At 56.9% G+C, this 57,007-nt stretch carries 58 protein-coding genes and 1 pseudogene (2 of these 59 only partly in view); 16 read left to right on the forward strand and 43 right to left on the reverse strand.

Going from position 1 to position 57,007, the window contains the following annotated elements; all coding sequences use genetic code 11:
• From EDC30_RS07535 to EDC30_RS07550, 4 genes are all read right to left on the reverse strand, one after another.
• Positions 1-4,291 carry the 5' portion of a glutamate synthase-related protein gene (locus EDC30_RS07535; protein WP_132258221.1) on the reverse strand. 389 nt of this gene lie to the left of the window's left edge, so only the first 4,291 of its 4,680 coding nucleotides appear in the window; it begins with the start codon at positions 4,289-4,291; its stop codon lies beyond the left edge, outside the window.
• A gap of 170 nt (positions 4,292-4,461) precedes the next feature.
• Entirely contained in the window at positions 4,462-5,184 is a 723-nt protein-coding gene (locus tag EDC30_RS07540) for a transposase (protein WP_132258222.1), read from the reverse strand.
• Positions 5,185-5,387: 203 nt separating this feature from the next.
• On the reverse strand, positions 5,388-5,870 hold the full coding sequence (gene ssb, locus EDC30_RS07545) for a single-stranded DNA-binding protein (protein WP_132258223.1): 483 nt from the start codon (positions 5,868-5,870) through the stop codon (positions 5,388-5,390).
• 11 nt (positions 5,871-5,881) lie between these two features.
• Complete coding sequence (locus EDC30_RS07550; protein ID WP_243656692.1) at positions 5,882-7,108, reverse strand: MFS transporter; 1,227 nt, start codon at positions 7,106-7,108, stop codon at positions 5,882-5,884.
• Positions 7,109-7,240: 132 nt separating this feature from the next.
• On the opposite strand from EDC30_RS07550, the gene uvrA reads away from it, so the two are divergent.
• Both uvrA and EDC30_RS07560 read left to right on the forward strand, forming a co-directional pair.
• On the forward strand, positions 7,241-10,093 hold the full coding sequence (gene uvrA / locus EDC30_RS07555; protein WP_132258224.1) for an excinuclease ABC subunit UvrA: 2,853 nt from the start codon (positions 7,241-7,243) through the stop codon (positions 10,091-10,093).
• A 10-nt stretch (positions 10,094-10,103) separates the two neighbouring features.
• Entirely contained in the window at positions 10,104-10,412 is a 309-nt protein-coding gene (locus tag EDC30_RS07560) for an acylphosphatase (protein WP_132258225.1), read from the forward strand.
• Between the two features lie 39 nt (positions 10,413-10,451).
• Here EDC30_RS07560 and EDC30_RS07565 read toward each other — a convergent pair whose 3' ends face one another.
• Together EDC30_RS07565 and EDC30_RS07570 are read right to left on the reverse strand one after the other, a co-directional pair.
• A complete protein-coding gene (locus tag EDC30_RS07565; RefSeq protein ID WP_207907233.1) occupies positions 10,452-11,360 on the reverse strand; it encodes an AEC family transporter in 909 nt (302 codons plus the stop codon).
• Positions 11,361-11,453: 93 nt separating this feature from the next.
• Positions 11,454-13,442: a monovalent cation:proton antiporter family protein gene (locus EDC30_RS07570; RefSeq protein ID WP_132258227.1), complete on the reverse strand. Its 1,989-nt coding sequence runs from the start codon at positions 13,440-13,442 to the stop codon at positions 11,454-11,456.
• Between the two features lie 98 nt (positions 13,443-13,540).
• Between EDC30_RS07570 and EDC30_RS07575 the strand changes: the two genes are divergently transcribed.
• The 8 genes from EDC30_RS07575 to EDC30_RS07610 all read left to right on the forward strand — a co-directional run bounded on the left by EDC30_RS07575 (position 13,541) and on the right by EDC30_RS07610 (position 20,150).
• Positions 13,541-14,569, forward strand: coding sequence for a KpsF/GutQ family sugar-phosphate isomerase (locus EDC30_RS07575; RefSeq protein ID WP_132258228.1), 1,029 nt, complete (start codon positions 13,541-13,543; stop codon positions 14,567-14,569).
• The gene (locus EDC30_RS07580) at positions 14,569-15,096 is read left to right on the forward strand and encodes a KdsC family phosphatase (protein WP_132258229.1); all 528 of its coding nucleotides are present in this window, start codon (positions 14,569-14,571) and stop codon (positions 15,094-15,096) included. The genes EDC30_RS07575 and EDC30_RS07580 overlap by 1 nt, the downstream gene beginning before the upstream one ends.
• Complete coding sequence (gene lptC / locus EDC30_RS07585) at positions 15,093-15,692, forward strand: LPS export ABC transporter periplasmic protein LptC (RefSeq protein WP_132258230.1); 600 nt, start codon at positions 15,093-15,095, stop codon at positions 15,690-15,692. Before EDC30_RS07580 ends, lptC begins: the two co-directional genes overlap by 4 nt.
• 36 nt (positions 15,693-15,728) lie before the next feature.
• Entirely contained in the window at positions 15,729-16,277 is a 549-nt protein-coding gene (gene lptA / locus EDC30_RS07590) for a lipopolysaccharide transport periplasmic protein LptA (RefSeq protein WP_132258231.1), read from the forward strand.
• Between the two features lie 16 nt (positions 16,278-16,293).
• Positions 16,294-17,034 (forward strand): LPS export ABC transporter ATP-binding protein, encoded by a 741-nt coding sequence (gene lptB, locus EDC30_RS07595; RefSeq protein ID WP_132258232.1) that lies wholly within the window; start codon positions 16,294-16,296, stop codon positions 17,032-17,034.
• A 15-nt stretch (positions 17,035-17,049) separates the two neighbouring features.
• Positions 17,050-18,531, forward strand: a complete 1,482-nt coding sequence (locus tag EDC30_RS07600; RefSeq protein ID WP_132258233.1) for an RNA polymerase factor sigma-54 — start codon at positions 17,050-17,052, stop codon at positions 18,529-18,531.
• Between the two features lie 86 nt (positions 18,532-18,617).
• Complete coding sequence (gene hpf / locus EDC30_RS07605) at positions 18,618-18,977, forward strand: ribosome hibernation-promoting factor, HPF/YfiA family (protein ID WP_132258234.1); 360 nt, start codon at positions 18,618-18,620, stop codon at positions 18,975-18,977.
• A 93-nt stretch (positions 18,978-19,070) separates the two neighbouring features.
• Positions 19,071-20,150, forward strand: coding sequence for an enoyl-CoA hydratase/isomerase family protein (locus EDC30_RS07610; RefSeq protein ID WP_132258235.1), 1,080 nt, complete (start codon positions 19,071-19,073; stop codon positions 20,148-20,150).
• 63 nt (positions 20,151-20,213) lie between these two features.
• On the opposite strand, the gene EDC30_RS07615 is transcribed toward EDC30_RS07610, so the two are convergent.
• From EDC30_RS07615 to EDC30_RS07645, 7 genes and pseudogenes are all read right to left on the reverse strand, one after another.
• Positions 20,214-21,350: a deoxyguanosinetriphosphate triphosphohydrolase gene (locus EDC30_RS07615; RefSeq protein WP_132258236.1), complete on the reverse strand. Its 1,137-nt coding sequence runs from the start codon at positions 21,348-21,350 to the stop codon at positions 20,214-20,216.
• Between the two features lies 1 nt (position 21,351).
• Positions 21,352-23,023, reverse strand: a pseudogene (aroKB, locus tag EDC30_RS07620) (bifunctional shikimate kinase/3-dehydroquinate synthase AroKB).
• 80 nt (positions 23,024-23,103) lie between these two features.
• Positions 23,104-25,254, reverse strand: coding sequence for a type IV pilus secretin PilQ (locus tag EDC30_RS07625; RefSeq protein WP_132258237.1), 2,151 nt, complete (start codon positions 25,252-25,254; stop codon positions 23,104-23,106).
• The gene (locus EDC30_RS07630) at positions 25,251-25,793 is read right to left on the reverse strand and encodes a pilus assembly protein PilP (protein WP_132258238.1); all 543 of its coding nucleotides are present in this window, start codon (positions 25,791-25,793) and stop codon (positions 25,251-25,253) included. Before EDC30_RS07630 ends, EDC30_RS07625 begins: the two co-directional genes overlap by 4 nt.
• Complete coding sequence (locus tag EDC30_RS07635) at positions 25,790-26,452, reverse strand: type IV pilus inner membrane component PilO (RefSeq protein ID WP_132258239.1); 663 nt, start codon at positions 26,450-26,452, stop codon at positions 25,790-25,792. The genes EDC30_RS07630 and EDC30_RS07635 overlap by 4 nt, the downstream gene beginning before the upstream one ends.
• A gap of 13 nt (positions 26,453-26,465) precedes the next feature.
• Positions 26,466-27,095 (reverse strand): PilN domain-containing protein, encoded by a 630-nt coding sequence (locus EDC30_RS07640; RefSeq protein WP_132258240.1) that lies wholly within the window; start codon positions 27,093-27,095, stop codon positions 26,466-26,468.
• The gene (locus EDC30_RS07645; RefSeq protein ID WP_132258241.1) at positions 27,095-28,174 is read right to left on the reverse strand and encodes a pilus assembly protein PilM; all 1,080 of its coding nucleotides are present in this window, start codon (positions 28,172-28,174) and stop codon (positions 27,095-27,097) included. Before EDC30_RS07645 ends, EDC30_RS07640 begins: the two co-directional genes overlap by 1 nt.
• A gap of 321 nt (positions 28,175-28,495) precedes the next feature.
• Between EDC30_RS07645 and EDC30_RS07650 the strand changes: the two genes are divergently transcribed.
• The gene (locus EDC30_RS07650) at positions 28,496-30,871 is read left to right on the forward strand and encodes a penicillin-binding protein 1A (protein WP_243656693.1); all 2,376 of its coding nucleotides are present in this window, start codon (positions 28,496-28,498) and stop codon (positions 30,869-30,871) included.
• A gap of 62 nt (positions 30,872-30,933) precedes the next feature.
• Here EDC30_RS07650 and cyaY read toward each other — a convergent pair whose 3' ends face one another.
• Complete coding sequence (gene cyaY / locus EDC30_RS07655) at positions 30,934-31,269, reverse strand: iron donor protein CyaY (protein WP_132258243.1); 336 nt, start codon at positions 31,267-31,269, stop codon at positions 30,934-30,936.
• 40 nt (positions 31,270-31,309) lie between these two features.
• Between cyaY and lptM the strand changes: the two genes are divergently transcribed.
• Together lptM and lysA are read left to right on the forward strand one after the other, a co-directional pair.
• Positions 31,310-31,519 (forward strand): LPS translocon maturation chaperone LptM, encoded by a 210-nt coding sequence (gene lptM, locus EDC30_RS07660; RefSeq protein ID WP_243656694.1) that lies wholly within the window; start codon positions 31,310-31,312, stop codon positions 31,517-31,519.
• A 10-nt stretch (positions 31,520-31,529) separates the two neighbouring features.
• Complete coding sequence (gene lysA / locus EDC30_RS07665; protein ID WP_132258244.1) at positions 31,530-32,813, forward strand: diaminopimelate decarboxylase; 1,284 nt, start codon at positions 31,530-31,532, stop codon at positions 32,811-32,813.
• 51 nt (positions 32,814-32,864) lie between these two features.
• On the opposite strand, the gene EDC30_RS07670 is transcribed toward lysA, so the two are convergent.
• The 8 genes from EDC30_RS07670 to EDC30_RS07705 all read right to left on the reverse strand — a co-directional run bounded on the left by EDC30_RS07670 (position 32,865) and on the right by EDC30_RS07705 (position 40,433).
• A complete protein-coding gene (locus EDC30_RS07670) occupies positions 32,865-33,500 on the reverse strand; it encodes a protein-methionine-sulfoxide reductase heme-binding subunit MsrQ (protein WP_132258245.1) in 636 nt (211 codons plus the stop codon).
• A 31-nt stretch (positions 33,501-33,531) separates the two neighbouring features.
• The gene (gene msrP / locus EDC30_RS07675; protein ID WP_132258246.1) at positions 33,532-34,512 is read right to left on the reverse strand and encodes a protein-methionine-sulfoxide reductase catalytic subunit MsrP; all 981 of its coding nucleotides are present in this window, start codon (positions 34,510-34,512) and stop codon (positions 33,532-33,534) included.
• A gap of 72 nt (positions 34,513-34,584) precedes the next feature.
• Positions 34,585-35,346: an anti-sigma factor family protein gene (locus EDC30_RS07680; RefSeq protein WP_132258247.1), complete on the reverse strand. Its 762-nt coding sequence runs from the start codon at positions 35,344-35,346 to the stop codon at positions 34,585-34,587.
• Position 35,347: 1 nt separating this feature from the next.
• The gene (locus EDC30_RS07685; RefSeq protein WP_132258248.1) at positions 35,348-35,863 is read right to left on the reverse strand and encodes an RNA polymerase sigma factor; all 516 of its coding nucleotides are present in this window, start codon (positions 35,861-35,863) and stop codon (positions 35,348-35,350) included.
• A 12-nt stretch (positions 35,864-35,875) separates the two neighbouring features.
• On the reverse strand, positions 35,876-36,256 hold the full coding sequence (locus EDC30_RS07690; RefSeq protein ID WP_132258249.1) for a COG4315 family predicted lipoprotein: 381 nt from the start codon (positions 36,254-36,256) through the stop codon (positions 35,876-35,878).
• A gap of 100 nt (positions 36,257-36,356) precedes the next feature.
• Complete coding sequence (gene ccsB / locus EDC30_RS07695; RefSeq protein ID WP_132258250.1) at positions 36,357-37,514, reverse strand: c-type cytochrome biogenesis protein CcsB; 1,158 nt, start codon at positions 37,512-37,514, stop codon at positions 36,357-36,359.
• A 52-nt stretch (positions 37,515-37,566) separates the two neighbouring features.
• Positions 37,567-39,711: a cytochrome c biogenesis protein ResB gene (locus tag EDC30_RS07700; RefSeq protein ID WP_132258251.1), complete on the reverse strand. Its 2,145-nt coding sequence runs from the start codon at positions 39,709-39,711 to the stop codon at positions 37,567-37,569.
• Between the two features lie 71 nt (positions 39,712-39,782).
• The gene (locus tag EDC30_RS07705; protein ID WP_132258252.1) at positions 39,783-40,433 is read right to left on the reverse strand and encodes a c-type cytochrome; all 651 of its coding nucleotides are present in this window, start codon (positions 40,431-40,433) and stop codon (positions 39,783-39,785) included.
• 167 nt (positions 40,434-40,600) lie between these two features.
• Here EDC30_RS07705 and yihA point away from each other — a divergent pair, with 167 nt between their 5' ends.
• The 3 genes from yihA to EDC30_RS07720 all read left to right on the forward strand — a co-directional run bounded on the left by yihA (position 40,601) and on the right by EDC30_RS07720 (position 43,700).
• On the forward strand, positions 40,601-41,368 hold the full coding sequence (gene yihA / locus EDC30_RS07710; RefSeq protein ID WP_132258253.1) for a ribosome biogenesis GTP-binding protein YihA/YsxC: 768 nt from the start codon (positions 40,601-40,603) through the stop codon (positions 41,366-41,368).
• Positions 41,369-41,548: 180 nt separating this feature from the next.
• Positions 41,549-42,562: a porphobilinogen synthase gene (hemB, locus tag EDC30_RS07715; RefSeq protein ID WP_132258254.1), complete on the forward strand. Its 1,014-nt coding sequence runs from the start codon at positions 41,549-41,551 to the stop codon at positions 42,560-42,562.
• A 31-nt stretch (positions 42,563-42,593) separates the two neighbouring features.
• On the forward strand, positions 42,594-43,700 hold the full coding sequence (locus EDC30_RS07720; RefSeq protein WP_132258255.1) for a magnesium transporter CorA family protein: 1,107 nt from the start codon (positions 42,594-42,596) through the stop codon (positions 43,698-43,700).
• 475 nt (positions 43,701-44,175) lie between these two features.
• Here EDC30_RS07720 and EDC30_RS07725 read toward each other — a convergent pair whose 3' ends face one another.
• From EDC30_RS07725 to rplE, 21 genes are all read right to left on the reverse strand, one after another.
• Complete coding sequence (locus EDC30_RS07725) at positions 44,176-44,814, reverse strand: peroxiredoxin (protein WP_132258256.1); 639 nt, start codon at positions 44,812-44,814, stop codon at positions 44,176-44,178.
• A gap of 95 nt (positions 44,815-44,909) precedes the next feature.
• On the reverse strand, positions 44,910-46,664 hold the full coding sequence (gene dsbD / locus EDC30_RS07730) for a protein-disulfide reductase DsbD (protein ID WP_132258257.1): 1,755 nt from the start codon (positions 46,662-46,664) through the stop codon (positions 44,910-44,912).
• Positions 46,657-46,989 (reverse strand): divalent-cation tolerance protein CutA, encoded by a 333-nt coding sequence (gene cutA / locus EDC30_RS07735; protein WP_132258258.1) that lies wholly within the window; start codon positions 46,987-46,989, stop codon positions 46,657-46,659. Before cutA ends, dsbD begins: the two co-directional genes overlap by 8 nt.
• A 28-nt stretch (positions 46,990-47,017) precedes the next feature.
• The gene (locus EDC30_RS07740) at positions 47,018-47,803 is read right to left on the reverse strand and encodes an ABC transporter permease (protein WP_132258259.1); all 786 of its coding nucleotides are present in this window, start codon (positions 47,801-47,803) and stop codon (positions 47,018-47,020) included.
• A 1-nt stretch (position 47,804) separates the two neighbouring features.
• Entirely contained in the window at positions 47,805-48,737 is a 933-nt protein-coding gene (locus EDC30_RS07745; protein WP_132258260.1) for an ATP-binding cassette domain-containing protein, read from the reverse strand.
• A 114-nt stretch (positions 48,738-48,851) separates the two neighbouring features.
• Positions 48,852-49,247 (reverse strand): 50S ribosomal protein L17, encoded by a 396-nt coding sequence (gene rplQ, locus EDC30_RS07750; protein ID WP_132258261.1) that lies wholly within the window; start codon positions 49,245-49,247, stop codon positions 48,852-48,854.
• Between the two features lie 161 nt (positions 49,248-49,408).
• Entirely contained in the window at positions 49,409-50,386 is a 978-nt protein-coding gene (locus EDC30_RS07755; RefSeq protein ID WP_132258262.1) for a DNA-directed RNA polymerase subunit alpha, read from the reverse strand.
• A gap of 107 nt (positions 50,387-50,493) precedes the next feature.
• Positions 50,494-51,117, reverse strand: coding sequence for a 30S ribosomal protein S4 (gene rpsD, locus EDC30_RS07760; RefSeq protein WP_132258263.1), 624 nt, complete (start codon positions 51,115-51,117; stop codon positions 50,494-50,496).
• A 144-nt stretch (positions 51,118-51,261) separates the two neighbouring features.
• The gene (rpsK, locus tag EDC30_RS07765) at positions 51,262-51,666 is read right to left on the reverse strand and encodes a 30S ribosomal protein S11 (RefSeq protein ID WP_132258264.1); all 405 of its coding nucleotides are present in this window, start codon (positions 51,664-51,666) and stop codon (positions 51,262-51,264) included.
• 34 nt (positions 51,667-51,700) lie between these two features.
• On the reverse strand, positions 51,701-52,066 hold the full coding sequence (gene rpsM / locus EDC30_RS07770; protein ID WP_132258265.1) for a 30S ribosomal protein S13: 366 nt from the start codon (positions 52,064-52,066) through the stop codon (positions 51,701-51,703).
• A gap of 27 nt (positions 52,067-52,093) precedes the next feature.
• A complete protein-coding gene (gene rpmJ, locus EDC30_RS07775; RefSeq protein WP_014004415.1) occupies positions 52,094-52,207 on the reverse strand; it encodes a 50S ribosomal protein L36 in 114 nt (37 codons plus the stop codon).
• A gap of 70 nt (positions 52,208-52,277) precedes the next feature.
• On the reverse strand, positions 52,278-52,496 hold the full coding sequence (gene infA / locus EDC30_RS07780) for a translation initiation factor IF-1 (protein WP_010812378.1): 219 nt from the start codon (positions 52,494-52,496) through the stop codon (positions 52,278-52,280).
• Positions 52,497-52,520: 24 nt separating this feature from the next.
• Positions 52,521-53,852 carry a preprotein translocase subunit SecY gene (gene secY / locus EDC30_RS07785; RefSeq protein WP_132258266.1) on the reverse strand — a complete coding sequence of 444 codons (1,332 nt, stop codon included), beginning with the start codon at positions 53,850-53,852 and terminating at the stop codon, positions 52,521-52,523.
• A gap of 25 nt (positions 53,853-53,877) precedes the next feature.
• Positions 53,878-54,309: a 50S ribosomal protein L15 gene (gene rplO / locus EDC30_RS07790; protein ID WP_132258267.1), complete on the reverse strand. Its 432-nt coding sequence runs from the start codon at positions 54,307-54,309 to the stop codon at positions 53,878-53,880.
• 27 nt (positions 54,310-54,336) lie between these two features.
• Positions 54,337-54,516 carry a 50S ribosomal protein L30 gene (gene rpmD, locus EDC30_RS07795; protein ID WP_132258268.1) on the reverse strand — a complete coding sequence of 60 codons (180 nt, stop codon included), beginning with the start codon at positions 54,514-54,516 and terminating at the stop codon, positions 54,337-54,339.
• A gap of 10 nt (positions 54,517-54,526) precedes the next feature.
• Positions 54,527-55,045 (reverse strand): 30S ribosomal protein S5, encoded by a 519-nt coding sequence (rpsE, locus tag EDC30_RS07800; RefSeq protein WP_132258269.1) that lies wholly within the window; start codon positions 55,043-55,045, stop codon positions 54,527-54,529.
• A 12-nt stretch (positions 55,046-55,057) separates the two neighbouring features.
• A complete protein-coding gene (rplR, locus tag EDC30_RS07805) occupies positions 55,058-55,420 on the reverse strand; it encodes a 50S ribosomal protein L18 (protein ID WP_132258270.1) in 363 nt (120 codons plus the stop codon).
• 12 nt (positions 55,421-55,432) lie between these two features.
• Entirely contained in the window at positions 55,433-55,966 is a 534-nt protein-coding gene (gene rplF / locus EDC30_RS07810; RefSeq protein ID WP_132258271.1) for a 50S ribosomal protein L6, read from the reverse strand.
• Positions 55,967-55,976: 10 nt separating this feature from the next.
• Positions 55,977-56,372 carry a 30S ribosomal protein S8 gene (rpsH, locus tag EDC30_RS07815; protein WP_132258272.1) on the reverse strand — a complete coding sequence of 132 codons (396 nt, stop codon included), beginning with the start codon at positions 56,370-56,372 and terminating at the stop codon, positions 55,977-55,979.
• 14 nt (positions 56,373-56,386) lie between these two features.
• The gene (rpsN, locus tag EDC30_RS07820; RefSeq protein ID WP_132258273.1) at positions 56,387-56,692 is read right to left on the reverse strand and encodes a 30S ribosomal protein S14; all 306 of its coding nucleotides are present in this window, start codon (positions 56,690-56,692) and stop codon (positions 56,387-56,389) included.
• Between the two features lie 7 nt (positions 56,693-56,699).
• On the reverse strand, positions 56,700-57,007 hold the 3' portion of the coding sequence (gene rplE / locus EDC30_RS07825) for a 50S ribosomal protein L5 (RefSeq protein ID WP_132258274.1). 232 nt of this gene lie beyond the right edge of the window; only the last 308 of its 540 coding nucleotides appear in the window; the start codon falls outside the window, past its right edge; the stop codon is at positions 56,700-56,702.

Below are 57,007 nucleotides of genomic sequence, written 5' to 3' on the forward strand. Positions count from 1 at the left end.
CGACCACGGTACCGCCGGTCATGTATTCGCAACCATGGTCGCCGGTGCCTTCGACTACGGTGATCGCGCCCGAGTTACGGACCGCGAAACGCTCGCCTGCGACGCCGTTGAAGTAGGCTTCACCGGAAATCGCGCCGTACAGCACGGTATTGCCGATGATGATGTTGTCGACCGCGCGGCCACGGAACTCGGTGTTCGGACGCACGATGATGCGGCCGCCCGACAAGCCCTTGCCAACGTAATCATTACCTTCGCCCACCAGGTCCAGCGTGACGCCATGCGCCAGGAACGCGCCGGCCGATTGGCCAGCAGTGCCTTGCAGCTGGATGTGGATGGTATCGTCCGGCAAACCTTCGTGACCGTATTTCTTGGCCACTTCGCCCGACAGCATGGCGCCGACGGTACGGTTGAGGTTCTTCACCGGCGAGATGAAGGACACCTTCTCGCCTTTTTCCAGCGCAGCCTTGGCCTGGGCGATCAGCTTGTGATCCAGGGCCTTTTCGAGGCCGTGATCCTGCACATCCACATGGAAGCGCGGCTCGTCGGCCGGCACTTCCGGCTGGTAGAAGATCTTCGAGAAATCCAGTCCCTTGGCCTTCCAGTGCGAGATCGCCTTGGACTTGTCGAGCAGGTCGGAACGGCCGATCAACTCGTCGAACTTGCGGATGCCCAGCTGCGCCATGATCTGACGCACTTCTTCCGCAACGAAGAAGAAGTAGTTGACCACGTGCTCAGGCTTGCCCGAGAACTTCTTGCGCAGGACCGGATCTTGCGTGGCCACGCCCACCGGGCAGGTGTTCAGGTGGCACTTGCGCATCATGATGCAGCCTTCGACGACCAGCGGTGCGGTGGCGAAACCGAATTCATCGGCACCCAGCAACGCGCCGATGACGACGTCGCGACCGGTCTTGATCTGACCATCAGTCTGCACGCGGATACGGCCGCGCAGGCGGTTCAGCACCAGGGTTTGCTGGGTTTCAGCCAGACCGAGTTCCCACGGCGTGCCGGCATGCTTGACCGAAGACAGGGGCGACGCGCCCGTGCCGCCGTCATGGCCGGCGATCACCACGTGATCGGACTTGGCTTTGGCCACACCGGCGGCCACGGTGCCGACGCCGACTTCCGAGACCAGCTTGACCGAGATCGAAGCTTTCGGATTGACGTTCTTCAGGTCATGGATCAGCTGCGCCAGATCTTCGATCGAGTAGATGTCATGGTGCGGCGGCGGCGAAATCAGGCCCACGCCCGGAACCGAGAAACGCAGCTTGGCGATGTACTCGGACACCTTATGGCCCGGCAGCTGACCGCCCTCGCCCGGCTTGGCGCCCTGCGCCATCTTGATCTGGATTTGATCGGCCGAAGTCAGGTACTCGGCAGTGACGCCGAAACGGCCCGACGCCACCTGCTTGATCTTCGAGCGCAGCGAATCGCCTTCCAGCAGCGGCGTATCGACTTCGACCTGGTCGTGGCCGATGACATCCGCCAGGGTGCTGCCCTGCTTGATCGGGATACCTTTCAGTTCCTGGCGATAGCGCGCATCATCCTCGCCGCCTTCACCGGTGTTCGACTTGCCGCCGATACGGTTCATGGCGATGGCCAAGGTGGCGTGCGCTTCGGTCGAGATCGAGCCGAGCGACATCGCGCCGGTGGCGAAACGCTTGACGATTTCCTTGGCCGGCTCGACTTCATCCAGCGGAATGGCCTTGCTCGGGTCGATCTTGAACTCGAACAGGCCGCGCAGCGTCATGTGGCGCTTGCTCTGATCATTGATGATCTGCGCGTATTCCTTATACGTATTGAAGTTGTTGGAGCGGGTCGAATGCTGCAGCTTGGCGATTGCGTCCGGCGTCCACATATGGTCTTCGCCACGCACGCGGAAAGCATATTCGCCGCCGGCGTCCAGTGCATTGGCCAGCACCGGGTCGTTACCGAATGCCAGGTTATGCAGGCGCAACGCTTCCTCGGCCAGTTCGAACACGCCGATACCTTCGACGTTCGACGCGGTGCCCTTGAAGTACTTGTCGATCAGGGCGCGGCTCAGGCCGATGGCTTCGAAGATTTGCGAACCGCAGTAGGACATGTAGGTCGAAATACCCATCTTGGACATCACCTTCATCAAGCCCTTGCCGACGGCTTTCTGGAAGTTGTAGATGGCTTTTTCGGGCGACAGCTCGCCCGACAAGCCCTTGGCCATGTCGGACAGCGTGTCGAGCGCCAGGTACGGGTGCACGGCTTCGGCGCCGTAACCTGCCAGCAGGGCGAAGTGATGCGTTTCGCGGGCCGAACCGGTTTCGACGACCAGGCCGGTGGAGGTACGCAAGCCCTTCGCCACCAGGTGCTGGTGGATGGCCGAAGTTGCCAGCAGAGCGGGAATCGCCACTTGGCTGCCATCGATCTTGCGATCGGAAATGATCAGGATGTTATGACCGGACTTGACGGCGTCAACAGCTTTCGCGCACAGCGATGCCAGGCGCGCTTCGATGCCTTCCTTGCCCCATGCCAGCGGATAGCAGATGTTCAATTCATACGACTTGAACTTGCCGCCGGTATGGGCGCTGATGTTGCGCAGCTTGGCGATATCGGCATAGTCGAGAACCGGCTGCGACACTTCCAGGCGCATCGGCGGGTTGATGTTATTGGTGTCGAGCAGGTTCGGCTTCGGGCCGATGAAGGACACCAGCGACATGACCATCGCTTCGCGGATCGGGTCGATCGGCGGGTTGGTCACTTGCGCGAACAACTGTTTGAAGTAGTTATACAGCGTCTTGTTCTTGTTGGACATGACTGCCAGCGGCGAGTCGTTGCCCATCGAGCCGACCGCTTCTTCGCCGGTGGTAGCCATCGGCGCCATCAGGAACTTCAGGTCTTCCTGGGTATAGCCGAAGGCTTGCTGCAAATCGAGCAGCGGCACGGTCGGCTTCTGTTCAGCCGGCTCGGCGTCGAGTTCATTCAGCTTGATGCGAACCGAATCGATCCACTGCTTGTACGGCTTGGCGTTAGCGTAGGTATCCTTCAGTTCCTTGTCATCGATGATGCGGCCGGCATCCAGGTCGATCAGGAACATCTTGCCCGGCTGCAGGCGCCACTTCTTGATGATCTTCGATTCCGGAATCGGCAAGACGCCCGATTCGGAAGCCATGACGACCAGGTCGTCGTCGGTGACGATATAACGGGCCGGACGCAAGCCATTGCGGTCCAGGGTGCCGCCGATGTGACGACCATCAGTGAAGGCCATCGCGGCCGGACCATCCCACGGCTCCATCATGGCGGCGTGGTATTCGTAGAAGGCGCGACGGTTGTCGTCCATCAGGGTGTGATTTTCCCAAGCTTCCGGGATCATCATCATCATGGCCTGGGCGATCGGGTAGCCGGCCATCACCAGCAGTTCGAGCGCATTGTCGAAGCAGGCGGTGTCGGACTGGCCTTCATAAATCAGCGGGAAGAGCTTTTGCAGGTCTTCACCCAGCACGGCCGACTTCATCACGCCTTCGCGGGCGCGCATCCAGTTGAAGTTGCCCTTGACGGTATTGATCTCGCCATTGTGCGCCAGCAGGCGGTACGGGTGAGCCAGCGGCCATTCAGGGAAGGTGTTGGTCGAAAAACGCTGATGCACCAGGGCCAGGGCGGAGATGCAACGCGGATCCTGCAGGTCCTTGTAATACACGCCCACCTGATCAGCCAAGAGCAAGCCCTTGTAGACCACGGTGCGGGCCGACATTGATGGCACGAAGAATTCCTTGCCATGCAAGAGGTTCAGCGCCTGAATAGCGTGGCCGGAGGATTTACGGATGACGTACAGCTTGCGCTCGAGCGCGTCGGTCACCATGATATCGGCGCCGCGGCCGATGAAGATCTGGCGAATCACGGGTTCCTTGGCGCGTACGGTCGGCGACATCGGCATGTCGAAGTCGACCGGCACATCGCGCCAGCCGAGCACGACTTGGCCTTCCGCCAGCACGGCGCGTTCAATTTCTTGCTCGCAAGCCAAGCGCGAAGCATTTTCTTTTGGCAAGAAAACCATGCCCACGCCATATTCCCCCGGCGGCGGCAGTGTCACGCCTTGCTTCGCCATTTCTTCGCGGTAATATTGGTCAGGGATCTGGATCAGGATACCCGCGCCGTCGCCCATCAGCTTGTCGGCACCAACGGCACCCCGATGGTCAATATTTTTCAGGATCAACAGACCCTGCTCAATGATCGAGTGACTTTTTTGACCTTTGATGTGGGCAACAAAACCGACACCACAGGCGTCATGTTCATTGGCCGGGTCGTACAAACCTTGCGCGCGCATAAACTTCTCCGCTATTCATGGAATCAAAAGTCAAGAATAGTCCAGCGGAAAAGATATATCAACCTTTATAAAATGGGGTCAGAGTAGAATTCGCATTGCACAAATTTAGTGCAAAATTTAAATGGGGACAGAGCGATGATGACTGACTTGCACTTCTTATTTCCTTTTTGCTAGCCATTTCTATCCACTTTATTTATTTCATTACTAGCTGGCTTACGAGGCCGGCCACGCATGGCTGGACGAACACGGCGATTACTTTGCCGCTCAAGTGCAGACTTGTATTGTTCCGAGCCAAGTGCCCATCCTTTCCTCACCGCCCCTTGAATTATCTGCATTTCCGCATCAGTAAGTACCTGCTCCATTAATGCCTTATAAGACGCCTCCCGCTCGAACGGTGTATTCCCCAGATGCCAATAAACAGTATGGTCGGTGATGTAAGGGTCCGATTGCGCACCGATGTGGTGCGCGCAACTGGACCATGCATAGGCACCCGGTTCACTGACAAGCCCGGCGCGTACCGGGTTGAGCTCGATATAACGGGAACAAGGCAAAAGGTAGCGATCGGGATCGAGCACGTTGGCTCTGAACCTTCCCTGCCATAAGGTGCCGGCGCGTTGATACTTTTGATTGAAGTACGGGACATAATACCGGCCTATCCATTGCATCATTTTTCCGAGCCCAGCCGCATCAGAAGGAGAGGCAAGCAAATGCACATGATCAGGCATCAGTACATAGGCGTGTAAAGCGACTTTAAACTGCCGCGCCCCTTCCCGTAGCCATTTCAAGAAAGCAGCATAGTCTTCGTCATCCCTGAAAATGCTTTGATGATCAATGCCTTGCTGGATGATGTGATGGGGTTGCTCTGGAATTACCAGCCGGGGAAGACGTGCCATGATAGGAAAATCAGCAGTAAGGAAACGCTCTTAAATGGGTAACCCAAAACGGATAGTACACGAATATGAGCTCTGACCCCATTTAACATTGGTGCCTCCGAATCCAATTCACCTTATGGATAGAGCGCTTCAATGCAAAACCCCTGGCAGCCAGTTGCTGCCAGGGGTTTTAAACTTAAGTGAAAAATTGTAACTGCCGAAGCTCAGAACGGGATATCGTCATCCATGTCCGAGAAATTCGGTGCCGGACGCGAAGCAGGACGGCTGGCCGCGCCACCGCCGCTCGATGCCGGACGGGCCGGTGCCTGAGCATAATCATCTTCCGGCACGCTTGCACCGCCACCCATGCCTTGGCGACCACCAAGCATTTGCATGGAATCGGCAATGATTTCCGTTGTGTAACGCTCATTGCCATCCTTGTCGGTCCATTTGCGCGTTTGCAGACGGCCTTCGACATACACCTGCGAACCTTTTTTCAGATACTGCCCCGCGATTTCAGCCAGCTTGCGGTAAAAGGTAATGCGGTGCCATTCCGTCAGTTCCTTTTTCTCGCCAGTCTGCTTGTCTTTCCAGCTTTCAGTCGTGGCAACGGCAACATTGGTCACAGCCTCGCCGTTAGGCATATAGCGCGTTTCCGGATCCCGTCCAAGGTTGCCGACAATAATTACTTTGTTGACCGATGCCATGTATTTCTCCTTTAAGCTGCTACGGCCGCTTGGCTGCGGCGTGGCAAATTTTTCATACTGACAGCCATTATAAGCCAGAGCACGGTCATGCCCGCCCCGGCCTGAAAAACCGCCGAACGTCCGGCATGCTGCACCAGCCATCCTCCCAATGCACCGCCACAAAACACGCCAAGCGATTGCAAGGTATTGTAGACACCCAGCGCCGTCCCCTTCGCTGCCGGCGGCGCAATCCGCGATACCAGCGATGGCTGGCTGGCTTCCAGAATATTAAAGGCGATGAAGAAAGCCAGCAGCAAGCCAATCAGCAGCCAGGTCGGACTATTGGCCTGCGCCAGCCACCACCACAAGCCAAGCTGCACAGCCAAAAGTAGCATGATGGCTGCCACAAATATTTGCTTGATTTTGCCCAACTTTTCACCAACAAAGATGGGCGGCAGCATCAGGATGAACGACGCCAGGACGACCGGCAAATAAACCTTCCAGTGCGCCGTGACGGGCAAATCCATGGCATGCACCAGGGCCGACGGCACGACGATAAAAATGGCGACCTGGGTCAGGTGCAGCACGAAGACACCAAAGTTCAAGCGCAGCAATTCACGATTTTTCAGCACGTCGCGCAACGCGACCCGCCGTGCCACGACCGCTGGCACGTCAGGCACGAGATAGCGCACGACAGCAATCGATACCAAAGCCAGGAAAGCCGTCATCCAGAAAATACCGCTCATGCCGATCGCTTTATACAACAGCGGCGCACCGACCATGGAAAGCGCGAACGTAATCCCGATGGAGCCGCCGACCATCGCCATCGCCTTAGTGCGGTGCTGTTCGCGTGTGGCATCCGAAATCAATGCCATCACGGCGGCGGATATGGCGCCGGCGCCTTGAAGGGCACGTCCCACCACGATCCATAGAACATTATTCGCCAGTGCCGCAATCACGGCCCCGATGGCAAACATGATCAGGCCGGCAATAATGACCGGTTTGCGGCCATAACGGTCCGAGAATATGCCAAAGGGGATTTGGCAAAACGCCTGCGCCAGCCCGTATATCCCCATTGCCAAACCGACCATGGCCAGGTTGTCACCACCCGGCATGGTTTTGGCATGCTCCGCAAAGATCGGTAGCAGCAGAAACAGGCCCAGCATGCGCAATGCGAAAATCCCGGCCAGGGAAGCGCTGGCGCGGATTTCCATGGATGTCATGCGCTCGCTGACGCCATTAATAACTTGAGAAGACATAAATTCAGCAGTCGGATGGCGGTTAACCGTCGATTTCAAAACCCGTTATAGTAGCAGGTTGACCGAACTTACTTGCGTGCAGTGTTTCTACGAATTAGGTCTTTAACACAGCCGCAACAACTAATTGATTCCATGGAAGAAATTCGTATCCGCGGTGCACGCACGCACAACCTCAAGAATATCAATCTCGATATTCCACGTAACCAGTTGATCGTCATTACCGGGCTGTCCGGTTCCGGCAAATCATCACTGGCTTTCGACACCTTGTATGCCGAGGGCCAGCGGCGCTATGTCGAATCGCTGTCGGCCTATGCGCGGCAATTCCTGCAATTGATGGAAAAGCCCGATGTCGACATGATCGAAGGCTTGTCGCCGGCGATCTCGATCGAACAGAAAGCCACCTCGCACAATCCGCGCTCGACGGTCGGCACTGTCACGGAAATCCACGACTACCTGCGTCTCCTGTACGCGCGCGTCGGCACACCGTATTGCCCGCAACATCCCGAGAATCCGCTCGCTGCGCAATCGGTATCGCAAATGGTCGATGCCGTGCTGGCCATGCCGGAAGATACCAAGCTGATGATCCTCGCGCCGGTCGTGGCAAACCGCAAGGGCGAGCATGTCGATTTGTTTGCCGCCATGCAAGCGCAGGGTTTCGTGCGCTTCCGTATCCAGAGCGGCACCGGCACGGCCAAGATTTATGAAGTCGATGATTTGCCGAAGCTGAAGAAAACCGAGAAGCACACCATCGATGTGGTGATCGACCGCGTCAAGGTGCGCGCCGATATCAAGCAGCGATTGGCGGAAAGTTTCGAAACTGCCCTGCGGCTGGCGGAAGGCCGCGCCATCGCGCTGGAAATGGATAACGGCGTCGAGCATGTGTATTCGAATAAATTTGCTTGCGCAGTCTGCGGTTATTCGCTGCAGGAACTGGAGCCGCGCCTGTTCTCGTTCAATAACCCGATGGGCGCGTGTCCGGAATGCGACGGCCTGGGCCATATCGAATTCTTCGATCCCAAGCGCATCGTCGCCTTCCCGAACCTGTCTCTGGCTTCCGGCGCCATCAAGGGCTGGGACCGCCGCAACCAGTTTTATTTCCAGATGCTGACGAGCCTGGCCGAGCATTACGGCTTCGATCTCGATATGCCGTTTGAAAAGCTGCCGGAACAGGCGCGGCAAGTCATCCTGTACGGCTCGGGCCGGCAGACGATTCCCTTTGCCTACGTCAATGAACGTGGCCGTACCGTGGTGCGTGAGCATACCTTCGAGGGCGTGGTCAATAATCTCGAGCGCCGCTACCGCGAAACCGATTCGGTCGCAGTACGCGAAGAGCTCGCCAAGTTCATCAATGAAAAGGCTTGCCCCGAATGCGATGGGGCGCGCTTGCGCGTGGAAGCGCGCAACGTCAAGATTGGTAGCGGCCGCCAGCAACGTGCCATTTTTGAAGTGGCCGCCACGCCCCTGCGCGACACGCTGAATTTCTTTGAAACGCTGAAGTTGACCGGCGCCAAGCGCGAAATCGCCGACCGCATCATCAAGGAAATCGTCTCGCGACTGAAGTTCCTGAACAATGTCGGCCTCGATTACCTGTCGCTGGAACGCAGCGCCGACACCTTGTCCGGCGGCGAGGCGCAGCGCATTCGCCTGGCGTCGCAGATCGGCAGCGGCTTGACAGGCGTGATGTACGTGCTGGATGAACCGTCGATCGGCTTGCACCAGCGCGACAACGATCGCCTGATCGATACGCTCAAGCACTTGCGCAATATCGGCAACACCGTGCTGGTGGTCGAGCATGACGAGGATGCCATCCGCGCCGCCGACTTCATCGTCGACATGGGCATCGGCGCCGGCGTGCATGGCGGTGAAATCATCGCCCAGGGCTCGCTGACCGATATCCTGAAAAACAAGAAGTCGCTCACTGCGCAATACTTGAACGGCAAGAAGGAAATCAGCGTACCGAAGAAGCGCACGCCAGCGGACCCGCACAAGCAATTCGTCATCACGGGCGCTTCCGGCAACAATCTGAAAAACGAGACGCTATCCGTGCCGGTCGGCTTGCTCACCTGCGTGACGGGCGTTTCCGGCTCGGGCAAATCAACCCTGGTCAACGACACGCTGTATAACGCCGCGGCCCGCCACCTGTATGGCTCGCAGGCGGAACCCGCGCCATTCGAAACCATTTCCGGCTTCGAATTCTTCGATAAAGTCATCGCCGTCGACCAGGCGCCGATCGGTCGCACGCCACGCTCGAACCCGGCCACCTATACCGGCCTGTTTACGCCGATCCGCGAATTGTTTGCCACCGTGCCGACCGCCAAGGAACGCGGTTACTCGGCTGGCCGCTTCTCGTTCAACGTCAAGGGCGGCCGCTGCGAAGCCTGCCAGGGCGATGGCGTGCTGAAGGTCGAAATGCACTTTCTGCCGGACGTGTACGTGCCTTGCGACGTTTGCCACGGCAAGCGCTACAACCGCGAAACGCTGGAAGTGCAATACAAGGGCAAGAACATCACCGAAGTGCTCGACATGACGGTGGAAGATGCGCATGAATTCTTCCGCCCGGTGCCGGTCATTGCGCGCAAGCTGCAGACCCTGCTGGATGTTGGTCTTGGCTACATCAAGCTGGGCCAGAGTGCGACAACGCTATCCGGCGGCGAGGCGCAACGCGTCAAGCTCTCGCTGGAATTGTCCAAGCGCGACACCGGACGCACGCTCTACATCCTGGACGAGCCGACCACCGGCCTGCACTTCCATGACATCGCGTTGTTGCTGAAGGTGATTCATCGCCTGCGCGACCAGGGCAATACGGTGGTGATCATCGAGCACAACCTCGACGTCATCAAGACGGCCGACTGGCTGGTTGACCTTGGTCCGGAAGGCGGAGCCGGCGGCGGGCGCATCATTGCGACCGGCACGCCGGAAGATGTGGCAGCCAATCCCGACAGCATCACCGGCAAGTATCTGGCGCCGCTGCTGGAGAAAAAATAAGGTCATCGCGATGCCTACGGAATCCGCCGCCAGCTTGAAATCCGCCCGGCACCTGCGCATTACCGGCCAGGTGCAGGGCGTGGGCTATCGCGCGGCATTCGAGCATGAAGCGCGCGCCCTGCAGTTGTCGGGCTGGGTGCGCAACCGGATGGATGGTTCGGTGGAAGCCGTGGTGGCGGGCCCGGCGGAATCGCTGGAACGCATCATCGCCTGGGCCTGGAAAGGGCCGGTTGCCGCCCGGGTCGACGAAGTGGTCGTCAGTAATGCCGATAGCGAACGCCTTAAGCCGGCGACTTTCGAGCGCTGGCCTACGGCCTGAGTCCCTTCTCTCTTCCAACAACTTTCCCTATCATTGGCGTCAGGCTTGCAGGCCCAGCCACAATCCAAACGGCACGAATATCAGCGCGGCCAGGTTACCCAGCAAGACAATGGATGCCACCTTGTCCGGCTCCTGCCGATACTGCTCCGCCATCAAAAAGCAAAATACGGCGGGCGGCAAGGAAGCAAACAGATACATCTGCGCGCGTTGCGCAGCCGGCAAGCCCAATACCTGATCCAGCGCCCATGCGACTGCCAGGCCAGCCAGAGGGCACACTGCCGCGCCAACCATGCCGATCTGCCAGCTTTTCAAGGTCACATCGCGCATGCGCACGCCAAGCGCAAACAGCATGATGGGAATCGATGCCTCCCCCAATATCTTCAATCCCTGAAATAAGGGCGCGGGAATGGCGACATGGGTTAGTGCAAATACGAGGCCAAACATCATGGCCAGCATCATCGGATTGAGCAACAGCTTCCAGGACGAGGCGCCATGCGCCTGCACTTTGCCGGCGGCGAGAATCTTGATACCGAGAGAAAAATAAACCAGGTTACATGCCATGAACAAGGCGACCGCGGCAGACAAGCCAGCCTGACCAAACGCCAGGGCCGCGAGCGGCAAGCCCATGTTGCCGCAATTGTTGTACATCATCGGCGGCAAAAACGTCCGCATGTCGTACCCGAGCAAGCGCGCCACGGGCCAAGCCAGCAAACCCGACCCTACCGCAATCAGCACGCCGGCAAGGATCAGCATGGCATTGTGCACGAGATCGAAATCCTTGGCCGCCATGGCAGTGAATACGAGTAAAGGGCCAAGGATTTCCGTGCTGACGCGATTGACCCCCACCATATCTGCCTTGACTGTGCTGCCGCGCAGACGGGCATAGCCATAACCGGCGGCGATAATGCAAAAGACGGGAAGAATGATGCTAAGAATACGTTCAAACATTGCGATGAGACTAAGGGAGATGCTGCCAAGGGATGTATACGGGTGACTGTCGCGGCAGTAACCGCTACCGGGATTATGATGCCGAAATGGTTTTTACGCTTTCAGCAAGCGCTCTTCGGCCAACGCGAGACTGACCGACAGCCCGCGCAAGATGACGATATCGCCAGCCTGCAGTATGGTGGCGTCGTCGATGTCCAGACGAACCTGCCCTCTTCTGACCGCGGTGACTTCGGCGCCAAGTGCATCCAGATGCAAGGACTGTAAAGTACGATTGACTGCGTAGGCGGATTCGCCGAGCGTGACCGAATCCAGGCGCAACTGCGTGTTTTCACTGTCTTCCGAGGCATCGGTGGAACCATAATAAAAGCCGCGCAGCGACTCATAGCGCTGTTCGCGCGTGAGTTGCACACGTCGCACGACCTTGCGTAACGGGACGCCGACTTGCAGCAACGCATGCGACGCCAGCATCAGGCTGCTTTCAATCGCTTCCGGCACGACTTCGGTGGCGCCGGCCGCCCGCAAACGGTCCAGGTCGGTATCGTCATAACTGCGCACGATGACCGGCAAGTTCGGCGCCAGCTCATTAGCGAAATGCAGAATCTTCAGGGCCGAAGCCGTGCCCGCATAGGTGATGACCAGGGCAGCGGCGCGGTGGATGCCGGCCGCTACCAGGCTTTCACGGCGTGCCGCATCGCCATAGGACACATTGGCGCCGCCGGCCTGCGCATCGCGCACCCGGTCCAGATCCAGGTCGAGCGCATGATAGGCAATGCCTTCCGCCTCCAGCAGCTTGGCCAGGCTTTGCCCGGTACGGCCGAAACCGGCAATCACCACGTGCTGCTGGGATTGCATGGTGCGCGATGCGATCTGGGTCAATGCCAGCGACTGCAGCATCCATTCATTACTCGACAGGCGCATCACAATGGCGTTGGATTTGGCCAGAATGAAGGGCGCTGCCACCATCGACAAGACCATGGCGGCCAGCACGATCTGCACCAGCAGCGGGTCAAGCAGGTTCAGGGCGCCAGCCTGGTTAAGTAAGACGAAGCCGAACTCGCCTGCCTGCGCCAGCCCCAAGCCGGTGCGTAGCGCCACGCCGGCCGGCATGCCCGACAATCTGGCAATCGCCGCGACCAAGCCGAATTTGAGCAAGATGATCAGGCAAACGAATAGCAGCACAAGCCACCAATAGCCGATGACGACACGGATATCGAGCAGCATGCCGATGGTAATGAAGAACAAGCCCAAGAGCACATCGCGGAAGGGCTTGATATCTTCTTCCACGTGATATTTGAACTCGGTCTCGGAAATCAGCATGCCCACCACGAAAGCGCCCAGCGCCAGCGACAGCCCAGCCAGTTCCGTGATCCACGCCGCCCCTACCGTCATCAGCAGCAGGTTCAGCATGAACAATTCCTGCGAACGCCGCTTGACCACGATGCGGAACCAGCCGCGCATCAGCTTCTGCCCCACGACCAGCAACACCAGCAGCACCAGCACGGCTTTCACGAGCGCCCAGCTCAAGGTGGCCATCAAGCCTTGCCCCGGCCTGGCCAGCGCCGGGATCAGAATCAGCAACGGCACGAAGGCCAGATCCTGAAACAGCAGCACGCCCATGATATTGCGGCCATGCGGGCTTTCCAGTTCCAGTCGTTCAGTCAGCAACTTGGACACGATTGCGGTCGATGACATTGCCAGCGCCCCGCCCATGGCAAAGGCAGCTTCCCAGCTGATTGTTGTTAGTTGCGGCAACAGCCATGCCACGAGCCATCCGCAGCCCATCACAACCACGGCCGTCAACGCCACTTGCGCCAAGCCCAGCCCCAGCACTATGCGGCGCATCGACATCAGCTTGGGCAGGGAAAATTCCAGGCCGATGGAAAACATCAGAAAGACCACGCCGAATTCGCCCAGCGTATGCGTCGCCGGATTATCCTTGGCCATGCTGAACCCGTGCGGCCCCAACAGCACGCCAACCAATAGATATCCCAGCATCGGTGGGAGGTTGAGACTGCGGAAGACGACTACGGCCAAGACTGCCGAAGCGAGCAGCAACAGGGTTAATTCAAGTGCCGAGGACATAATTCAGGAATTTGCGGCAAGCAGGATGCTGCCCGGAGTGGTCATTTTGTTTATTTCTGGCAGGTTTTTTGCTTGGCCATTTCGTTTATACTTCTCGCATGAGTGTAACCGATGAAAAAACCTTGACGAAATCTTTTGATGAAAAAAGTGCTGCGCGCGCTGTAACACTGGCCCAGGAAACGCTGCAAATCGAAGCCGATGCGCTCATTGCGATGCAGCATCGCTTTGCCAGGGAAGACAGCCAAGCCTTTAGCAACGCCGTGAAGCTGCTGCTTCAATGCAACGGCCGCGTTGTCGTCTCCGGCATGGGCAAGTCCGGCCATATCGGCCGCAAGATTGCCGCGACATTTGCTTCCACCGGCACCCCGGCATTTTTCGTCCATCCCGGCGAAGCGGCGCATGGCGACCTCGGCATGGTCACGGAGCAGGATGTCTTCGTCGCCATTTCCAATTCGGGAGAAAGTGCCGAACTGCTGGAAATCGTGCCTTTAATTAAGCGCATGGGCGCCAAGCTGATCGCCATGACAGGCCGGCCGACTTCCAACTTGGCGCAACTGGCCAACGTGCATTTGAATGTCGCGGTCGACAAGGAAGCCTGCCCCTTGAACCTGGCGCCGACTGCCAGCACGACGGCAACGCTTGCCCTGGGCGATGCCCTGGCTGTCGCCTTGCTCGACATACGCGGCTTCCGCGAAGAGGATTTTGCCCGCTCCCATCCGGGCGGCTCGCTGGGGCGTCGCCTGCTGACCCATGTGTACGATGTCATGCGCAGCGGCGAAGCGATTCCCGCCGTGACTTCCGACGTGCCCTTGTCGGCTGCGCTGATGGAAATCAGCCAGAAAGGCATGGCCATGACCGCCATCGTCGACGATCAATTCCGACCGATCGGGGTCTTTACCGATGGTGACTTGCGCCGCCTGCTGGAACGCACGCAGGATTTCAGCAAGCTGGCCATTGCCGATGTCATGCATGCCAATCCGCGCGCCGTCCATCCCGAGCAACTCGCCGTCGACGCTGTGCAAATCATGGAAGAGCATCGCATCAATCAGTTGCTCGTCACCGATGCTGACGGCAAGCTGGTCGGTGCCTTGCACATTCATGACCTGACGCGGGCAAAGGTGATCTGATGAGCAACCAGGCAAGCGAGCGGGCCGCGCGCATCCGCATGATGATCTTCGATGTCGACGGCGTTCTTACCGACGGCAGCCTGCATTACGGCCCGGAAGGCGAAGTGATCAAGACCTTCAATGTGTTGGATGGCCACGGCATCAAGCTGTTGCAGCAATCGGGCGTTGCCACCGCCATCATCAGCGCGCGCAAGTCGACGCTGGTGGAGAAGCGCGCCAAGGACCTGGGCATCATCCATGTTCGCCAGGGTGTGCATGACAAGCGCACGGCCTTCGAGCAATTGCTCGGTGAAACCGGCATCGCGGCCGAGGCATGCGGCTTTATCGGCGACGACGTCATCGATTTGCCCATCTTGCTACGCGTCGGCTTTGCCGCCAGCGTGCCGAATGGGCATCCGGAAGTGAAAAAGCGCGTGCATTACGTGACGCGTGCCACCGGAGGCAATGGCGCAGCACGGGAACTGTGCGATTTCATCCTGCAATCGCAGGGCAATTATGAAGCGGCGCTTGCGCCCTACCTGGCATGAAGGATAGGCGCGCCTCGGCCAATCGTTTTCACCTGTGGGTGATACTGGCTATCGTCATGATGCTGGCGCTCGGCAGTTTCTGGCTCCTCGACGTCATTCGCCGCGGCATGGATGACACCACGCCGGAGGCCAAGCGCACGGAGCCGGACTATTACGTCGAACAATTCAATTTCGTCAGATTGGCGAAAACCGGGCAGGCACGCTATCACGTATCCGGCACGCGCATGGTCCATTATCCGCAGAATGATTCGTTTGAAATCAATCGCCCGGTCATGAAAGGCTTGAGCGACAAGCGCCCGACCACGACGATCGTCGCCGATCGTGCAGTGAGCAATTCCGACATGAGCGAAGTGCAATTGTTTGGCAACGTAAAGATTGATCGCCCGGCATCGCCGACGTCACAACATATACAACTGACCTCGGATCATCTGGTGGTATTGCCCGACGAAGATGTCATGAAAACCAACCGCCCGGTCAAATTGATTTCGGGAGTGAATGTCTTGACCGGCGTCGGCATGTTCGCCAATCAGGCGACCGGCGAATTCAACCTGACTAGCCGGGTGAATGGCGTATTGCCGCCGCGGGCAGCACCTTGAGCGCGTAACCTTAATGCATTGACTGACTAATTTTCCATGAAAAGACTAATACCCTTATCGCTGTTTGCGCTCAATATGCTGGTCGCAGGGTTTGCCTATGCTGAAAAGGCTGATGCCGACAAGCCAACCAATATCGAAGCCGACCAGATGTCGTACGACGACGTTCGCCAGGTCAATGTATTCACCGGCAATGTCGTGCTCACCCGCGGCACGCTCATCATGAAGGCACACAAGATGGTTGTGACGCAAGATGCCGCAGGCTATCAGTATGCAACCTTGTACGCAGGCCAGGGGAAACCGGCCAGTTTCCGGCAAAAGCGCGATGGCGGTCAGGATTTGTGGATAGAAGGCGAAGCCGAACGCATTGAATACGATAACAAGGCTGATGTCGCGAAACTCTTTTCCAAGGCGAAGATGCGCCGACTGGAAGGCAAAAAGGTTACCGATGAAGTCGAAGGCGAATTCATTTCCTATGACAACCGTACTGAATTTTACGCCGTCAACAACACACCATCTGACACTAGCAAGCCCGGCGCCGGCCGAGTCAAGGCTATCATCCAGCCACGCAACGACAGCAAGAAATAATCCAGGGATCGCCAGAATGAGCAGCAAATTGCTTGCAAAGGGTTTACAGAAAAGCTATGGCGCGCGTCAGGTATTGCGCGATGTGTCGCTCGAAGTCGGCAGCGGCGAAGTCGTCGGCCTGCTCGGACCGAACGGTGCGGGCAAAACGACGGCGTTCTATATGATTGTCGGATTGGTGCCGGCTGACGCCGGCGATATCGAACTGGATAACGTCAATGTATCGCGCATGCCGATTCATCGCCGGGCCACGCTGGGCTTGTCTTATCTGCCTCAGGAAGCCTCGGTATTTCGCAAGCTGACAGTCGCGGAAAACATTCGTGCCGTACTCGAATTACAGCAAGAGAATGGCAAGCCGCTGTCGAAAGCGGAAATCGAGCGCAGGCTCGACCAGTTGCTCGCGGAACTGCAGATCGAGAAGCTGCGCGACAGCCAGGCCTTGTCGTTGTCAGGCGGCGAGCGGCGACGTGTCGAAATCGCCCGAGCCCTCGCGACCGACCCGCGCTTCGTGCTGCTGGACGAGCCGTTTGCCGGCGTCGATCCGATCGCCGTGATCGAAATCCAGCGCATCGTGCGCTTTCTGAAGGAACGCGGCATTGGCGTGCTGATTACCGATCACAACGTGCGCGAGACGCTGGGCATTTGCGACCGTGCCTACATCATCAATCAGGGTGTCGTGCTGGCCTGCGGCCGCCCGGATGACATCATCGCCAATGAATCAGTGCGCCGGGTTTATCTCGGCGAACACTTCCGGATGTAAGCAGAACGCATTGCCATGAAACAGTCTCTTCAGCTACGCGTTTCCCAACATCTGGCATTAACGCCCCAGCTACAACAATCGATCCGGCTCCTGCAGCTGTCCACCTTGGAATTGCAGCAGGAACTTGAACACATCCTTGCTGAAAACCCGATGCTTGAACGCATCGACGATCCGCTCGACCATTCAGTTCGCCTGCTTGCCGACGGCGCCATCACGCCCGGCGCCGCCTCCGCGACAACGGAAAAGTCCGGCGGAGACGATGCGCCTGCTGCCGATGGCGAGGCCTCGTATGAAAATGGCGAGGCCGGCGACTCCCCCGATTCAGGCAATGGCGAAAGCGAATGGAGTTTCGACGATGTCGCCCGCACCGGTAAAAGCCCGGATGATGACAATGCCCGCCCGCAGCTGGAAGCGCATCACGTCACTTTGCGCGAACACTTGCTCGAACAGGTGCGCCTGACCATGCACTCGCCACGCGATCGCGCGCTGGCAGAATTGATCATTGATGCGCTGGACAACAATGGTTACCTGGAAGAGCCGCTCGAGGAAATCCATGCCCGCCTGCCTGCCGAACTCGAAATCGAGCCGGAAGAATTGCGGGTGGCGTTGAAGCTGGTGCAAAGCTTCGAGCCAGCCGGCGTCGGCGCACGCGATGCCGCCGAATGCCTGTCGCTGCAAATCCGCCGCATGCCCAAAGTGCCGCTGGTGACGCGACGCATGGCACTGACCATCGTCGAGCAGCATCTGCCCTTGTTCGCTCAACGCGACTTCAACAAGCTGAAAAAACTGCTGGATTGCGATGAAGAAGATTTGCGGGAAGCACAAGCCGTCATCAGACAATGCAATCCGCATCCGGGCGCGGCGTTCGCCAGCGATTCGGCGGACTACGTGGTGCCCGACGTGATCGTCAAGCGCGGCAAGAATGGCTGGCAAGTGACGTTGAACCATGAAGTCATGCCGCGCCTGCGCGTAAACGCTTTATATGCCAATATACTCAAGCAGAACAAGGGCGAAGGGTCGCTGAACTCGCAATTGCAGGAAGCAAAATGGCTCATTAAAAACATGCGCCAGCGTTTTGATACCATTTTGCGGGTGGCCCAAGCTATTGTGGACAGGCAGCGCAATTTCTTTTCACATGGCGCGGTTGCCATGCGTCCACTTGTGTTACGTGAAATTGCTGATACACTTGGTTTACACGAAAGCACTATTTCTCGTGTTACAACACAAAAATATATGCTGACGCCGCACGGCATGTTTGAACTAAAGTACTTCTTCGGTAGTCATGTCGCAACAGAGGCTGGCGGCGAAGCTTCATCGACGGCGATACGGGCACTGATCAAACAACTCATAGGAGCAGAAGACCCCAAGAATCCTCTCTCTGATAGCAAGATCGCGGAGATGCTGGGGGAACAAGGAATGGTGGTGGCACGACGTACCGTCGCCAAATACCGTGAAGCCCTGAAAATCCCTCCAGTCAACCTTCGCAAATCCCTGTAGTTTTGTTGCGTAGTGTTTGTTGCTGTGTTCCTTCCGACCATCTCGTTGTCGGCGGAACCGCCAGTGACCTTTATAAGGAGCGCTGTATGAATCTGACCATCAGTGGACATCACCTCGAACTGACTCCCGCTCTCAGGGATTACGTGAATTCAAAGCTGGAGCGTATCCGGCGCCACTTCGACAATGTCATTGATGCCGCGGTTATTCTGACTGTCGACAATCTCACGGAGAAGGAAAAACGCCAGCAAGCAGAAATCACCTTGCACATGCGAGGCAATTATGTCCACGTGCAGGCAATTGCCCAGGACATGTATGCGGCCATTGATCTGATGGTCGACAAACTGGACCGCCAGGTCCTCAAACACAAGGGCAAGGTCCAAAATCACCAACATGAGGCGCTCAAGCACATGTCGGCGACAATGGAAACGAACCTGCCGGCGCAATAAGCCATCGTACGGATTCATCGACTGTAGTCAGGGCGCAAACTGGGCGCCCTTTTTATTTTTCACGAACATTTGCCACGTTTATCTGCCTCGAACATGACTGACCTGATTCTGCTTGAAATCCGCAATCGCCTTGGTGTTATCACACTCAACCGGCCGCAGGCCTTGAATTCCCTGTCACTGGAAATGATTCGGTCCATTACCCAAGCCTTGCTGGCCTGGCGCGATGATGATGCGATTGACGGCGTTCTTATCGAGAGCAATAGCAGCAAGGCTTTTTGCGCAGGCGGCGATATCCGTTTTTTTTATGAGTTAGGCAAATCAACGCCACAGCAAGGCAGCGCACTGATTGAAGACTTTTTTACGGAAGAGTATTTGCTCAATCAGCTGATTCATCACTATCCCAAGCCTTATATCGCCGTCATGGATGGCATCGTGATGGGCGGCGGCATGGGCATTGCACAGTGCCATGCCGCCGGCCGCCTGCGCATTGCGACGGAGCGCACCAAGATGGCCATGCCGGAGGTGAACATTGGTCTGTTCCCGGATATCGGCGGCAGCTATTTTCTCTCGCACTGTCCGGGCCAGCTCGGCACCTGGCTGGCGTTGACTGCCAATGCGATTGGCGCCGCCGACGCCTTGCATCTGGGCTTGGCAGACATGTACATCCCCTCGGCAGAGCTGCCGACGCTCAAGTCCATGCTGCAGTCGTCTGGCGGCGGCGATTTGCCCGCGCGTGCGCGCGAATTCGCTGCATCATTCGAATGTGACCCCAGCCAGCTTGCATTGCAGCGGGAAGTAATTGACCGTCACTTTGCATTCGACGACGTGGCATCCATCATGGCATCACTGGAATCTGATCCTTCGCCATTTACGCAAGACACCTTGAGCGTCATGAAGAAGCGCTCCCCCTTGATGCTGGTCGTGACTTTGCAGGAATTGCGGCGCGGTGCGCACATGAGCATCGAAGAATGCCTGCGGATGGAGCGGTCGATGATGCGCCATTGCTTCATGGGTGGCGAAGCGCTGGAAGGCATCCGCGCGACGGTCATTGATAAAGACATGCGCCCGACCTGGTCGCCGGCCGCGCTGGACGACGTCGCGCCGGAAATGGTGGAAGAGTTCTTCCAGCCGGTCTGGCCTGACCATGCGCACCCCTTACGCAACTGGTTGTAGGCGCCGTACTGTAGTTATTAGAATAGATTCGGCTCGCCAGGCTGGCTAAGCCGAGGCACAGCGCTATATCTCGTCGATCAGGAACAGCCGGCGATGCTCGCGCATGGCGTAACGGTCAGTCATCCCGGCGATATAGTCGGCGACCTTGCGCGCCTGGCGCATCGTGTCGCCATCCGCCACTTGATAATCCGGAGCGAGCAGGCGCGGCTCGGCCATGAAGGCGTCGAACAGTTCGCGCACGATGCGGCGCGCCTTGCTGGTCATGCGATTAACCTGATAGTGCCGGTACAGGTTTTCGCGAAGGAAGCGCTTGAGCAGATTTTCTTCCTGGCGCATGGCATCGGAAAAACTGATGAGCGCCGGTGCATTACGCACGTCTTCCAGGCTCTGCACGCCGGCATCGCGGATCTTCGCTTCCGATGTGCGGATAAGGTCGGTGACCAGCGTATTGATCATGCGACGCACCGTTTCATTGATCATGCGCCGCCCGCTGATGCCGGGATACGCCGCTTCCGCCTCGGCGCGATGACGGGAGAAGAAATCGACCTCATTCAACTGCTCGATGGAGAGCAGTCCGGAACGCAAGCCGTCATCGATATCGTGATTGTTATAGGCGATCTCGTCGGCCAGGTTGGCCAGTTGTGCTTCCAGCGTCGGCTGCTTCTTATCGATGAAGCGCTGGCCGACATCGCCAAGCAATTTAGCGTTGGGAATGGAACAATGCTTGAGTATGCCTTCGCGCGTTTCGAACATCAGGTTCAGGCCATCGAAGGCGCCGTAACGCTCTTCCAGCTTGTCGACCACGCGCAGGCTTTGCAGGTTATGCTCGAAGCCGCCATAGTGCTCCATGCAGGCGTTCAAGGCGTCCTGGCCGGCATGACCGAAGGGGGTGTGGCCGAGGTCGTGCGCCAGCGAGATGGCTTCCACCAGGTCTTCGTTCAAGCGCAGATTGCGCGCAATCGAGCGGGCGATTTGCGCCACCTCGATACTATGCGTCAGGCGCGTCCTGAAGAGGTCCCCCTCATGGTTGACGAAGACCTGGGTTTTATATTCAAGCCGGCGGAAGGCGGTCGAATGAACGATGCGGTCGCGATCGCGCTGGAATTCCGTGCGAGAACTGACCGGCGCCTCGGCAAATCGCCTGCCTCGCGATACGGCAGAACGGGCTGCATGGGGAGCGAGGTAGGCTTCGAGGTCCATGTCAGCCGACGCAGGATTGAATGGTATCGATCAGTACCGGCTGTGGCACTGTCGTGATCACCGCGGTGCCCAGCGGCTTCAGGAGAATGAACTTGATCTGCCCGCCTTCGTTTTTCTTATCGACTTGCATCAGTTCGATCCAGCGCTCGGCGCCCAGATCCGGCGCCACGGTCGGCAAGCCGGCAGCCTGCACCAGCGCCGTGATGCGCGCTTTGGCGGAAGCATCGATGTAGCCCAGGCGGCGCGAAAGTTCTGCCGCCATCACGATGCCGCAACCGACTGCCTCGCCATGCAGCCACGTGCCAAAGCCCAGGCCGGCCTCAATGGCGTGGCCGAAGGTATGGCCGAAGTTGAGAATGGCCCGCAATCCGCCTTCGCGTTCATCCTGGCGTACGACGTCGGCCTTGATTTCGCAGGAACGCTTGATCGCATGCGCCAGCGCACCGGCGTCGCGCGCCATCAGCTTGTCGATATTCGTCTCGATCCAGTTGAAGAACTCGGCATCGATGATGGCGCCGTGCTTGATGACTTCGGCAAGGCCCGCCGACAATTCCTGCGGCGGCAAAGTATCCAGGGTCAGCGTATCGGCAATGACCGCCTGAGGCTGATAGAACGCACCGATCATGTTCTTGCCCAGGGGATGGTTGATGCCAGTCTTGCCACCGACCGAGGAATCCACTTGTGCCAGCAAAGTTGTCGGCACCTGAACGAACGGCACGCCGCGCATATACGTGGCGGCCGCGAATCCGGTCATGTCGCCTATCACGCCGCCGCCCAGCGCCACCAGCGTGGTCTTGCGATCGCATTTTTCCGCCAATAAGACGTCGAAGATCCGCATCAGGTTTTCCCAGTTTTTCTCTTCCTCTCCGTCCGGCAGGATCACTGGAGTAACTTGCTTGCCGGTGGCTTTTAGCGAGCTGGTCAGGCGCTCGAGGTACAAGGGCGCCACGGTGGTGTTGGTAACGATCGCTACGCGGCGGCCAGGAATGTGGCGCGCGACCAAACCGGCATCGTCCAGCAAGGATTGGCCAATCGTGATGGGATAAGCGCGCTCGCCGAGGTCGACTTGCAGGTCAAAGGGAGCGAGAGTAAGGGTGGGCATAGCTTTGGTAAATGAAATGGGCTCAGGCGTCCGGAGCGGCTTGCAACGTTGACATTCCGGGCAAGCGCTCAAGCTCGATCAGAATGGTTTGCACCAGCGATTGTACGTTAGGACGGCCCGTTTCGACGACCATGTCCGCCACTTCCAGGTAGAAGGGCTCACGGATGCGCGACAGTTCTTCCAGTCGTTGACGCGGATCGGCAGTCTGCAGAAGCGGCCTGCTCTTGTCATGACTCGTGCGCTGCAAAATGTTGCTAACGCTGGCGCGCAAGTAAATGACCACGCCGCCGGCCTTCAGGCATTGCCGGTTTTCTTCTCTAAGGATGGCCCCGCCACCCGTGGCAAGGACAATACCTTGCTGCGAGGTTAGATCGCGGATCACTTCGGCTTCGCGCTGGCGAAAGCCTTCCTCCCCTTCTATTTCAAAAATCAAAGGAATAGAGGCGCCGGTACGCGCCTCTATTTCATGGTCGGAATCGATAAAAGGCCGATTGAGTTTCTTGGCGAGCGCACGGCCAACCGTGGTCTTGCCTGCGCCCATCAGGCCAACGAGGATAATGTTTCTAGTCATACAAATCAGGTCTGAACTCGCAATTCTATTGTTTTTCCTTTATTTATGCGAGTCCAGCCACTGATTTGTTTAATGTGACGTCAGCGTACGGTCAACTTATCGTTCAGGATCTTCGGCGTCAGGAAAATCAGGAGTTCGGTCTTGTCGTTGACTTGGCTAGTGTTTTTAAACAGGTTGCCTACCACCGGAATGTCGCCTAACAAGGGGACTTTCGAGATCTCTTTCCGTTCTTCCTGGGTATAAATACCGCCGAGTACAATCGTCCCGCCATTGTCAACCATGACTTTTGTCTGTACATGTTTGGTATTAATTGCCGGGCCGGCATTGGTATTTTGGCCAGGACTATCCTTGGTAACATCGACGTCCAGAATCACATTGCCGTCAGGCGTAATTTGCGGCGTGACTTCCAGCTTCAGATTGGCCTTTTTAAAGGCAACAGAAGTTGCACCGCTGCTGGTGGCTTGCTGATAAGGCAATTCCGTACCCTGTTCAATCAATGCCTTTAACTGATCGGCTGTAACGATACGTGGGCTGGAAATAATCTTGCCCTTGCCGTCCGCTTCCAATGCAGACAGTTCCAGGCTGATAAATCGTGTCGCAGCCGCGTTGAACAGCGATAAGGCGATCGAACCGGCAGGGTTACCCGTACGGCTAATGGCAGGCAAGTTGATGTTGTTGCCGTTCACCGTCTGCAAATTATTCAAGTTAATCCCTGGCGCACTTGCGTCAGCGTTTTGCTGGCCGCCAGCTTCCACGACGTTATTGCCGCCACGGGACGACCTTTGCAATCCAAATCCGAGCTTGGCACCCAGATCCTTGCTAAAGGTATCACTGGCTTCAACAATACGCGCTTCGATCAATACCTGTCTGGATGCCACGTCCGTCTTTTGAATTAACTTACGGACTTCCTCCAATTTGGAAGGAATATCGGTGACAAATAACTGGTTGGTACGGGGATCGATCACCGCGCTGCCGCGTTTGGACAAAATACGGTTGTTGTTCGCCCCGCTTCCACCATCCAGGGCAAACACCTGCTTGAACGATTCTGCCTTTTGATAATTCAACTGGAAAATTTCAGTTTTCACCGGCTCCAGTTCAGCAATCTGCGCCTTCTGTTCCAGCTCCAGCTTTTCCTTGGTCAGCAGTTCATCCTTCGGCGCAATCCACAGCACCGTACCATTCTTGCGCATGTCGAGGCCTTTAGCCTGCATGACGATATCCAGCGCCTGATCCCATGGCACATCTTTCAGGCGCAAGGTCAGGTTGCCCGTCACCGTATCGCTGGTGATGATATTCAGGCCGGTAAAGTCTGCGATAACTTGCAGCACTGCGCGAACTTCAACGTTCTGGAAGTTGAGCGACAAGCGTTCGCCGCGATAGCCTTGCGTACCTTGCGTGAGCTTGTTCGGGTCTTCCTTGATCGGCTTGACTTCGACGACGAGCTGGGTGTCGCTTTGATAGGCGCTGTGTTCCCACATCCCTTTGGCGGCAATCACCATGCGGACATTTTCGCCCTGCGGGGTTGCCACTACCGACTGCACCGGCGTGCCGAAATCCGTGACATCCATACGACGGCGCAGCACATCCGGCAAGCGCGTCTTCAGGAAATCCACGACGATAGTCTGTCCCTGCTGGCGCACATCCACACCCACTTGATTGCTCGGCAAATTGACGACGACACGCCCTTCGCCGGCGCTGCCGCGACGAAAATCGATATCCAGCAACGACGACTTGCTCGCACTGGGTGCAGCCGATGTAGCCATTGCCACGGGCTTGCCGGCCATGTTCACTGCTGTGGCCACGCCGCCGGAACCGTCAATCGTTACCACGACGGCATTACCTTCCACCGCAGTCGCATAGTTCAATGGTCGCTGCAGGTTGAATACCAGGCGAGAACGCTCACCGGCCTGGACCACGTTCACATTGCGCACATCGCCCAGGCTGATATTCTGGCTCGACACGCCGGTTTCATTGGCGGTTGCCGGAAAATCCAGCGCGATGCGCGCCGGATTGGTAATGGAAAAACCGATCGGCGGCTTGCTGACCGGATTTTTCATTTTGACCTTGACGATGACATTGGCGCCCTGCTGATTGGCAGTAATCGACTCAATGGCATTTTCCTGGGCATTGGCCAGCGCACAAACACTGCCAAGAACGGCCAGAGTCAAAAGCTGCCATGCCTTACGTTTGATCGCGCCCGCATGCTCGAACTGTCTTTTTAACGCATTCATTTTTTATTCTCCTGCAACTCTAACTTGGCTTGACGTTCGACCCATTCGCCGGACGCATCTTGGACGATTTCTTTCAACTCAACTTCGTTTTCGGTGATATTGGTGATCATGCCGAAATTCTGGCCAATGTAATTCCCCACTTTGAGGTGATACACCGTCTTGTCTGCCTGGACCAGGGCAAAGTTGATGCCTGGCTTTTGCAAGGTGCCCACCATGCGCAAGGTGTCCAGCGGATAGCTTTCCAGCGGCTCACGACGACGATCCATATCCGGCTGCAATACGCTGCTGGAATTGGCCTTGGCTTTGGCAAGCGCAATTTCCAGTTTGCTGGGATTGTAAGGATCGACGCTATCCTTTGCCGTGTAATTAAACGGCAAGAATTTTTTCGGCTCGGACAGCTTGGGCACGTTCACCCTGGTTTGCTGGCGGACTTCATCCATCCATTGGCGAACTTCCTGGTTGTCGCCATTATCACAGCCGCTTAAGACCACGCTTGCAGCGACGAGCAATCCAGCATAGTAAAATTGAGGCTTGATCATTTTTTGCCTCCCTTCTTTTTGGCTCCAGCTGCCTTACGTTGGGCCTCGACTTCTTCGCGGTCGAGATAGCGGAAGGTTTTCGCTACCGCTTCCAGGCTCAGTGTTCCACCTTCTTTGGAACTGGACAGACTCAAGTTATTCAAGGTCACGATACGCGGCAGGTTGGCGATATCGCTACTGAATGCGCCTACATCATGGTAGTTACCCGTTACCCTGATATTGATCGGCAATTCCGCATAGTAGTTTTTCACCACGACCTGGCCCGGCTTGAACAATTCAAATTGCAAGCCACGACCCAGGCCGGCCTGGTTGATATCGGAGAGCAGCGCATCCATTTCGGCCTTGCTGGGCAATTGCTTTTCCAGGGTGGCGACATACTCGCCAACCTGTTCTTTTTGCTTACGCAAAGCGTCCAGGTTGATCGCCTGCTTGACCTTATCCTGGTAGGCCTCCTTCAGCTTGACTTCTTCCTTCCTGCCAGCTTCCAGCTCTTCCAGTTGCGGACTCCAATACAGGTACCAGCCGAGAAATGCCACCAGTGCCAGCACGCCCAGCGCGCATAACAAGCGTGGCGCAATCGGCCACAAGCCGGGATGGCGACCTTCCAGACCGCGGAACTGGGCGGACAGCGATTCGCTGAAATTTTTCAAATCTGCCATGGCGCTATTCCTGTTATGGTGCTTTTGAAGCAACCGGTGCCGCAGCGACTTGGCCCGCGGCTGCTTGCTGTTGCGGCTCTTGATCGCGCGGCCGTTTGATGCCGACGTTGATAGTGAAGTCGAAGACCTTTTTCGCGCTACGTCCCTGGCCAATTCCAGTGGAGCGAATCTCGATCAGGTCCGGCTTTTCAAGCCAGGGCGAGTTGTTGCTCAAATTGCGCAGCAATTCCGACACGCGCTCATTGGATTGCGCATAGCCATTCAGGGCGATACGCTGTCCTTCCTGCTTGAATGATTTCAGGTACACGCCCTCCGGCACTTGCTTGACCAGCTCATCCATCAGGTAGACCGGCTGGTTGCGATCGCTTTGCAAATCTTCGACCGCTTGCTGGCGAGCTTTCAATGCCTCGATTTCTTCGCGCAGGCTGGCAATTTCCTTGATCTGCACATCCAGCTTGGCGTTTTCAGCCTTGATGAATTCATTGCGCTGGGTTTGGCTGGAAATTTGTGCGGCGATAATGCCGCCGACCGCCAGCACCACAACGGCACCGACGACAGCCGCCGCACCCAGCAAGGCGACGAAAGCGGCCTTGCGCTGCTTGCGCTTTTCCTCGCGATGAGGAAGCAGGTTTATCTTAACCATCAGTCGAACCTCCGCATGGCCAGACCACAAGCCACCAGGTATGCGGGCGCTTCCAGTCGCAATTGTTTTTCCCGAACGGTGGATGCCAGCTGCATCCCCTTGAATGGACTGACGACCGACGCGGAAATCTTGGTGCGGTCAGCGACAATGTCCACCAATCCCGGAATCGACGCGCAGCCGCCTGCCAGGAAGATCTGGTCGATGCGCGTGTAGGGCGTCGAAGTAAAGAAGAATTGCACGGCGCGTGTCACTTCCACGGCGGCGTTTTCAAGGAATGGCTCGAGCAATTCCTGCTCATACCCTTCGGGCAAATCGCCGTTTCTCTTTTTCGTTTCGGCTTCTTCGTGCGACAAGCCGTAAGCGCGCACGATATCCTGGGTCAATTGTCCGCCCCCGAAAGGCTGCTCGCGCTCGTAAATGGTTTCGCCGTCCAGCAGCACCGAGATATGGGTCACCTGCGTGCCGATCTGCAGCAATGCCACGATCTGGCCTTTCCCACCGCCGGGCAACTGCGTGATCAAGCGGTCGACTGCAAAACGGGCAGCATAGGATTCAATATCCATGACCACCGGCTTCAATCCTGCCGCCTCAGCCACCGCGACGCGGTCTTCGACCTTTTCCTTGCGGGTTGCGGCCAGCAGGACTTCCACGTCTTCCGGCGAGTTTTGTGCCGGGCCGCATACGTCGAAATCGAGGCTCACCTCATCCAAGGCAAAAGGAATGTATTGACTGGCTTCCGTCTCGACCTGGATTTCCAGTTCTTCCTCAAGCAAACCACCCGGCAGGATGATTTTCTTGGTAATCACCGAGGCGGGCGGCATACCGAGCGCTACATGCTTGGCTTTCGTGCCACTCTTTTTCCAGACGCGGCGCACCGCATCCGAAACCTGCTCGATGTTTTCAATGTTGCCATCGACAACCGCGCCACGCGGCAAGGGCTCTGAAGCGAAACGCTCCAGGCGCAATTCATTTTTGCCAGCTTGCGATAGTTCGACGAGTTTTACACCCGAAGTACTGATATCCAGGCCGACCAACGGCGAATTTGCTTTACCGAATAAGGAACCAAGATCTAGGGCCAAGGCCAGGTCTCCCCTGAAAATGCACTCTTGTTTTGAACTGTTCGCCCAATCACATGCCTAATAGACGAGTCGAATTGCGTACGGAAAATATTGTTTAAAAACCAGTGTTTAGACGAATTTTGTCAAAGGTTACATTAAATCCTAGCAATAAGATTCCTTGGGTGTAAAGAAATTTCCTTCTAGGAATTTACAAATCCGTTGCCAAAACCCCACGTAGCTAAGCCTACTAATTCCTTTTCGTGGCTTTCATAGAGGCACTTATATTTCCACGTTCACAGGCGTTTATAATGGGCCGGACAACGTTTCCTATATAAATCTTGCATGATGCCTGATCCTTCTGCTGACGATACCCGCCAGCCTGAATCTGCCCCTGCGCGACGTCGCTCCATCCCTGTCGTCATACTGCGTTTGCTAGCCGGCGCGGTTGGTACGGTAGCCGCCTTGGCGTTGGCGGGAGTCCTGGTCATAGCCTTCATTTTGGCAATGGCTTATCCCAACCTTCCCGCTCTTACTACCCTGATGGATTACCGCCCGAAGATTCCTTTGCGGATTTTTTCGGCGGATAACGTGTTGATTGGTGAATTCGGCGAAGAACGACGCAGCATGGTGCGGGTCAAGGACATTCCTGACATTATGAAAAAAGCCGTGCTGGCGATCGAGGATGACCGTTTTTACGAGCACAGCGGCGTGGATTATCTGGGTATCGTGCGCGCTGCCCTTCACAATGTCACCGGCGGCAGCAAGCAGGGGGCTTCCACGATCACGCAGCAGGTGGCGCGCAACTTCTTCCTGTCGAGCGAGCAGACCGTCAAGCGCAAGGTGTATGAAATGCTGCTGGCGTGGAAAATTGAACAGAATCTGTCCAAGGACCAGATTCTCGAAATCTATATGAACCAGATTTATCTGGGGCAGCGCGCCTATGGCTTTGCCTCCGCCGCGCAAATCTATTTCGGCAAGAAGCTCAATCAACTTTCCGTCGCCGAGGCAGCCATGCTGGCCGGCTTGCCCAAGGCGCCGTCGGCTTACAATCCGGTCGCCAATCCCAAGCGCGCCAAGGTACGGCAGCAATACATCATTCAGCGGATGTACGATCTTGGCTATATCACGGCGGAACAATACGAGCAGGCCCGCAATGAATCCCTGAAGGTAAAGACCGACAGCGGCGCCTTCGGCATCCATGCTGAATATGTGGCCGAAATGGCGCGCCAGATGGTGTACGACCAGTTCAAGGAAGACACCTATACGCGCGGCTTGAACGTTTTCACGACCATTACCAAGGCTGACCAGGATGCCGCGTATCTGGCATTGCGCCGTGGCGTAATGGATTACGTCAAGCGCCATGGTTATCGTGGCCCGGAAGGCTACATGGAAATTCCGGCCAATAAGGAAGAAGCCGACAATGCCATCGAAGTAGAATTGGCCGAACATCCGGATAGCGACGATATCGTCGCTGCCGTGGTGCTGGAAGCCGATCCCAAACGCGTGCGCGCCATGCTCGCTTCGGGCGAGGAAATCGAGATCCCTGCAGCCGGCCTGACATTTGCCGCCAGCGGATTCAGCGAGAAAACCCCGCCCAACAAGCGCATCCGCCGTGGCGCCATTGTGCGCGTCACGCAGGAGGGCAAGACTTGGCATATCACGCAAATGCCGGAAGTTGAATCCGCTTTCATCGCTGCCAATACCGAAGATGGCGCCATCCGCGCCCTGGTCGGCGGTTTCGACTTCAACCGCAACAAATTCAACCACGTGACCCAGGCCTGGCGTCAGCCGGGCTCCTCATTCAAGCCGTTTATCTATTCCGCCTCGCTGGAAAAAGGCTTGTCGCCGGGGACCGTCATCAATGACTCGCCGATCAGCTTCAATGCCGGCCAGACCGGTGGACAAGCCTGGGAACCGAAGAACTATGACGGCAAGTACGATGGGCCGATGACCATGCGCCGCGGCCTGGCCAAGTCGAAAAACATGATCTCGATCCGCATCCTGCACAAGATCGGCGCCCGCTATGGCCAGGAATTTGTAACGCGCTTCGGTTTCGATGCGGAGAAAAATCCGCCCTATCTCACCCTGGCGCTCGGCGCAGGTAATGTCACGCCGCTGCAGATGGCAAGCGCCTATGCGGTGTTTGCCAACGGCGGTTACAAGGTCAGTCCATACCTGATTTCCAAGGTAACCGATAGCACCGGCAGGGTATTGACGCAAGCCACGCCGGACCGTGCCGGCGATGAATCCCATCGCGTTCTCGATGCGCGCAATGCCTTCCTGATGGATAGCATGATGAAAGATGTCGTCAAATCCGGCACGGCGACCAAGGCACTGGCATTGAAACGTCCGGATTTGGCAGGCAAAACCGGCACGACCAATGATTCGGTGGATGCCTGGTTCGCCGGTTATCAGCCCAAGGTGGTGGCTGTTGCCTGGATTGGTTTCGACCAGCCCAAGAACTTGGGCAACCGTGAAACCGGCGGCGGCTTGGCCTTGCCGATCTGGGTCAGCTACATGCAACAGGCATTGAAAGACGTGCCGGTAATGGAGCCTGTCATTCCGGATGGCATCATCCAGGTGGGCAGCGAATTCTATTACGCTGAAAATCCGCCGGGCAGCGGCGTGCGCAATCTGGGCATAGCGGAAGCGCCGCATACGCCTCCCTCCGCCGAGGAAGGCAAAACTGGCGATGAAGTGAAGAATCAGCTGTTCTGACGCCGCTTGCCTGATACAGGCAAGCTACTGACTCATGCCGTCTGGCTTATGCGATCCTTTGATCAGGCGGCATCGAGGCGGATCGGGCGACCGGCCTGCTCGCCCACCAAGCGCTCGAGGGCCGTGAACAATTCGTCGCCGCTACGCGTATCCACCCAGCGCTCTCCGCTGCGTTTGTAATGGAAGCCGCCGGAGCGCGCGGCCACCCAGATTTCCTGCATCGGCGCCTGGCTGTTAATGATGATTTTGCTGCCGGTCTCGACCAGCTCGACTTCCAGCACATTGCCGGCCCGGCTGCATTCGACATCCAGGTCGGCGGCATCAGCGGCGTGTTCCAGCGCGCGTTCAATGCCGTTCAGGGTGGTTTCGGCCAGATCCAGGAATTCCGTTTCGGTCATGCTACACTCCAGTGCATTTCGATAAACCGTGATTGTAATCGTGAAGCCCAATTTTATTTCGCCGCGCCGCGCACTTTATGCTTCGCTTGCCGCCCTGCTCTGCCTGCTCGCTGCTTGCGGGCAAAAGGGACCACTGTTCCTGCCCAGCAAACCGGCAGCGGCAACGCCTGCACCGGTCAACGTGCCGACCACAACGACGACCGTCACAACGACAACCACCGTATCCGTCCCTTCGACCACTACCCGCTAACTGAATTGCCATGTCGCATTTTGCTTACCGCAATGGCGTGCTTTGCGCCGAAAATCTGCCCCTGACTGAAATCGCCCAGCGTTTCGGCACTCCGACCTATGTCTATTCCAAGGCAGCGCTGCTGGAAAATTATGCCGCGTATGCGAATGCCTGCAAAAAGCATGGCCGCGACGACAAGACGGCGCTGGTGTGCTATTCGGTGAAATCGAACTCCAACCTGGCGGTACTGAACCTGCTGGCGCGTCAAGGCTCGGGCTTCGACATTGTCTCCGGCGGCGAATTGCTGCGCGTGCTGGCGGCGGGCGGCGATCCGCGCAAGGTGATTTTTTCGGGCGTTGGCAAGTCGCGCGATGAAATGCGCCTGGCGCTGTCGCATGACATCCTGTGCTTCAATGTCGAATCGGTGGCCGAACTGCATCGCTTGAATGAAGTGGCGGGAGAACTTGGCAAGCGCGCGCCGATTTCGCTGCGCGTCAATCCTAACGTCGATCCCAAGACGCATCCTTATATCTCTACCGGCCTGAAGGAAAACAAATTCGGCGTGGCGTTCGAGGAAGCGCTTGACATCTACCGCACTGCCGCCAAGCTGGCGCACATCCACGTCACCGGGATCGATTGCCACATCGGCTCGCAATTGCTGGATGACGCCCCGCTCCTGGAAGCGCTCGACAAGCTGATCGAACTGGTGGATACGCTGACCGACGAAGGCATTGCGATTCACCACCTCGATATCGGCGGCGGTATCGGCATCGTCTATGACCAGGACAAGCCGGTGGCAGTCGGCGATTACCTTGGCCGCCTGTTCACCCGCATCGATGGCTGGCGCGCGGCGCGTCATGGCAATGCACCGATCACGGTCTTGTTCGAGCCGGGACGCTCGATCGTCGGCAATGCCGGCATCCTGCTGACCGAAGTGCAGTATTTGAAGCATGGCGAGACAAAGAATTTCGCCATCGTCGATGCCGCCATGAATGACTTGATGCGCCCGGCGATGTATGAAGCCTGGCATGGCGTGCAAGCCGTGCGCCAGCGCGAAGGCAGTCCCAACACGTATGACGTGGTCGGTCCCGTGTGCGAATCCGGCGATTGGCTGGCACGCTCGCGTTCGCTGAACATCGAGCAAGGCGACTTGCTGGCGATTCTCTCGGCCGGTGCTTACGGCATGACGATGTCATCCAACTACAATACGCGTGGCCGGGCTGCCGAAGTCATTGTCGATGGCAGCGAAATGCATCTGGTGCGTCCACGCGAATTGCCGGAACAATTATTTGCACAGGAAAAGCTGCTGGCTTAAAGCGTAGCAATCACCCACTACCGCCGGCACTGAATAAACTGGCAGGGCCGATCAACGGGGCGCAGTTCGCAAGGGCTGCGCCCCGTTTTTCATGAAGCGCCAGTACAGCCTCAGGCCGAGCAAAATGGCGATGATCACGCCGAACAAGATGGGTTCGGCAAAATCGTTTTTCCCCGCCTTCATCCACCAGAAATGCAAAATGCCCAGCGGCGCGATCAAGTAGATCAGGCGGTGCAGCCGCTGCCAACTCTTGCCTCCGAGGCGTCGAACCATGGCATTCGTGCTGGTTAGCGCCAGCGGAATCAACAAGATGAAAGCGGTAAAGCCGACTGCGATAAACGGCCGCTTCAACACATCGCGCCACATTTCCTCTAGGTCGAAGAAGTGATCGAACCACAGGAAGGTCGTGAAATGCAGAACGGCATAAAAAAAACAAAATAGTCCCAGCATGCGCCGCAATTTGATCAGCCACGGCATTTGCAGCAGCCGGCGCAAGGGCGTAATGGCCAACGTCAGGCAGAGAAAATACAAGGTCCAGTCGCCGGTGCTGCGCGTGATGAATTCAATCGGATTGGCGCCCAGTCGGTCGGTGAACCCAAACCATATCAGGCGCGCCAGCGGCATGAGCGCCGCAAGAAACACGGCAATCTTAATTGCCCGCAGCTGCGTCGATCCCGGCTGAAACATAAGCGCCCCTATCGTCTTCAGTCAATCCGTCTCAGAAAAACTTGCGCAAATCCATGCCGGTATACAGCGATGCGACTTCACTATAACCATTGAACATCAGGGTTTTGCGCTTGCGGGTAAAGAAGCTGTCTTCACCGATACGCCGCTCGCTCGCCTGCGACCAGCGCGGGTGATCCACGTCTGGATTCACATTCGAATAAAAGCCATACTCGCGCGGCGCCGCAAGATTCCAGGCAGTCTTGGGCTCGTCGCGGGTAAAGCGGATTTTGACGATCGACTTGGCGGATTTAAAACCGTACTTCCACGGCACCACGACCCGCACCGGCGCGCCATTTTGGTTAGGCAAGACTTCGCCATACATGCCCAACGTGAGCAATGTCAGCGGATGCATCGCTTCATCCAGGCGCAAGCCTTCCGTGTACGGCCAGTCCAGCACGGGGCTGCCGATACCCGGCATCTGGCGCTTGTCTGCCAAGGAGATGAATTCGATGTACTTGGCATTCCCCGTCGGCTCGACTTTTTTGATTAATGCCGAGAGCGAATACCCGATCCAGGGAATCACCATGGACCAGCCTTCAACGCAACGCAGGCGATAGATGCGTTCTTCCAGCGGCGCCAGCTTGCGCAGGCTATCGATATCCATGACTTGGGGCTTCTTGACTTCGCCCTCGATCGCCACAGTCCAGGGAGTGGTTTTCAAGGAGCCGCCATAGCGGGAAGGATCGGTCTTGTCCGTGCCGAACTCATAAAAATTATTGTACGTCGTGGCATCCTTGTAGGCTGTCGGCTTATCCATGACCACGTACGCGGCATTCCTTGTCGCCGGCAGCTTCTGCGCCGTGGCGGACTGGGCAAATGCCTCGCGCCCGAGCATTTCCAGTAACGCGCCGCCTGCAATCGACCCCAGCGCCATACGCTGGATGAATTGACGACGCGATTCGAATACCTCGCGCAGCGTAATTTCCGAAGCAAAAGGCCGGTCGATTCCATTGGGATTCTGCTTGAATAACATGGGATGCTCCATCAAGGTCTGGCTATCTATGCAGAATAGTCGATTATCCCGGTACAAACCTTACATCTTGTTTTACGATTGCAGCCTTGCATGAACGGCTTGGGCGACTTCCAGCATGCGCGCCTTGGTGATACCTCCCGACAAGGCATAGCCATAGTTTTGGTCAATCCAGTAGAACACGGTATTGCCGCCTTTTTCCATGAGCTGAAAACCGGTTCCCGGATGCGTACGTCCCGCATGCTTGACCGTCAGCGTCAAGCGTTCGCCCGTCGCCGATTCATACATCAATTGCGCCAAGGGGCCTTCGCCGCTCGGCAGCAAGCGTCCGCCAAGCAAGGTGAATCCCTGCTGCTGCAAGTCGGGAGCGCGAATCGGCGCGTCGAGCCGCTTGGAAAGCCAGGTCAGCAAATGTGCCTGCTGCTCGGCGCTGACTTCGACCGGATGACGCTTTTCCGCGACAAACAAGACATGGGCCGCCAACGCATCCTTGGCAAACGCCGCCGCGCCGGCTGTCACGGTGGGTGGGGCGAGATAACCATGGGCAAACCATCCGGCAATCAAGCCGCAAGCCATGCAAACGATGCCAGCGGCCAGCGCTCTTAACATGGGCTGCGGCTTCAACGCTGCTGTCAATCGCATGGGAATGGCTTCATTCATGATGCCGTCGTAAAGGCGATGCATCGCCTGGTTTTGCTCGCGCCATTGGTGCACCTGTTCCTGTTCCTGCGCCTGCGGCTGGCTAGCCAGATAACCTTCGACCTGCGCGCGCCTGTCGGCATCGAGCTGGCCATCGACATAGGCGTGCAAATCCCTTTCCCCGATCGGTGCCGTCATTTCACTTTACTCTGCTTAAATGCGTGGGCTTGGCAATACTTGAATCCGCCTGCCCGGATAGAATCGCGCGCAACTGGCTGCGTGCCCGCGTCAGCCGCGACATGACAGTGCCAATCGGCACTCCCAGGATCCCTGCGGCTTCCTGATAACTGACCTGCTCCAGTCCCACCAGCACGATGACAGCGCGATGGTCGGGCGACAGGCTGGCCAATGCCCGCTGCATGTCGAGCAACGTCCCCTCATCCGCTGCATTGCCCGGCTCAGGCATGCGTGGCGTAGTTGGCTCTTCCTGCTGACGGCGGTTACGTGCCAAATCGTTGAGATAGAGGCGATACAGGATCGTCATCAGCCAGGACGTCAGGTTGCCCTGTAGCCGGAAAAGCCAGCGGCGCCGCAGCGCCCGCTCCAGCGTATCCTGGACCAGATCATCCGCCCAGGCGGCATTGTGTGTCAAAGCCCGCGCGTAGCGCCGCAGGCGCGGGATCTGCAATGCCAATTCCTGGGAAAAGTCCGGCACGGCGCGCGACGCTTAAGGCTTGGCGACATGCCATTGGTTATTCAGGAAACCGTCACCCGTCTTGTCGCCCGGCTTTTGGTCCTTGGTCCAGGTATAGAGCGGCTTGCCCTTGTACGCCCATTGCTTCGTGCCATCGTCGCGCGTGACGATCGTGTAATCACCCGACGATTTGGCATCGGCCTGTGCCGTCAGCGGCGGCCAGTTGGTTGCGCAGGGACCGTTGCAGGCACTCTTGCCGCCGCTGTCGCGGTCAAAAGTGTAGAGCGTCATGCCAGCCTGGTTGATCAATACGCCATCGCTGGTCTTGACCGGAGCCTGCGCGCCCGCCATCGAGGCGCAGGCAGCCAGCAGTACAGCCAGCGTTGCCGGAAAAATGGCGGAAATGGATTTCATGAAGTCCTCGCTTAAAAGGTTGATCGGATGCGACAGAGAGCGCCGCACCCGAGGTAAACAACCCGGACTGTCGAATTATTCCATTCGCCTTAAAATTTTTTTACAGCTCGCCGTAGGAATGGAGGCCCGACAGGAACATATTTACACCAAGGAAGGCAAAGGTCGTCACCAGCAAACCGACCAGCGCCCACCAAGCGGCAACCTGGCCGCGCAAGCCTTTCATGAGCCGCATATGCAGCCACGCCGCATAGTTCAGCCATACGATCAATGCCCAGGTTTCCTTCGGGTCCCAGGACCAGTAACCGCCCCAGGCTTCCGCGGCCCACAGGGCGCCCAGGATCGTGGCGATGGTAAAGAAGGCGAATCCGACCGCGATGGCCTTGTACATCACATCGTCGAGCAATTCCAGGGAAGGCAGCCGGTCAGCCAGCACGCCCTTCGATTTCAACAAGTAAGCAACCGAAACCATCGCCGCCAGGGCAAACGTGCCATAGCCGATGAAGTTGGCCGGCACATGGATCTTCATCCACCAGCTTTGCAACGCCGGCACCAGCGGCTGAATCTGCGCTGCATCACGACTGACCGAATACCAGAGCAGAAAGCCGACTGCCGCGGAAATAATCATCAACACGAATGCGCCCAACTGGCGCGTGCGGTAATGGTCTTCGTAATACAGGTAAAACAAGGCCGTCAGCATGCAGAACAGCACAAACACTTCATAAAGATTGGATACCGGAATATGGCCAACATCGGAACCCAGCAGATAGGATTCATACCAGCGCACCAGCATGCCGGTAAAGCCCATCACAACTGCGGCCCAGCACAGCTTGCTGCCGAGCGAGTTGCCTGTTTCGGAACGGCTCAGCAAGCCGCCCCAATAAAACAAGTTGGACAGAAAGAACAACATACTCATCCACAATATCGCCGACTGGCTCGACAATAAATACTTGAGGAAGAATTTCTGGTTGGCCGCTTCCACCACGCCGCCGTACATGCTGATTGCAGCAAGGCTCAGCAATGCCAGCAAGGCCATGACCCAGCGAACCGGTTTCCAGTGCCAGCCAAGCCAGATAAAGGTCGGCGCCGACAGTACCAGGATACCTTGCTCGTAGTAATCCATGTAGGCATTGAAGCGCTGCAGCGCAAACAGCATGCCCGCCATTAATGCCGCAGCATACAACCAGTCAACTAGCGACAGGCGCTTGAAAAAGCCAGGTTCCGGTGTATAAGCCTGAGCAGATTGTTGAGTCAGTTCCATTATATTTTCCTCATACCGTCGGCCCGCAGGCAGCTTGGCTATGTTTGGCAAACTAGTTTACTGGTTTCTCCGGCGCGCCAGCACCGCTTTGCTTCAACTGTTGGGTCAACGTCGTGAATTCCTTGTCGAAATCCAGAGTCTTACGCTGGGCATTCATCGCCATGAGCGCGTGCGCGTTACTTGGTTCCCCGGATTTTACCCATATCCAGACGCGGCGTTCACGTATGTACAGCATGGCAAAGATACCGAGCACCAGCAACAGGCAACCCAGATAGACAATATTTTTCCCTGGCGAACGGGTGACTTGTAATACGGACGCTTTCACTTCGGTGAAATCCTTCAGCTGCAGGTACACAGGAGCACCGTAAGCAAAAGAATCCGCCAGTGCGTTGGCGGCAACCTGCATGAACTGCGCATGCTTTTCATTTCCCTCCGCCGGCTTCAAACCATCCTTGGCGCGCGCCGCCTGCCACAAATCCCACAAGGTGCCGTTCAGGATTTTCATGAAGATCTCTGCCGCCTTTTCCTGCTGAGCGGCCGGCACCTTCTGCAAAAAGCGCGACACGGCGATATAACCGGCATCCTGCTCGGCACCGGCGAAGATGCCTAGGCCACGCAGTGCCGACGCCCGTAATTGTTCACGCAGGCTTGCGGTGGCGGCATCGCTGCCTGTCAGGGCGCGCTCGGCATAGCGGCGCGCAGCTTCGGCACGCAAGTCCGGATTCATGAGCGCCGCACGCAAGCGCATCCACTCGTCCACCGAACCGTTGTCATCGGCGGGAATGCGCAGATAACGGAAGCCTTCGCTGGGCGAGTCCCTCACGCCGGCAAGGAATACCTCCCCCGCTTCCGTCTCGACCGGCAACATGTAATTATGGAACTCACGGGCCTGGCCGGTCTTGTCGCGCAGCTTGTACTGTACGCTCGGGCCGATATTCTTGAATACCTTGCTGTCGGCGCCCTTGGCAGCCGATCCGAACTGCTTGTTCAGGCTGGTGGAAAACCGCTCATTGAAGGATTGGCCGGCATTCACGGCGCGCACATCCTGGCCATTATTGGCCATGTTCTCGACATTAAATGGCCTGAAACCCGACCATTCCACCGTATAGTCGCCAGCGTGCCCTTTCTCCAGCGGAGTCGAACCGCCCACTTCGCCGGCAATCGCGAAAGTCGTGCTGGCGTTGCCACTCATCGGATAGCCCACCAGCTTGAGCTTGCTGCCGCCGTCATCGAAGCTGGATTGATACACCGCCATGCCCTTATGGATCAACGGCTGATTCACCTTGATTACCGTAGCAAACCGCTTGCCGGTGTCATGGTCGATCACGGTGACATGGCTGGCAAACAGCTTGGGCATGCCGGTCGAATAATGTTCGATGACGAACTTGTCGAGCTGAATCGTGAAGGGGAGCTCCTGGATCAGGACGCCTTTGCTGCGCTGCAGGATGGCGGTATTGCTGCTGGATCCTTCGGGAATGAAGGTATTGCCGCGGAAACTGGGATTGCCTTCGCCAAGACGATGTTCCGCAGGGATCTGGGCAATGATGCCACTCCCCTCAAACGGGGTCTTGCCATACATCTTTTCCTGAAAACGAATCGGCAAATCCGAATCGAGCAAGCCGCCCAGGCAAATGATCACGATGGCGCTATGGGCGAAAATGTATCCCCATTTGCTGGCGCCGCCCCGCTTCGCCGTGACCAGCGCGGCATCGCCTGCCTCGCCCTTACTGACAACCTTGGTTCGATAGCCGGCGGCATGCAGCCTTGCGACGGCATAGCGGATGAAATCTGCCGCCGGCATGGATGCTTGCCACTCCGCCTTGTGGTGAAAATTGCGCAGCGATTGCTCCCGCACATTCTCGCGCCAGCTGCGTACATCCTTCAGCATCTTGGGCGCATTGCGCACGATGCAAAGCGAAGTCGACACTACCAGGAAGGCCATGATCAACAGGAACCACCAGACCGAGTACACGTTGTACAGGCCAAGCTTGTTGAAGACTTCAAACCAGAACGGCCCGAACTGGTTGACGTAATTATTCATTGGCTCGTTTTGCTTGAGCACCGTGCCAATGACGGATGCAATCGCGATCATCGCCAGCAGGCAGATCGCAAAGCGCATGGACGACAGCAGTTCAACCGCATCGGCCAGCCAGCGGCGCCTCGTATTGAGCTGTAGTCCGGAAGTCGTTGTTTCCATTTTCTCTACAAAAAAGCAAAAGGGGTGGCTGATGCCACCCCCCCTTCAACCAGTTATTTCACTACGGCTTATTATTTCAGACCTGCCACGTAATCGGCCACCGCCTGGATTTCCTGATCCGACAAGCGTTTGGCAATGGTGCTCATTTGCGCGCTATTGTTACGTGCGCCAGTACGGAAACTGGTCAGCTGTGCGGCAGTATAATCCTGGTGTTGGCCAGCCAGACGGGCGAATTGGGCCGGGATGCCGGCACCGGTCGGGCTGTGGCAACCTGCGCAAGCCGGCACATTTTTTTCAGCGATACCGCCGCGGTAAATCTTCTTGCCAAGCTCAACGGTATCCTTGTTCTTGGCAGCGCCCGGCTTCTGTGCCTGCTGGCTCAGGTACGCCGAGATATTGCGGATATCGTCGTCGTTCAGCGCCTTGGCGATGGTCGTCATGACGGGATTATTGCGCTGGGGCCCCTTGAAATCGTGCAGTTGCTTAGCCAGATAAGCTTCGTGCTGGCTGGCCAGCTTCGGATTCTGGGTAATGGTCGAATTACCGGCAGCGCCGTGGCAAGCCACGCAAGCCGTGATGTTGCGCGCCGCATCGCCGCTCGAGTAAATAGCCTCGCCGCGTGCCGGATCAGCTTTTTTGACAGGAGATTCTTCAGCAATCGCCATGGAGGACACGGCCAGCAAACCAACGCACAAGGATTTCAAAAATGGAGAGAATTTCATTCAAACACCCTGAGACTTAATATTAATATTTTGGCCGCATGACGGCGTTTTGCCGTGCCCTGATAATTCCGCAGTCGGCTAGGTTTTGCAACGTAATTAACGCAACCTCATATTGTACAATAGCTTTTCGGCATTTCCGCTGTTTCACTGTATTTTCTGCCCACTCTATGTCCCTACTCTGGCAAGCCCGTTTTTTCACCACAGTGAACCACTTGCGCGACCTTCCCCGGACGGAAGTCCCGGAAATCGCCTTCGCTGGCCGCTCCAATGCCGGCAAATCCACGGCGATCAACACCCTGTGCAACCAGAAAAGGCTGGCTTTTGCTTCCAAGACCCCTGGTCGCACGCAGCACATTAATTATTTTTCCATCGGCGGCGCCCATGTCGGCCAGCACCGCAAGGATGCCACCCGGGTCGAGGAAATCCGCGCCCTGCTGGTCGACTTGCCCGGCTATGGCTATGCCGAAGTATCCGGCACTGCCAAGCTGCACTGGCAAAAGCTGCTCGGCGACTATGTCCAGCGGCGCGAACAATTATGCGCCCTGGTCTTGATTGTCGATGCCCGACGCCCCTTCACCGACCTGGATCTACAAATGCTGGAATGGTTTGCGCCGACCGGCAAGCCCGTCCATTGCATTCTTTCGAAGGCGGACAAACTCAATCGCAACGAGCAAACCAATGCCCTGCGCCAGGCGCGCACGCTCTTGGCAAGTTACGTCGATGAAGATGGCAACCCGTTTCCGTTTACTGTCCAGCTCTTTTCCGCCTTGAAGCGGCAAGGCCTTGAAGAAGCCGAGGAACGCATCCTGGATTTGCTGGGCCTGCATGAAAATACCGATGCCAAGGAGATTCAATCGGCCGAAGCCGAATTGGCCTCGCCTGATGCAAGCATTGACGATACAGATACAGATGATGAGGACAAAAAAAAGCCCTGAAGAAAGGGGAGTATCTTCAGGGCATGAACGCCTTATCGCTTTTGCCACGATAGGCCCCGCTCAGGGAGGAGAAGCGGGAGGTGAACGAATCACCTGTAACTCAGAGTCTGATATTTGCTAAAAGTTTCATCTATCTTCCAGATTATTTAGAATTTTTTAGAAATCTTTTCCCGATACACCATGCCTACTACTTCCCATATTTCCGCATTTCCTGCCATTCGCATGCGCCGCATGCGCCGCGATGCCTTTTCTCGCGACATGATGCGCGAAAACACCGTTACGCCAGCGGACCTGATTTACCCGGTATTCATTCTCGAAGGCCAAAATCAGCGCCAAGCCGTTACCTCGATGCCCGGAGTCGAACGCCTGTCGGTCGATCAGTTGCTGCCGGTGGCGGAAGAATGCGTCAAGCTCGGCATCCCGGTCCTGGCCCTGTTTCCGGTAATCGATACGGCCCTAAAAACGCCGGACGGCATCGAAGCCGTCAATCCCGAAGGCCTGGTGCCGCGCGCCGTGCGCGAACTGAAGGCACGTTTCCCGGAACTAGGCATTCTCACCGACGTCGCGCTCGACCCCTATACCAGCCATGGCCAGGATGGCGTGCTCGACGAGACTGGCTATGTCCTGAACGATGAAACCCGCGAGCTGCTGGTCCGCCAGGCGCTCACACAAGCCGACGCTGGCGTGGATATCGTCGCGCCATCCGACATGATGGATGGCCGCATCGGCGCCATCCGCATTGCGCTCGAAGAACGCCAGCATATCTATACCCGCATCATGGCCTATTCGGCCAAGTATGCCTCGGCCTACTATGGTCCATTCCGCGATGCGGTCGGCTCGGCGGCCAATCTGGGCAAAGGCAACAAGTCCACTTATCAGATGGACCCGGCCAATAGCGATGAAGCCTTGCGCGAAGTCGCGCTCGACCTGACCGAAGGCGCCGACATGGTGATGGTCAAGCCAGGCATGCCGTACCTGGATATCGTTCGCCGCGTCAAGGATGAATTCCGCGTGCCGACCTTTGCGTATCAGGTCAGCGGTGAATACGCCATGATCAAGGCCGCCGCGCAAAACGGCTGGCTCGATCACGACAAGGCGATGATGGAAGCGATCCTGTGCTTCAAGCGCGCCGGCGCGGATGGCGTGCTGACTTATTTTGCCCGCGACATTGCACGCTTGCTGAAAGCCCGCTGATCCATCGCCGACTTGCCGCCAGCGCTTTCTCATGGATATTCTCTTCATCAGTGAACGGCCGGTAGAGCGCCTCAGCGAAGGCGCTTCCGGCAATCTGCCGGAAGATGGCTTCCTCTGGATTGATGCCACCCATGAGGAAGTGGCAGCCGATGTGGCAGCGTGGCGCTCGACCGTTGAACGCTTTACTGGCGTCCAGCTGCACGACCTGCATGTCAGCGATGCGCTCAATCTGAAGCATCCCTCCTACTTCGATTCGACGCAAGACTACGAGCTACTCGTCTTTCGCAAACTGGCGCTGGCCAGGGAAGCCGATGGCGACAGCACAGCGTTGTCAGAAACCGAAAGCCGGCGCAAGATTCCGCCTGCCTTGACCAAGCTCGCCACCCAGCCCGTGACGTTCCTGCTGATGGATCGTGCGCTGGTGACGGTACATGGCGGGCCCAGCCGCACCATCGAGCAAGCCCGCAAGCGCCTGCTGGACTATCAGCCTAAAAACGGCAGCAGCCATGGCAGTCGCCCTGCCTCGTCTCCGCGCGAATTGATGCTGCGGCTGCTGAACGCGTTGGTCGACCAATACCTCGAGCTGCGCCAGCCCCTCACCACGCAGATCGATCGCTGGCAGCGCGCGCTGCTCAGTCCCCGCCGCCCTTTCAACGACTGGATCGCCCTGCTCGACGCGCGCATCGAATTGCGCAAGCTCGACCTGTTATGCGAAGAACAGCACGATGCGCTGCAGGAGCTCCGCGACCACTTCATCGATACCTGGCACGACAGCGACAATAGCCGCATCAGGGATTTGCTCCTGGTGCGGATCAACGATGTGATGGAACATGTGACGCGGGTATTGAATCATGCGCGCCGGCTCGAGGCCTCGATTGAATCGGCGGTGCAAATCCATTTCTCGGCCATGGCGCATCGCACCAGCGAGATCATGCGCACCTTGACGGTATTGACTGCGCTGTTCATGCCCCTGACGCTCATTACCGGCATCTTCGGGATGAATTTCATCGACATGCCGCTCTTGAAAGACCGCGATGGCTTCTGGATCACGATGGGACTAATGGGCGTTACGGTTGTCATCGCCTTGCTGTTCTTTCGACGCAAGCGCTTCCTCGAAGACCGCAACACCGATAATTAGCAACCCTTACTCCCTGTCTAACGTCCCGGCCATTGCGTCGCCTTGCGACCGGCACGCCGGTGAACGGCTTGAGTGCAAACGCTCCGGAACACAGCTGAGCTGAAATTCACCCGGCCTCTGACGAGGCGCAATCCATTGGCACCTTGATGACAGGTAATCTCTCGGAAGGCCGCCTTAGTTTTCTTGCCCGGCCCGACACATGGTCGCCGCCTGGCCTTCGCCCATGCCAGAGGAGCAGCCATCGGAGCATTATGCAGCAACAGGTTCGCGCGACGGCCTTCATTCTTTTGGAATCCAAACATGTTCCTATTCTTTTCCAACAAACTTGGCTGCCTAGGTTCAATCATCGTCTCGGTATTGTTGAGCTTGCTGCTCTTGTGGCTGTTCAATGTGATTTGAATCGCAGCCCGCCTTGTGCAAATGGCCAGCACAATAAAAAACGCCCGGTTTCCCGGGCGTGGTATAGCAAAGCGATTTACTTGTTTGGCTGCGGCGTCAGGCGTAGGTAAGGACGCGGCGCGGTATACCCTTTCGGATACTTTTGTTTGATCACGGCTTCGTCCTGCACGGTCAACGGAATGATGACATCGTCGCCATCTCGCCAGTTACCCGGCGTTGCAACGGTATAGTTGTCGGTTAACTGCAAGGCATCGATCACGCGCAGCACTTCATCGAAGTTGCGCCCGGTGCTCATCGGATAAGTGATCGTCAGGCGGATTTTCTTCTTCGGATCGATAACGAAAAGAGAACGTACCGTCGCCGTTTCCGATTGATTCGGATGGATCATATCGTACAGCGTCGAAACCGTTCTATCGGCGTCGGCAATAATCGGAAATCCCACCACGGTGTTCTGGGTTTCTTCGATATCCTTGATCCAGTCCTTGTGCTTCTCTGCCGGGTCGACCGACAAGGCAATGGCCTTGACATTGCGCTTGGCAAATTCATCCTTGAGTTTGGCTGTCAGACCGAGTTCGGTCGTGCAAACCGGGGTGAAATCGGCCGGATGGGAAAACAGCACCACCCAGGAGTCGCCAGCCCACTCATGGAACTTGATCCTGCCGATGGAGGAATCCTGCTCAAAATCAGGTGCAATATCGCCTAGATGCAAACTCATGTCGCGCTCCTTATACGGTTATTTGTGCAGCAACAATATAACGGCGCGAACACGACTAGCCAACGACATTTATCAACTTAGCAAATTACAATTTGCTATATTCTATTGACCTGTTCAAGAAAGGTATGGAATCGCTCTGCATTCTGGAAACCGATGACCCGTCCGCCGGGAATTTCCCGCCCTTCGCGGTCAAAGAAAATAATGCCCGGCGGCCCGAAGAGCCTGAAGCGCTTCAGCAGCGCCTTGTCATCGTCGTTATTGGCAGTCACATCCGCCTGCAGCAACACCATTTTTTCCAGCTGCTCTTGCACCCGCGGATCGGTAAAGGTGAACTTTTCCATCTCCTTGCAGGAGACGCACCAGTCGGCGTAGAAATCGAACATGACTGTTTTGCCCTGTGCCTGTTTCAGAGCAGCGTCGAGTTCGGCAAGCGATTTGACGCGTCGGAATTCGACATGGACGGCTTCATTACCGCGCAGTTTTGCCAGCGGCGCGAGCGGATCGCTGGCTCCGGTGGCAGCACCGGTCAGCTGCACGGCGCCAAGCACGCCGAACAGCAGCCCGCATGCTTTAGCCGCCCAACCCGCACGCCGACTCCAAAGCAGGTAGGCGCCATAGCCGCCAGCCAGCAAGGCCCATCCCAGCATTTGCATTTGTGCCGGCAGTAACGACGACACCATCCACAAAGCCATTGCCAGCATCAGTACGCCGAAAAAGCGTTTGACTTCTACCATCCACGCGCCGGCACGCGGCAGCAAGGTACCCGCAGAAACGCCGACAAGCAGCAAAGGAATGCTCATTCCGACCGCCATCGCAAACAGGGCGCTGCCACCGACCAGCACATCGCGCGTCTGGCTAATGTAAATCAACGCGCCCGCCAGCGGCGCCGCCACGCAAGGACCGACGATCAAGGCGGAAAGCGCTCCCATGACGAATACTCCCGCCAACTTGCCAGCCGCTTGGCGTTCCGAAGCCTGTACCAGCCTAGCTTGAATGAAAGCCGGCATTTGCATTTGGTAGACATCGAACATGGCGAGCGAGAAGGCTGCCATCAACAAGGCAAAGGCAATCAGGATGGCAGGCTTTTGCAATGCCGCTGCCAGCCCTTCGCCGATCAAACCCGCAGCGACCCCCAGAGCGGTATAGATCAGCGCCATGCCAAGGGAATAGACGACAGACAGTAAAAAAGCACGCTTGCGGGTCGTTTGCGCTCCTTCGCCGACAATGATCGACGACAGGATCGGCACCATGGGCAAGACACATGGCGTAAATGCCAACCCGAGCCCCAGCACCAGGAATAGCGGCACGATCGCCAGCAGCTTGCCACTCTTGAGAGCCGCCTCGATCCTGCCCATTTCCGTTGCCGGTGCTGGAGCGTTGGATAACGTGGCGCCCGTCGGCTGCAATCCGGCAGTCGGTGTCAATTCCGCGACTGATTCCATCGGCGCGTAGCAAAGCCCCTTGTCGGCGCAGCCCTGGCTAGTTACCTTCAACGTGAAAGCACCGCTGGCTTCCACGGGCACGATGACCCTGACTACCTCACGATAGGTTTCGACATTTTTCTGGAATGTCTCGTCGAATTTGACTTTGCCCTCGGGGAGCTGCGGTGTCTGCAATGACGCGTTTTCCGCCTTGAACTCGAATCGTTCGCGGTACATGTAGTAACCCGGCGCAATGGCAAATTGCACTTCGACAGTCTGCCGGTCTGCCATGCGCGCGGAAAATTTGAATGCCTGCTCCGGCGGCAGATATTCGTCATCTGCGTGCGCCGCACCTGCCGTCAGCATGGTCATCGCAATCAGCAATACCCGCAGCAGCGCCGCGAAGGACAAGGGCACTCGCTCAGACATCGATATCCTTTTCTGTTTCTTCGACAATCCACGACAAGTAAGGCGTCCACCCTGTGCTTGGCGGTATGGCGATAATTTCCGGCACTTCGTAGGGATGATGCTGGCGAATTGCCGCTTCCAGTTCGGAATAGCGGCCAGCGATGGTCTTGATCAGGAGAGCGGTTTCGGTCGCCTGCTCGACCGCGCCTTTCCAGCGATAGATGGATTGCACGCCCGGCAGGCAATTGACGCAAGCCGCAAGGCGGTTATCTACCAGAATGCGGGCCAGGTTTTCTGCACTGGCTTCGTCTGGCATATTGGTCATTACCAGCAGCACGGATTTCATCGTCATTTCCATGGCCGCTAGCGCGGCATCAAGTCAGCAAACGGCGGCGGGTAAGGATCGTCGCGAGATAAAACGCGCCGACACTATAAATCAGGATAATCGCGAGGTTGAATGCAACGCGATCTGGCCATCCGCCAAGAATTATGGGGCGCACCAACTCGACCGTAGCGCGCAGCGGCAAAAATTGCGACAACTGTTCCAGCCAGTGCGGCAACTGGGCGACCGGGTAGTATACCCCCGACAGGAAAATCATGGGCGTGAGCACCAGCGTGAAGTAATAGGTGAAAAAATCATAGTTGCGCGCCAGTGCATTGATCACCAGTCCGATCGCGGCAAAGCACAAACCGGTCAGGAACAATAACGGCAGCACCAGTATGGTTGCCGGATGCAAGCCTATTCCCAGTGCGAACATCACCAACAGAATGGCGATGCCGGAGAATAGCGACTTGGTTGCCGCCCATAAGGCTTCGGCGAGCAGGACGTCATCGAGCGACAGCGGCGCGTTCAGCAATGCTTCCCAGGTCTTCTGCACATGCATGCGCGAAAACGCCGAATAAAGCGCCTCGAACGAGGCCGCCATCATGATCGACATGCAGATGGAACCAGAAGCCAGGTAATGGATATATGGGATGCCATCGATGCTTTTCAACAGGCTGCCAAGCCCGTAGCCGAACGCGATCAGCGTGATCAGGGGGTCGGCGACGTTGCCGAGCACGCTGGCTTTGGCCAGCTTTTTCCATACCAGGAAATTGCGGCGCCAGATCGGCGCGAAGCGCAGCGAAAATTGCGGGAATCGGTATACGTGGTTTGCCATGCTAGTCTCGCATTTCACGACCAGTGAGCTTCAGGAACAAGTCTTCCAGGTTGGCAGGCCTGTGCATATATCGTATGCCTTGCACGCCGTGCAAGCTCTCGAGTATAGGCTGCGCATCGTTGGTGTAACAGAAGACTGTCTCGCCGCTGATTTCCAGTCGTGCCGACTTGCCGCGCCCTTCCCTTTCGGCCCACGCCACCGCATTGTCTCCGAATATCTCGACCACCTCAGCTTCGATGTGATGGGCAATCAGCTCGCGTGGCTCGCCTTCGGCAATCAGTTTGCCATGGTCGATCACTGCGAGCCGGTTGCACAGCCGCTCCGCCTCGTCCATGAAGTGCGTCGTCAGCAGAATTGTCTTGCCTTCGGAAAGCAGGGTTTTGAGCCGGTCCCAGATCATGTGACGGGCTTGCGGATCGAGTCCGGTGGTAGGCTCGTCCATGAATATCAGGTCCGGATCATTGACCAGCGCGCGCGCCAGCGTCAGCCGCCGCTTCATGCCGCCGGAAAGTTCGGCGATCCGGGCGTTGGCCTTGTTGCTGAGGTTGGAAAATTCCAATAGCGCCGGAATGCGCGCCTTGATAGTCGCGTCATCCAAGCCGAAGTAGCGCCCATAGACGAGCAGGTTTTCCGCAACCGTAAAATCCGGATCCAGATTATCGCCTTGCGGTACCACACCGACACGCTGCCGTGCCTGGCGCGCATCTTCAGGCACGGCGCGGCCGACCAACGTCACCGTTCCCTTATCGGGCGCAGTCAAACCAAGGCAAAGACGCAAGGTCGTGGTCTTGCCTGCACCGTTCGGCCCCAGTAAACCATAGCATTCCCCTGGCCGTAACGAGAAGGACAAACCATTGACGACGCCAATCCGGGCATCGTCCGTGCCATAGGACTTGTACAGATTATCGACAGAAAGAATAGCGGCTTCAGTCATGAATAGTATGTTTACAACAATCGCCACTATATTGCCACAGATGGCAGCATGCTGAAAAAACAAAAGCCAGGCAATGCCTGGCTTTTTTCACTACTGTAGAAGGAATCAGTCTGATTATTCAGCGCTGGTATCTTCGACAGCTTCGGTGGTTTCCGGACGATCGACGAGCTCGATGAATGCCATCGGTGCATTGTCGCCTTGGCGGAAACCCATTTTCAGGATACGCAGGTAACCGCCGTTGCGGTTAGCGTAACGCGGGCCCAATTCAGCAAACAGTTTGACGACGATTTCACGGTCGCGCAGACGGTTGAAAGCCAGACGCTTGTTTGCCAGCGAATCAGTCTTGCCCAGGGTGAGGATCGGCTCGACAACGCGGCGCAATTCCTTGGCTTTCGGCAGAGTGGTCTTGATGGCTTCATGACGCAGCAGGGAAACGGTCATGTTGCGCAGCATGGCCAGACGGTGCGAGGACGTGCGGTTAAGTTTACGGAGGCCGTGACGGTGACGCATGGTATTTCCTTTCAGTTGTGAGTTTAAGTCCAGCTCTTCTATCGGCTAACTACAAGGCTATGCCGCGGGCCGGTGTGAATCAAAGATTGCTTTCCCGACGACGAAGAAAGCGGTACGACAGAAACGAACCGGAGCCACGCAATGCAACTCCGGCCAATTCATTACTTCTCGAGACCAGCCGGCGGCCAGTTTTCGAGCTTCATGCCGAGAGTCAGACCACGCGACGCCAGCACTTCCTTGATTTCATTCAGGGATTTGCGGCCCAAGTTCGGGGTCTTCAGCAATTCATTTTCGCTACGCTGGATCAGGTCGCCAATGTAGTAAATATTTTCGGCCTTCAGGCAGTTCGCCGAACGGACGGTCAGTTCCAGATCGTCGACCGGACGCAGCAGGATCGGATCAACCGACGGAGCACGCGACGGTGCTTCCGCAGCGGCTTCGGTGCCTTCCAGCGCGGCGAAGACATTCAATTGATCGACCAGCACGCGAGCCGACTGGCGGATCGCTTCTTCCGGCGAGATGACGCCATTGGTTTCGATATTGATGACCAGCTTGTCCAGGTCGGTACGCTGTTCCACGCGGGCGGATTCAACCGCATACGACACGCGGCGAACCGGCGAGAACGAAGCGTCCAGGATGATACGACCGATGGTCTTGTTCGCATCTTCCGACAGGCGACGCACGTTACCAGGCAGGTAACCACGGCCTTTTTCGACCTTGATCTGCATGTCCAACTTGCCGCCGGCAGTCAGGTGCGCGATCACGTGATCCGGGTTCACCAGTTCAACGTCATGCGGCAGGTCGATATCCGACGCCAATACCGGACCTTCGCTTTCCTTCTTCAGGGTCAGCGTGACTTCATCGCGGTTATGCAGCTTGAACACCACGCCCTTCAGGTTCAGCAACAGGTCGACGACATCTTCCTGCACGCCGTCCAGCGACGAATATTCATGCACGACGCCAGCGATCGTCACTTCGGTCGGCGCGTAGCCAACCATCGACGACAGCAGCACGCGACGAAGCGCATTGCCGAGCGTGTGGCCATAGCCGCGCTCGAACGGCTCCATGACGACCTTGGCATGGCCGGGGCCGAGGGCCTCGACTTCGATAATACGGGGTTTCAACAAACTATTTTGCATGGAAGAATGTCCTTTTCAATACCCTCGGCTCGTTACACCGATAAGGCTGATGGCATTACAAAAAATGCCCGCAGGCCCGATACGGGCCAACGGGCAGAGAGACGAGATTAACGCGAATACAATTCGACGATCAGCGATTCATTGACGTCAGCGGCGATTTCGCTGCGGTCCGGAGCAGACTTGAAGGTGCCTTCCATCTTCTTGGAATCGACCGTCACCCACGACGGCATGCCGACTTGCTCAGCCAGCGACAGCGCTTCCAGAATACGAGCTTGCTTCTTGGCTTTTTCACGCACAGCAACCACGTCGCCTGCCTTCACTTGATAGGAAGCGATGTTGACGACGGTGCCGTTCACGGTGAATGCCTTGTGGCTGACCAGCTGGCGTGCTTCAGCGCGGGTCGAACCGAAGCCCATGCGGTAGGCAACGTTGTCCAGACGGGATTCGAGCAGCTTCAGCAGCGTTTCACCGGTGTTGCCCTTGCGGCGCTCGGCTTCAGCGAAGTATCGGCGGAACTGGCGCTCCAGGATGCCGTAAATGCGCTTGACCTTTTGCTTTTCACGGAGCTGGTTACCATAGTCTGAGGTACGAGCACCCGAAGTACGGCCATGCTGGCCAGGCTTCGAATCAAGCTTGCACTTGGAATCCAGCGAGCGGCGGGCGCTCTTCAGGAAAAGGTCAGTGCCTTCACGGCGGGAGAGTTTAGCTTTAGGTCCGATATAACGTGCCACGGTATTTTCCTTTGTTTATCAATGACGCCCCGAGCCTCGGCAGGCCAGGCGCTAGTTTGACTGACCAGCAATCAAACAGTGGGCTTAAGACAAAACCCGCTAGACTAGCCAGCGGGCAATTTACTGCAAACCGCAAATTATAGCTTAAATGCGGCGACGCTTCGGCGGACGGCAACCGTTGTGCGGAACCGGCGTCACGTCCTGGATCTGGGTGATCTTGATACCCAGGTTGTTCAGCGCGCGAACTGCGGATTCGCGACCCGGACCCGGCCCTTTGATACGCACTTCCAGATTCTTGATGCCGCTTTCTTGAGCAACACGGCCAGCCGCTTCAGCTGCAACCTGAGCTGCGAACGGGGTCGACTTACGCGAACCCTTGAAGCCAGCGCCACCGGAGGTCGCCCACGACAGAGCATTGCCCTGACGGTCGGTGATCGTGATGATGGTATTGTTGAAGGAAGCGTGGATATGCGCGATGCCTTCAGCAACGTTCTTTTTGACTTTCTTGCGCGCGCGGGCTGCTGCGGCGCTGCTTGGTGCTTTTGCCATGATGTTTTTCCTTGAATCCGACTAGCTGCCTGGATTATTTCTTCAGCGATTGCGCTGCCTTGCGCGGGCCCTTACGGGTACGAGCATTGGTGCGAGTACGTTGACCGCGGCATGGCAAGCCTTTGCGATGACGCAGGCCGCGGTAGCAACCCAAGTCCATCAAACGCTTGATGTTCATGGACAACTCACGGCGCAGATCGCCTTCGACCACGAACTTGCCGATTTCATCGCGCAGCTTTTCCAGCTCGTTGTCATCCAGGTCCTTGACCTTCTTGTTGGTCGGGACACCGGTCTTTACGCAGATGTCTTCTGCGCGGGGACGACCAATACCATAGATGGCGGTCAGGCCGATTACGGTGTGCTGATGGTTGGGGATATTGACCCCTGCGATACGTGCCATTCGTTATTCCTCGATCAATAACGTTAATTAACCCTGGCGCTGCTTGTGACGCGGTTCAGTGCAGATGACACGAACGACGCCTTTGCGCTTGATGATTTTGCAGTTGCGGCAGATCCGCTTGACGGATGCGAGCACTTTCATTTTTGCCCTCTTTCTTTCATTTTCTAAAACATCGCGGGACGGAAGTTTACCAACCTGCCCCAATCAATCATTACTTGGTGCGGAATACGATACGTGCACGACTCAAGTCATACGGCGTCAATTCCACCGTTACCTTATCGCCGGGCAGGATACGGATGTAATTCATCCGCATCTTTCCGGAGATATGGCCAAGTACGACATGACCGTTTTCCAGCTTGACCCTGAACGTTGCATTCGGGAGGTTCTCCAGAACCTCGCCCTGCATCTGAATTACGTCGTCTTTTGCCATGCGTTTAGCTCATTCTCCTGCCGCTTAACGCATCGGCAGGCCACCCTTGAAATTAGCCTTGCGCAGCAGCGATTCATATTGCTGCGACATCACGTAGTTCTGTACCTGGGCCATGAAATCCATGGTTACCACCACGATAATCAGCAGTGACGTACCACCGAAGTAGAACGGCACTTGCCATTTCGCGATCAGGAATTCCGGCATCAGGCACACCAGCGTGATGTACACCGCACCAACCAGGGTCAGACGCGTGAGAATCTTGTCGATATAACGCGCAGTCTGTTCACCCGGACGAATTCCTGGAACAAAGGCACCGCTTTTCTTCAAGTTGTCTGCAGTTTCCTTGCTGTTAAAGACCAGCGCGGTATAGAAAAAGCAGAAAAACACGATTGCAATGGCGTACAACAAGGCATGGATCGGCTCGCCTGGCGCCAGCGACGCTGCCAGATCCTTCAGGAAGCGCACAACCGAATTGGTAGTGTCACCCGAAGTAAACCAGCTTGTGATCGTTGCCGGAAACAGGATGATCGACGATGCAAAAATCGGAGGAATCACGCCTGCCATGTTTAATTTCAATGGCAAATGACTGCTCTGACCACCGTAAATCTTGTTGCCTACCTGCCGCTTTGCATAATTGACGAGGATCTTGCGCTGACCGCGTTCAATGAACACCACCAGGTAAGTTACCGCCGCCGCCAGTATGCAAATCACGATGGCCGACAAGGCATTCATGGAACCGGTACGTACCAGTTCGAATAAACCACCCAATGCGCTTGGCAAACCTGCTGCGATACCGGCAAAAATGATGATCGAAATGCCGTTACCCAAACCACGCTCGGTAATTTGCTCGCCCAGCCACATCAGGAACATGGTGCCCGTCACCAGGGTTACCACAGCCGTCATACGGAACGCAGGCCCCGGATCCAGCACCAGGCCAGCTTGCGACTCCAACGCAACCGCTATGCCGAACGCCTGGAACATCGCCAGCAACAACGTGCCGTAGCGCGTGTACTGCGTGATCTTGCGACGGCCCGACTCGCCCTCTTTTTTCAATGCTTCGAGCTGCGGCGATACCACCGTCAACAGCTGCATAATGATCGACGCCGAAATGTACGGCATGATCCCTAATGCGAAGATCGTAAAGCGAGACAAGGCACCGCCTGAGAACATATTAAACATGCCCAGAATACCACCCTGGTTCTGTTTAAATAGTTGCGCCAGCTGAGTCGGATCGATCCCCGGTACCGGAATATGTGCACCGATACGATATACCACCAATGCGCCCAGCAGGAACCACAAACGGGCCCACGGGAAACCGCTCACCGAGCGCTTGGCGTTTTGAGGAGCAGTAGCCAATTCTTACTCCCGGTTAGCCGATGCTTTACGCAATGGAGCCACCAGCGGCTTCGATCGCAGCCTTGGCACCCTTGGTTGCGGTCACGCCCTTCAGGGTGATTTTCTTGCTGATTTCACCAGCCAGGATGACACGAACCGAACGCGCCAGTTCGCCTACCAGGCCAGCCTGCTTCAGGGACAGGATGTCCACTTCGGCAACAGGCAGGTTGTTCAGGTCGCCCAGACGAACCTCAGCCTTGAACGGCTTAGCCAACGACTTGAAGCCACGCTTCGGCAGACGGCGCTGCAGCGGCATTTGACCGCCTTCGAAGCCGACTTTGTGGAAACCGCCCGAACGCGACTTCTGACCTTTGTGGCCGCGGCCGGCAGTCTTGCCCAGGCCCGAACCGATACCGCGACCGACGCGACGCTTCGTGTGCTTGGCGCCGGCTGCCGGTTGAATGTTATTCAATTCCATGGTTTGCTCCACTCATAAGCGCCAGGCTTACGAGATCACTTTCACGAGATACGAAACCTTGTTGATCATGCCGCGCACAGCAGGAGTATCCTGCAGTTCCGAAACGGAATTCACGCGACGCAGGCCCAGACCACGCACGGTGGCGCGGTGGTCTTGACGAGTGCCGATCAAGCCCTTAACCAGTTTCACTTTTACGGTATTTGCCATGTCGATCACCTTAACCCAGAATTTCTTCGACAGACTTGCCGCGCTTGGCTGCAATCTCCGAAGGCGTGCTCATCTTGGCCAAGCCATTCAGGGTAGCGCGGACCATGTTGTACGGATTGGTCGAGCCATTGGACTTGGCGACCACGTTGGTCACGCCCATGACTTCGAAAATCGCGCGCATCGGACCGCCGGCGATCACACCGGTACCATCCTTGGCGGGCGCAATCATCACTGACGATGCGCCATGCTTGCCGTTTACGGTGTGCTGCAGCGTGCCGTTCTTCAAGCTGACCTTGATCATCTTGCGACGAGCTTCTTCCATTGCCTTCTGCACTGCGACCGGCACTTCCTTCGATTTGCCCTTGCCCATGCCGATGCGGCCATCGCCGTCACCAACCACGACCAGTGCTGCGAAACCCATGATACGGCCGCCCTTCACCACTTTGGTGACGCGGTTAACCGCAATCATTTTTTCGCGCATGCCGTCATCGGGCTTGTCGCTTTGCGTTTTTGCTTGCATCTTTGCCATGACGATTCTTCCTTAGAACTTCAGACCGGCTTCACGGGCAGCTTCAGCAACTGCCTTGATACGGCCGTGATAACGGAAACCGGAGCGGTCGAAAGCAACTTGCTCGATACCGGCTTTCAAAGCCTTCTCGGCAACGCGCTTGCCAACCAAAGCAGCAGCGGCAGTGTTGCCACCTGCACCGGACTGGCCAGCCAGTTGCTGACGAACTTCCGCTTCCAGCGTCGAGGCCGAAGCCAGCACTTTTGCGTCCGGACCGATGATGCTTGCATAGATATGCAAGTTGGTACGGTGCACTGCCAGGCGGTTCACCTTGAGCTCTGCGATCTTGGCGCGGGTTTGCGTTGCGCGACGCAGACGTGATTGTTTCTTGTCCATCATCAGCCCCTATTACTTCTTCTTGGTTTCTTTGATGATCACCACTTCGTCCGAGTAACGGACGCCCTTGCCCTTGTAAGGCTCGGGGCTGCGGTAAGCGCGCACTTCAGCGGCCGTCTGACCGACCTTCTGCTTGTCCACGCCTTTGATCAGGATTTCGGTCTGGCTCGGCGTTTCGACCTTCACGCCAGCCGGCATCTGATGCACCACCGGATGCGAGAAGCCCAGCGACAGGTTCAACTTGTCGCCTTGCGCTTGAGCACGGAAGCCCACGCCGACCAGGTTCAGCTTACGCTCGAAACCCTTGGTCACGCCGGTCACCATGTTGTTGACCAGAGCACGCAGCGTACCCGACATGGCGTTAGCTTCGCGGCTTTCATCAGCCGGTTCGAAATTCAGAGTGCCGTTGTTGTTTTGAATCTTGACCAAGCCATTCAAAGACTGAGTCAGAGTGCCCAACGGACCTTTTACGGAGATCTGCTCTGCGTTGATGGCGACTTCGGCGCCTTGCGGCAGTGCGATCGGCATTTTACCTACACGAGACATGCTGTACTCCTTATGCCACGTAGCAAATGACTTCGCCACCGACACCGGTTGCGCGCGCTTTGCGATCAGTCATGACGCCCTTCGGGGTCGACACGATAGCCACACCCAGACCGTTCATGACGCTTGGAATATCGTCCTTGCCTTTGTAAATGCGCAGACCAGGGCGCGATACGCGCTCCAGACGCTCAATGACAGGACGGCCTGCATAATATTTCAGACCGATTTTCAGTTCGGCCTTGCCGCCGGCTTCTGCCACGGCGTAATCTTCAATGTAACCTTCGTCCTTCAGCACATTGGCGATGGCGACCTTCACTTTGGAAGACGGCATTACCACGGTAGACTTTTGTACACCTTGTGCGTTGCGGATGCGGGTCAGCATATCGGCGATAGGATCGCTCATACTCATTGCTTATTCTCCTATTACCAGCTAGCTTTAGTCATACCCGGAATCTCGCCACGCATGGCGATCTCACGGACCTTATTACGGGCCAAACCGAACTTGCGGAAAGTGCCACGCGGACGACCAGTCAAGCTGCAGCGGTTACGCTGACGAGTCGGATTTGCATTGCGCGGCAGCGCTTGCAGTTTCAGACGCGCTTCGTAGCGCTCTTCTTCCGACTTGGATTGATCGTCGATGATTGCCTTCAACTCGGCACGCTTACCGGCATACTTCTTTACCAGGTCGGCGCGCTTTTGTTCACGGTTAATCAGTGCCAGTTTTGCCATGGCAGCCTCAGTTTCTGAACGGAAATTTAAATGCGGCGAGAAGCGCTTTGGCTTCGTCGTCGGTCTTCGCAGTGGTAGTGATGCTGATGTTCATACCACGCAGTGCATCGATCTTGTCGTACTCGATCTCGGGGAAAATGATCTGCTCTTTCACACCGATGTTGTAGTTGCCACGACCATCGAATGCACGACCGGAGACGCCACGGAAGTCACGCACACGCGGCAGCGCCACGGTGATCAGACGATCCAGGAATTCGTACATTTGCGCGCCGCGCAGGGTCACCATGCAGCCGATCGGATAGCCTTCACGAATCT

The organism is Paucimonas lemoignei (assembly GCF_004342585.1).
In the GTDB taxonomy this organism is placed as follows: Bacteria; Pseudomonadota; Gammaproteobacteria; order Burkholderiales; family Burkholderiaceae_D; genus Paucimonas; species Paucimonas lemoignei.

Bases quoted from the DNA above. Each gene is read 5' to 3' on its own strand.
- EDC30_RS07540 (WP_132258222.1), bottom strand. From the start codon at position 5,184: ATGGCACGTCTTCCCCGGCTGGTAATTCCAGAGCAACCCCATCACATC.
- ssb (WP_132258223.1), bottom strand. From the start codon at position 5,870: ATGGCATCGGTCAACAAAGTAATTATTGTCGGCAACCTTGGACGGGAT.
- EDC30_RS07550 (WP_243656692.1), bottom strand. From the start codon at position 7,108: ATGTCTTCTCAAGTTATTAATGGCGTCAGCGAGCGCATGACATCCATG.
- uvrA (WP_132258224.1), top strand. From the start codon at position 7,241: ATGGAAGAAATTCGTATCCGCGGTGCACGCACGCACAACCTCAAGAAT.
- EDC30_RS07560 (WP_132258225.1), top strand. From the start codon at position 10,104: ATGCCTACGGAATCCGCCGCCAGCTTGAAATCCGCCCGGCACCTGCGC.
- EDC30_RS07565 (WP_207907233.1), bottom strand. From the start codon at position 11,360: ATGTTTGAACGTATTCTTAGCATCATTCTTCCCGTCTTTTGCATTATC.
- EDC30_RS07570 (WP_132258227.1), bottom strand. From the start codon at position 13,442: ATGTCCTCGGCACTTGAATTAACCCTGTTGCTGCTCGCTTCGGCAGTC.
- EDC30_RS07575 (WP_132258228.1), top strand. From the start codon at position 13,541: ATGAGTGTAACCGATGAAAAAACCTTGACGAAATCTTTTGATGAAAAA.
- EDC30_RS07580 (WP_132258229.1), top strand. From the start codon at position 14,569: ATGAGCAACCAGGCAAGCGAGCGGGCCGCGCGCATCCGCATGATGATC.
- lptC (WP_132258230.1), top strand. From the start codon at position 15,093: ATGAAGGATAGGCGCGCCTCGGCCAATCGTTTTCACCTGTGGGTGATA.
- lptA (WP_132258231.1), top strand. From the start codon at position 15,729: ATGAAAAGACTAATACCCTTATCGCTGTTTGCGCTCAATATGCTGGTC.
- lptB (WP_132258232.1), top strand. From the start codon at position 16,294: ATGAGCAGCAAATTGCTTGCAAAGGGTTTACAGAAAAGCTATGGCGCG.
- EDC30_RS07600 (WP_132258233.1), top strand. From the start codon at position 17,050: ATGAAACAGTCTCTTCAGCTACGCGTTTCCCAACATCTGGCATTAACG.
- hpf (WP_132258234.1), top strand. From the start codon at position 18,618: ATGAATCTGACCATCAGTGGACATCACCTCGAACTGACTCCCGCTCTC.
- EDC30_RS07610 (WP_132258235.1), top strand. From the start codon at position 19,071: ATGACTGACCTGATTCTGCTTGAAATCCGCAATCGCCTTGGTGTTATC.
- EDC30_RS07615 (WP_132258236.1), bottom strand. From the start codon at position 21,350: ATGGACCTCGAAGCCTACCTCGCTCCCCATGCAGCCCGTTCTGCCGTA.
- EDC30_RS07625 (WP_132258237.1), bottom strand. From the start codon at position 25,254: ATGAATGCGTTAAAAAGACAGTTCGAGCATGCGGGCGCGATCAAACGT.
- EDC30_RS07630 (WP_132258238.1), bottom strand. From the start codon at position 25,793: ATGATCAAGCCTCAATTTTACTATGCTGGATTGCTCGTCGCTGCAAGC.
- EDC30_RS07635 (WP_132258239.1), bottom strand. From the start codon at position 26,452: ATGGCAGATTTGAAAAATTTCAGCGAATCGCTGTCCGCCCAGTTCCGC.
- EDC30_RS07640 (WP_132258240.1), bottom strand. From the start codon at position 27,095: ATGGTTAAGATAAACCTGCTTCCTCATCGCGAGGAAAAGCGCAAGCAG.
- EDC30_RS07650 (WP_243656693.1), top strand. From the start codon at position 28,496: ATGATGCCTGATCCTTCTGCTGACGATACCCGCCAGCCTGAATCTGCC.
- cyaY (WP_132258243.1), bottom strand. From the start codon at position 31,269: ATGACCGAAACGGAATTCCTGGATCTGGCCGAAACCACCCTGAACGGC.
- lysA (WP_132258244.1), top strand. From the start codon at position 31,530: ATGTCGCATTTTGCTTACCGCAATGGCGTGCTTTGCGCCGAAAATCTG.
- EDC30_RS07670 (WP_132258245.1), bottom strand. From the start codon at position 33,500: ATGTTTCAGCCGGGATCGACGCAGCTGCGGGCAATTAAGATTGCCGTG.
- msrP (WP_132258246.1), bottom strand. From the start codon at position 34,512: ATGTTATTCAAGCAGAATCCCAATGGAATCGACCGGCCTTTTGCTTCG.
- EDC30_RS07680 (WP_132258247.1), bottom strand. From the start codon at position 35,346: ATGACGGCACCGATCGGGGAAAGGGATTTGCACGCCTATGTCGATGGC.
- EDC30_RS07690 (WP_132258249.1), bottom strand. From the start codon at position 36,256: ATGAAATCCATTTCCGCCATTTTTCCGGCAACGCTGGCTGTACTGCTG.
- ccsB (WP_132258250.1), bottom strand. From the start codon at position 37,514: ATGGAACTGACTCAACAATCTGCTCAGGCTTATACACCGGAACCTGGC.
- EDC30_RS07700 (WP_132258251.1), bottom strand. From the start codon at position 39,711: ATGGAAACAACGACTTCCGGACTACAGCTCAATACGAGGCGCCGCTGG.
- EDC30_RS07705 (WP_132258252.1), bottom strand. From the start codon at position 40,433: ATGAAATTCTCTCCATTTTTGAAATCCTTGTGCGTTGGTTTGCTGGCC.
- yihA (WP_132258253.1), top strand. From the start codon at position 40,601: ATGTCCCTACTCTGGCAAGCCCGTTTTTTCACCACAGTGAACCACTTG.
- hemB (WP_132258254.1), top strand. From the start codon at position 41,549: ATGCCTACTACTTCCCATATTTCCGCATTTCCTGCCATTCGCATGCGC.
- EDC30_RS07720 (WP_132258255.1), top strand. From the start codon at position 42,594: ATGGATATTCTCTTCATCAGTGAACGGCCGGTAGAGCGCCTCAGCGAA.
- EDC30_RS07725 (WP_132258256.1), bottom strand. From the start codon at position 44,814: ATGAGTTTGCATCTAGGCGATATTGCACCTGATTTTGAGCAGGATTCC.
- dsbD (WP_132258257.1), bottom strand. From the start codon at position 46,664: ATGTCTGAGCGAGTGCCCTTGTCCTTCGCGGCGCTGCTGCGGGTATTG.
- cutA (WP_132258258.1), bottom strand. From the start codon at position 46,989: ATGAAATCCGTGCTGCTGGTAATGACCAATATGCCAGACGAAGCCAGT.
- EDC30_RS07740 (WP_132258259.1), bottom strand. From the start codon at position 47,803: ATGGCAAACCACGTATACCGATTCCCGCAATTTTCGCTGCGCTTCGCG.
- EDC30_RS07745 (WP_132258260.1), bottom strand. From the start codon at position 48,737: ATGACTGAAGCCGCTATTCTTTCTGTCGATAATCTGTACAAGTCCTAT.
- rplQ (WP_132258261.1), bottom strand. From the start codon at position 49,247: ATGCGTCACCGTCACGGCCTCCGTAAACTTAACCGCACGTCCTCGCAC.
- EDC30_RS07755 (WP_132258262.1), bottom strand. From the start codon at position 50,386: ATGCAAAATAGTTTGTTGAAACCCCGTATTATCGAAGTCGAGGCCCTC.
- rpsK (WP_132258264.1), bottom strand. From the start codon at position 51,666: ATGGCAAAAGCACCAAGCAGCGCCGCAGCAGCCCGCGCGCGCAAGAAA.
- rpsM (WP_132258265.1), bottom strand. From the start codon at position 52,066: ATGGCACGTATCGCAGGGGTCAATATCCCCAACCATCAGCACACCGTA.
- rpmJ (WP_014004415.1), bottom strand. From the start codon at position 52,207: ATGAAAGTGCTCGCATCCGTCAAGCGGATCTGCCGCAACTGCAAAATC.
- infA (WP_010812378.1), bottom strand. From the start codon at position 52,496: ATGGCAAAAGACGACGTAATTCAGATGCAGGGCGAGGTTCTGGAGAAC.
- rplO (WP_132258267.1), bottom strand. From the start codon at position 54,309: ATGGAATTGAATAACATTCAACCGGCAGCCGGCGCCAAGCACACGAAG.
- rpmD (WP_132258268.1), bottom strand. From the start codon at position 54,516: ATGGCAAATACCGTAAAAGTGAAACTGGTTAAGGGCTTGATCGGCACT.
- rpsE (WP_132258269.1), bottom strand. From the start codon at position 55,045: ATGGCAAAGATGCAAGCAAAAACGCAAAGCGACAAGCCCGATGACGGC.
- rplR (WP_132258270.1), bottom strand. From the start codon at position 55,420: ATGGACAAGAAACAATCACGTCTGCGTCGCGCAACGCAAACCCGCGCC.
- rplF (WP_132258271.1), bottom strand. From the start codon at position 55,966: ATGTCTCGTGTAGGTAAAATGCCGATCGCACTGCCGCAAGGCGCCGAA.
- rpsH (WP_132258272.1), bottom strand. From the start codon at position 56,372: ATGAGTATGAGCGATCCTATCGCCGATATGCTGACCCGCATCCGCAAC.
- rpsN (WP_132258273.1), bottom strand. From the start codon at position 56,692: ATGGCAAAACTGGCACTGATTAACCGTGAACAAAAGCGCGCCGACCTG.